Source organism: bacterium (assembly GCA_021372615.1).
Lineage (GTDB): Bacteria > Armatimonadota > Zipacnadia > Zipacnadales > UBA11051 > JAJFUB01.
In genome coordinates, this window is record JAJFUB010000017.1 from 1 (window position 1) to 57,671 (window position 57,671).

The 57,671-nt window shown below is 68.0% G+C and carries 36 protein-coding genes, 1 other RNA gene and 1 pseudogene (1 of these 38 running past the window's edge); 37 read left to right on the forward strand and 1 reads right to left on the reverse strand.

The window, feature by feature from the left end; translation table 11 throughout:
* Positions 1-270 precede the first annotated feature (270 nt).
* Complete coding sequence (locus LLH23_01950; GenBank protein ID MCE5237239.1) at positions 271-2,202, reverse strand: hypothetical protein; 1,932 nt, start codon at positions 2,200-2,202, stop codon at positions 271-273.
* Positions 2,203-2,357: 155 nt separating this feature from the next.
* Here LLH23_01950 and ssrS point away from each other — a divergent pair.
* The 37 genes and pseudogenes from ssrS to LLH23_02135 all read left to right on the forward strand — a co-directional run.
* A non-coding RNA gene (gene ssrS / locus LLH23_01955) (6S RNA) lies at positions 2,358-2,567 on the forward strand.
* A 145-nt stretch (positions 2,568-2,712) separates the two neighbouring features.
* Positions 2,713-5,490, forward strand: a complete 2,778-nt coding sequence (locus tag LLH23_01960) for a DUF4062 domain-containing protein (GenBank protein MCE5237240.1) — start codon at positions 2,713-2,715, stop codon at positions 5,488-5,490.
* Positions 5,491-5,528: 38 nt separating this feature from the next.
* Positions 5,529-6,593 (forward strand): HEAT repeat domain-containing protein, encoded by a 1,065-nt coding sequence (locus LLH23_01965; protein ID MCE5237241.1) that lies wholly within the window; start codon positions 5,529-5,531, stop codon positions 6,591-6,593.
* 137 nt (positions 6,594-6,730) lie between these two features.
* Positions 6,731-8,173 carry a replication-associated recombination protein A gene (locus tag LLH23_01970; protein MCE5237242.1) on the forward strand — a complete coding sequence of 481 codons (1,443 nt, stop codon included), beginning with the start codon at positions 6,731-6,733 and terminating at the stop codon, positions 8,171-8,173.
* Entirely contained in the window at positions 8,145-8,555 is a 411-nt protein-coding gene (locus tag LLH23_01975; protein ID MCE5237243.1) for an STAS domain-containing protein, read from the forward strand. The genes LLH23_01970 and LLH23_01975 overlap by 29 nt, the downstream gene beginning before the upstream one ends.
* Complete coding sequence (locus LLH23_01980) at positions 8,552-8,992, forward strand: ATP-binding protein (protein ID MCE5237244.1); 441 nt, start codon at positions 8,552-8,554, stop codon at positions 8,990-8,992. The genes LLH23_01975 and LLH23_01980 overlap by 4 nt, the downstream gene beginning before the upstream one ends.
* A 4-nt stretch (positions 8,993-8,996) precedes the next feature.
* Complete coding sequence (locus tag LLH23_01985) at positions 8,997-9,752, forward strand: SigB/SigF/SigG family RNA polymerase sigma factor (GenBank protein MCE5237245.1); 756 nt, start codon at positions 8,997-8,999, stop codon at positions 9,750-9,752.
* A gap of 96 nt (positions 9,753-9,848) precedes the next feature.
* A complete protein-coding gene (locus LLH23_01990; GenBank protein ID MCE5237246.1) occupies positions 9,849-11,117 on the forward strand; it encodes an AI-2E family transporter in 1,269 nt (422 codons plus the stop codon).
* 143 nt (positions 11,118-11,260) lie between these two features.
* Complete coding sequence (alaS, locus tag LLH23_01995) at positions 11,261-13,885, forward strand: alanine--tRNA ligase (protein MCE5237247.1); 2,625 nt, start codon at positions 11,261-11,263, stop codon at positions 13,883-13,885.
* Between the two features lie 189 nt (positions 13,886-14,074).
* Positions 14,075-14,512 (forward strand): Holliday junction resolvase RuvX, encoded by a 438-nt coding sequence (gene ruvX / locus LLH23_02000; GenBank protein ID MCE5237248.1) that lies wholly within the window; start codon positions 14,075-14,077, stop codon positions 14,510-14,512.
* Positions 14,502-15,533, forward strand: a complete 1,032-nt coding sequence (mltG, locus tag LLH23_02005) for an endolytic transglycosylase MltG (protein ID MCE5237249.1) — start codon at positions 14,502-14,504, stop codon at positions 15,531-15,533. Before ruvX ends, mltG begins: the two co-directional genes overlap by 11 nt.
* A gap of 166 nt (positions 15,534-15,699) precedes the next feature.
* Positions 15,700-16,230: a YqeG family HAD IIIA-type phosphatase gene (locus tag LLH23_02010; protein ID MCE5237250.1), complete on the forward strand. Its 531-nt coding sequence runs from the start codon at positions 15,700-15,702 to the stop codon at positions 16,228-16,230.
* On the forward strand, positions 16,227-17,138 hold the full coding sequence (locus tag LLH23_02015; protein MCE5237251.1) for a shikimate dehydrogenase: 912 nt from the start codon (positions 16,227-16,229) through the stop codon (positions 17,136-17,138). Before LLH23_02010 ends, LLH23_02015 begins: the two co-directional genes overlap by 4 nt.
* Positions 17,139-17,271: 133 nt before the next feature.
* The gene (tadA, locus tag LLH23_02020) at positions 17,272-19,128 is read left to right on the forward strand and encodes a Flp pilus assembly complex ATPase component TadA (protein MCE5237252.1); all 1,857 of its coding nucleotides are present in this window, start codon (positions 17,272-17,274) and stop codon (positions 19,126-19,128) included.
* 197 nt (positions 19,129-19,325) lie between these two features.
* Complete coding sequence (locus LLH23_02025; protein ID MCE5237253.1) at positions 19,326-20,387, forward strand: type IV pilus twitching motility protein PilT; 1,062 nt, start codon at positions 19,326-19,328, stop codon at positions 20,385-20,387.
* 142 nt (positions 20,388-20,529) lie between these two features.
* The gene (locus tag LLH23_02030; GenBank protein MCE5237254.1) at positions 20,530-21,765 is read left to right on the forward strand and encodes a type II secretion system F family protein; all 1,236 of its coding nucleotides are present in this window, start codon (positions 20,530-20,532) and stop codon (positions 21,763-21,765) included.
* Between the two features lie 122 nt (positions 21,766-21,887).
* Positions 21,888-22,748 (forward strand): prepilin peptidase, encoded by an 861-nt coding sequence (locus tag LLH23_02035; GenBank protein ID MCE5237255.1) that lies wholly within the window; start codon positions 21,888-21,890, stop codon positions 22,746-22,748.
* Between the two features lie 316 nt (positions 22,749-23,064).
* Positions 23,065-23,856: a prepilin-type N-terminal cleavage/methylation domain-containing protein gene (locus LLH23_02040; GenBank protein ID MCE5237256.1), complete on the forward strand. Its 792-nt coding sequence runs from the start codon at positions 23,065-23,067 to the stop codon at positions 23,854-23,856.
* A 60-nt stretch (positions 23,857-23,916) separates the two neighbouring features.
* Positions 23,917-25,842 carry a prepilin-type N-terminal cleavage/methylation domain-containing protein gene (locus tag LLH23_02045; protein MCE5237257.1) on the forward strand — a complete coding sequence of 642 codons (1,926 nt, stop codon included), beginning with the start codon at positions 23,917-23,919 and terminating at the stop codon, positions 25,840-25,842.
* Positions 25,843-25,940: 98 nt separating this feature from the next.
* The gene (locus LLH23_02050) at positions 25,941-26,747 is read left to right on the forward strand and encodes a type II secretion system GspH family protein (protein ID MCE5237258.1); all 807 of its coding nucleotides are present in this window, start codon (positions 25,941-25,943) and stop codon (positions 26,745-26,747) included.
* 11 nt (positions 26,748-26,758) lie between these two features.
* On the forward strand, positions 26,759-28,495 hold the full coding sequence (locus LLH23_02055; protein MCE5237259.1) for a type II secretion system GspH family protein: 1,737 nt from the start codon (positions 26,759-26,761) through the stop codon (positions 28,493-28,495).
* A gap of 109 nt (positions 28,496-28,604) precedes the next feature.
* Positions 28,605-31,808 (forward strand): hypothetical protein, encoded by a 3,204-nt coding sequence (locus LLH23_02060; GenBank protein ID MCE5237260.1) that lies wholly within the window; start codon positions 28,605-28,607, stop codon positions 31,806-31,808.
* A gap of 182 nt (positions 31,809-31,990) precedes the next feature.
* On the forward strand, positions 31,991-37,444 hold the full coding sequence (locus LLH23_02065; GenBank protein MCE5237261.1) for a hypothetical protein: 5,454 nt from the start codon (positions 31,991-31,993) through the stop codon (positions 37,442-37,444).
* 45 nt (positions 37,445-37,489) lie between these two features.
* Complete coding sequence (locus tag LLH23_02070; protein MCE5237262.1) at positions 37,490-43,459, forward strand: hypothetical protein; 5,970 nt, start codon at positions 37,490-37,492, stop codon at positions 43,457-43,459.
* 332 nt (positions 43,460-43,791) lie between these two features.
* Positions 43,792-45,141 carry a type IV pilus assembly protein PilM gene (pilM, locus tag LLH23_02075; protein ID MCE5237263.1) on the forward strand — a complete coding sequence of 450 codons (1,350 nt, stop codon included), beginning with the start codon at positions 43,792-43,794 and terminating at the stop codon, positions 45,139-45,141.
* Positions 45,142-45,189: 48 nt separating this feature from the next.
* Positions 45,190-46,101, forward strand: coding sequence for a hypothetical protein (locus tag LLH23_02080; protein MCE5237264.1), 912 nt, complete (start codon positions 45,190-45,192; stop codon positions 46,099-46,101).
* A gap of 61 nt (positions 46,102-46,162) precedes the next feature.
* Complete coding sequence (locus tag LLH23_02085) at positions 46,163-46,960, forward strand: hypothetical protein (GenBank protein ID MCE5237265.1); 798 nt, start codon at positions 46,163-46,165, stop codon at positions 46,958-46,960.
* Positions 46,961-47,210: 250 nt separating this feature from the next.
* A pseudogene (locus LLH23_02090) lies at positions 47,211-47,297 on the forward strand (chitin-binding protein).
* A gap of 123 nt (positions 47,298-47,420) precedes the next feature.
* Complete coding sequence (locus LLH23_02095) at positions 47,421-47,963, forward strand: hypothetical protein (GenBank protein ID MCE5237266.1); 543 nt, start codon at positions 47,421-47,423, stop codon at positions 47,961-47,963.
* A gap of 88 nt (positions 47,964-48,051) precedes the next feature.
* A complete protein-coding gene (locus tag LLH23_02100) occupies positions 48,052-48,777 on the forward strand; it encodes a hypothetical protein (protein ID MCE5237267.1) in 726 nt (241 codons plus the stop codon).
* Positions 48,778-48,863: 86 nt separating this feature from the next.
* On the forward strand, positions 48,864-50,588 hold the full coding sequence (locus LLH23_02105) for a hypothetical protein (protein ID MCE5237268.1): 1,725 nt from the start codon (positions 48,864-48,866) through the stop codon (positions 50,586-50,588).
* 77 nt (positions 50,589-50,665) lie between these two features.
* Positions 50,666-51,814, forward strand: coding sequence for a 3-dehydroquinate synthase (gene aroB, locus LLH23_02110; GenBank protein MCE5237269.1), 1,149 nt, complete (start codon positions 50,666-50,668; stop codon positions 51,812-51,814).
* Positions 51,815-51,874: 60 nt separating this feature from the next.
* Entirely contained in the window at positions 51,875-52,648 is a 774-nt protein-coding gene (locus tag LLH23_02115; protein ID MCE5237270.1) for a PASTA domain-containing protein, read from the forward strand.
* Positions 52,649-52,664: 16 nt separating this feature from the next.
* Positions 52,665-53,240 carry a sigma-70 family RNA polymerase sigma factor gene (locus LLH23_02120; GenBank protein ID MCE5237271.1) on the forward strand — a complete coding sequence of 192 codons (576 nt, stop codon included), beginning with the start codon at positions 52,665-52,667 and terminating at the stop codon, positions 53,238-53,240.
* A gap of 143 nt (positions 53,241-53,383) precedes the next feature.
* A complete protein-coding gene (locus LLH23_02125; protein MCE5237272.1) occupies positions 53,384-54,631 on the forward strand; it encodes a hypothetical protein in 1,248 nt (415 codons plus the stop codon).
* Between the two features lie 30 nt (positions 54,632-54,661).
* Positions 54,662-56,908 carry a VIT and VWA domain-containing protein gene (locus LLH23_02130; protein MCE5237273.1) on the forward strand — a complete coding sequence of 749 codons (2,247 nt, stop codon included), beginning with the start codon at positions 54,662-54,664 and terminating at the stop codon, positions 56,906-56,908.
* Positions 56,905-57,671, forward strand: partial view of a CsgG/HfaB family protein gene (locus LLH23_02135; protein MCE5237274.1) — the 5' portion only. The gene runs 64 nt beyond the window's last position; the window shows 767 of its 831 coding nt (coding positions 1-767); it begins with the start codon at positions 56,905-56,907; its stop codon lies beyond the right edge, outside the window. The genes LLH23_02130 and LLH23_02135 overlap by 4 nt, the downstream gene beginning before the upstream one ends.

Here is a 57,671-nt window from a genome sequence, read left to right on the forward strand (position 1 = left end):
GGGTGGGGGCTGGTGGTGGGACGCCGTTCGCTGTGGGCGGCGTAGCGCACGGCGGCCCACCCCCGGCGCTGCGCGCCGACCCCTCCCCGCGGGGGAGGGGTGTGTCGTTTCCCCTCCCTTCAGGGAGGGGGCAAGGGTTAGGACGCCGTTCGCTGTCGGAGGGCGTGGCGCACGGCGGCCCACCCCCGGCGCTGCGCGCCGACCCCTCCCCGCGGGGAGGGGTTGACGGCAACGGCAGCCGGCTGGACGCCGGCGGTCCTACGGCAACGGCTACGGCTGCGGGAGGAACGCCTCGAGGGTCTTGGCCAGGTCCAGGGCCGGCTCCCACTTGAAGAACTCGCTCTCCCACAGGAACTTCGGGTCGAGCGTTACCCCGTCAATCTGCTGCTCCAGGCCCTCGTTGGCCAGCAGGTCCTCCACCAGCTTCAGGCTCCGGCCCTCCAGCGTGTATTCCACCGTCTGCTCGGCCATCACCCGGAAGGCACGGTTGCCCCGGGCGCGCGGCTCGGGGATGAGCACATTGGGGTCGCGCGGCTTCTCCGGCTCGGTGAGGCGCTCCTTGCCGCTCTTGATGACCTGCTTGAGGCGTCCGGCCCCCAGGTGCTTGGTGAAGTCGGCCAGCGTGGGATAGGCCTGGCGACTGACGACCTCGATCACGACCCCGGCGCGCAGGTTGTGCATCGGCTTGGGTAGCACGTACTGCTGGGGGCGGGCGTAGATGGTCAGCAACAGGCTGGCCGACTCCTCCGGGCCGCTCCACTCCATCACGGCCGGCTTGGCGGCGGCGCCCTGGTTGCTGCCCGACGGGCCCGTGCGGGTCAGCGTCAGGCCCACATAGCACTCGGCGGTCTCCACGGCCACGCTCTCCAACTCACCTACGGCGGTGGGCTGCCCGTTCCACGGCACGCCATAGCAGTAGACGCCCTTCACGCCTTCCCGGGCTCCCAGCACGCCTCGCAGCGAGGCCTGTACGCGCTTGGGGATGGCGATGTCGTCGAAGTTGAAGCTGCACACGGCCAGGTTGTCCGCCTGCACCGACTGGATGGTGCAGGGCGCGGGATCGCAGTAGAAGTACATGGTCGGGCGGCTGGAGCGGGCAAAGGTGCAGAAGATGGGTATGGTGGCCGGGCCGACCTCGCCCGACATCGTGCCGAGGGAGTAGTGCGGGGCGATGTAGGTATCCGTGCCGCGCACCGCGGCGAGGGGCGAGCGCGTGCGGCGCAGGCCCGTGGTGGCCGTCAGCCCGACAATGCTCTCCGGCGCCCGCCACTGCGGCAGCACTGCCGCCGCCAGGTACGGCTCGATCTGCGCGGGCAGCGGCAGGCCGAAGTCCGTCGCCAGCACATATGACGGGAAGCCGGCGGCGTTGACATAGTCCGACGCGAAGCCCTGGGTGAGCGCGCCGCCCACGTAGGCAGCGGCCGGATGCACCCGGCCCGCCAAGTCCACCGCCGCCAGCGTCAGCGCCTGGTCCATCGCCGCCCGGCGCTCCTCGGGCAGGCTCTCGCGGATCCACTTGAGCGACACATAGCGCACCGTATCGAACGTGGCGCTGTGGCCGGCGGGCAGGCCCGTGCGGGTGGTCAGGCGCAGCCAGTCGTTCACCTCACCGACAGCGCCCCCGGCGTCGGCGCCCAGTGCGGCGGCAATCGTCGCCCGGGCGGCCACGCGCAACAGGAAGCGAGCATCGTCCTGGGGCTTGACCGCGACACGGGCCAGGGCCTTGTCGGCCAGGAGCAGGCTTTGGCGCAAGCGGGCTGTGAGATCAGCGCCCAGGGTGTCGGCGTGGTGGCGCAGTGCGTAGGCCAGCAGCGGCGCGGCGTAGAGCGTCGCCTCGGGGGTGGGGACGGCTTCCAGGTGCGGCGTGAGCGGCGTCCCGTCGGCGGCGGCAGTCACCATCTGGGCCTGCCACGGGAAGTGCCCCAGCTCGGCCCCCGACGCGGCCTGCGTGTCCAGGATCTTCCCGAGGATGAGGCGCGCCTGATCGAGGTTCTGCCCGGTGGCCAGACAGGCCGCCACGGTACCGGCGCTGGCTTCCGGGATGTCCGGGAGGCCGGTGCCGCCCTTGACGAGGCCGGTGGCAGCGTCGAAATGGGCCTGGCCATAGGCCACGATCGCCTGCAGGGCCGGGGCGTCGGCCTCGCGGGCGGCGACCGCCGGCAGGCAAAGCAGCAGGGGTACAAGCAGACGGAGAACGCGCATCAGTTCACCTGTGTGGTGTGGGTAAGGGGCCGTGGCAATAGCTTCGACAAGTGAGTCCGCCAATGGTTCGCCGCTGGAGCGCTCAACACCTGTGTTGAGCCGCCGTGTTCCTTGAAGTCATGGGGTGAATCTGGTATAATCATGCCAAGACGAGAGTGGCCCTACGTTGCGCGTGACACCCTAAGGTTTCTGGCCAACACCCGCATTAGGGGATCCCGGCTTCACCGGCGGCGTGATGGTCTTCTCAGGCCGGCGGGCAGCGCAAGCTGCTCCGACCTGCAGGACGAACATTAACCCGGTGAGAGGGAACCCACCTTGATGATGGGTCCGAAACCGTTAAGGTGCACGGCTCCTGTGGGGCCCTCGTCGCTTCCAGGCCTACTCATCCCCACCGTCGCCATCTCCGCGCAACGCGGAAGGCCCGGTGGGGGCCGGACCCCATTGGCGTCAAGCCGCTTCCTCCATCGCTGAGCAGCAACCATACCAGTCCCTCGTGACGGGTGTTGCCGCGTGCCTACTGCCTTCATCAGTTCGGCCAGTCGAGACCTGGGCGCCGATCGCCGGGCGGCCGCCGCGGCTGCCCGGGCGGCGGGCCTGGAGCCGTTCCTGTATGAGGACGAGATGGGTGGCCGCACCGCGAGCCCCGAGGTGGCCTGTCTGGACGAAGTGCGCAAGACCGACCTGGTTATCCTCCTGCTGGGGCAATGGTACGGCTCACGGACGGCGGACGGCAAGTCACCCACCCACCTGGAGTATGAGACGGCCCTGGATGAGGGCAAGCCGGTGTTGGTCTACATCAGGCGCGTCGAGCGCGAGGCCGACCAGCAGACCTTCGTGGCTGAGGTGCAGGACTGGGCCGCGGGCGAGTGCTGCCAGGAGTACGACACCCCCGACGACCTCGGGCCGCTGGTGCAGGCTGACGTCCGCCGCTTCCTTGACGAGGCCGTGGACGACCGCGCCTTCGAACGGGTCTTCCCCCGCTACATCCCCCGCTATCTGGGCAGCACCGTCAAGCAGCATGAGACCGCCCAGGAGGAGAACATCCCCTATCTGCCGCTGAGCGCCTCGGTGGCGCCGCTAGCGGCCGGGAGGGGTGTCCCCGAGACGGCAGCCTCAGTGGACGTGCAGGAGTTGATCGGCCAGACCCGTGCCTCCGGCGGGGTACTGCTGTTGCGGGGTGACGCCGGCAGCGGCAAGACCTACTCGCTGCGCATGGCTGTCTACGAGGCCGCGCGCGAGGCGCTGGCCCTGCCCCCCGAGCGCCGGCGCAACCCCATGCTCCCGGTGCCGGTGCTGGTGAGCCTGGCCAACTACCAGCGGGTGCCGGACGTGCAGCCGCATGAGGAGATCCTGTCGCTGGTGGCGCGAGCCCTGCGCCAGCACGGCTTCCCGCCGGTGCTCACGCTGGACCACGCCCGGCGCTTCCTGGCCACCCAGCGCTTCTGCTTCTGCTTCGATGGCCTGAACGAGATCGCGGAGGGCGACCTGCGCTCCGCCGTCACTGCCCTGCGGGACTTCGTGGCACGTCACCCGAACGAAGGCATGGTGTTCACCGCCCGGTCACACTTCGTGGAGCGGCGCCGCGACCTGTGGGAGCGGACTCTCGGCGCGCAGTGCGCGACGCTGGACGACCTGGCTCTGCACCAGTTGCGGGACTACCTGGCTTCCGGCTTCCTGGACGAGGAGGCCGTCCAGCAAATCGGTGACAAGCTCAGCGACCCCGACACCTTCACCCTGGCGCAGAAGCCACTGTTCCTGTTCGTCCTCATCAAGACCATCACGCGCCTGGGCGAGGCCCGCGTCACCAAGGGGAGCCTGCTCGGGCAGTTCGTGGACATGGCCCTAGCGATGGACCTGCGGGAGAAGGCCTCCTACGTCAACCAGTTGTCCACCGATCTGAAACTGCAGGTGATCTCAACGCTGGGCTATCAGGCGCACGAGGCCGGCACGCACACTTTCGGCCTGCCGGTGCTGCGGTCCATTCTGCAGGTGGCCGTGCCGACGACCGACCCGGACAGCGACGCCCGGGTCATGGCCGAGGAGTTGGTGGAGAACGGTATCCTGGCCCAGGTCGGGGGCTCCCTGCGGTTCTGGCACCCGGCGCTGCAGGAGTACTGCGCGGCCCTGGAGATCCGCCGGCTGGCCATCGAGCCCTTGCTGGCGGCCGGGCCCCGGGGCCCCCACGGCCTCCGCCACCGCCTGACCCAGCAGATCATGCACTGGTGCCAGGGGCGGGGCTGGGAGGAGCCGATGTCCCTCGCCTTCGGCTTCATCGCGGACGAGGCCCTGGCCAACGACCTGCTGGAGCGCATCCGGGAGACGAACACGGTGCTGGCAGGCAAGTGCATCGGCAACAGCAGCGTCGTCCGCGAGCAGGTGGTCCAGAACTTCACGGAGGAGTTGCAGCGGGAGTTCGCCCTGGCGCGGATTGACTGGATCCTGCTGGCGTACTATTGCCTGGCCGTCGGTGGCGGGGTGGTGCTGGCGGTGTTCCCGTCGAAGCAGACAGAGGTGGTTAGCGCCGTCCTGGGCTGGCTCGTGACGCATGTCGGCTCGCTGGCCTTCATCCCGAGCCGGCTGCAGTTCGTGAGTGTCTTCGTGATGGCGGCCGTCTGCACCGAGGTGCTGCGCCTGGCGGTCAACCGGCACATGCTCTCGGCGGTGGTCCTGCCGTCCCTGGTGGCGCTGGTCGAGGCTCGGCAGCCTTTGGCCAACGGGGCCCTGCGGCGGATGCGGCAGTTGGCCGCCACGAGCCCGTGGCCCGCCAACGAGCGGGCCACCGCCGCGCTGAACCTGTTCTGCTACCGGTCGCACCAGGGCGAGGCGGAGACGCTGGCGGCGCTGGACCGCGACGCTGAGCGCATCCTGGTGCTCGCCGCCCTGAAGGACACGCCCTACCTGTCGGTCATCAGCGCCGTCTGCAGTCGGCTGGCCGACCTGACGGACAGGGAGTGCCGCGTAGCCGTGGGCAGCCTGCTGGGGCTCAAGCCCCTGCCCTCGGCGGAGTTCCTCCGGGAGTCCCTGCCGTCGGTCATGGAGCAGACGGCCCGGTTCGGCTATGCCACGCGCAAGCGCGCCGCGGCGCTGGCGGCGGCGGTCGGCCTGCCCTACGAGCCGCCCCGGCGCTCCGTGCATGACCTCGGGATGGCTCTGCACAATACGCCCCCGATCATGACGCTCGCCCTATTCGTCGTGGCGCTGTGGTTGGTCGGGGCAGGTCTGGCTGCCCTGCGAGAGGCACTTGACGGTGTGCTCGTACCCTTCTTGCACCACGTGCTTCGAGGCTGAGCGCGGCGCCGCCGCGCCGGTCGCTGGAGGTACTGCCCATGCAAGCCAGGAGAGTGTCGGCGCGGGGTTTCATCATCCGGGCCCTGGTTGCCATCGCTGTCGTCGTGCTGGTGGTCAAGTACGTCACTTTCTACCAGGCGGAGATGGCGTCGCAGCCCCACATCATCAACTCGCTGATCGCCGATCTGCGGGACCCGGACGTCCACGTGCGCGCCGCCGCCGCCCAGGCACTGGGCAAGACGGGCAACAAGCAGGTCGCCAACGCACTCCTGGAGGCTCTCCAGAACGACCGGGAGCTGCTGGACGTGGTCATGGAGGCCCTGCAGAACCTGGAGATCAGCTTCGACTTCCGGACGGCAACGGCGCAGGCCCCGCGTCCGGGGTGGGTCGAGGCCGCGCGGCGCGCCCTGCGGCAGTACGCCGGGATGTGGAACCAGCGCCTGACGGCCCTCGCTCGTGCCATATCGTTCGTGATCGTCTACCTGCCTCCGCTGCTGTTGTTCAACTACGTGGACCGGCGGTGGGGCCTGATGGAGTGGGTATTGCGGTGGTTGAACCAGGAGCGGTACCGGCAGATCATCAGGCATGTTGTCCATGGGGGCCTCTTCGTGGGCTGTTTCCTCGTCAGCCAGGTCTTCTACGCGCGCTTGATGGTTGAGCCGGTGGAGATGCCGCAACCCACGGACGTGACGATGCAGTTGGTCAAGATCGAGATGGCCGGGCAGAAGCGGGCTGTGGAAGCGGTGCCGATGCTTGTGGGCGTGCTCGAGAACCTCGACGCCGTGCCCGAGTTGCGCTGGCGGGCGGCCTACTCGCTCGGCCGGATCGCCAACCGGCAGGGCCTCCCGGCCCTGCTGCGGGCCTTGCGTGACGGCGACCCCAAGGTGCGGCAGTATGCGGCCTGGGCGGTGGGCAACACCTGCGCCGTCGAGGCCCTGCGCCAGTCCGAGGCCGAGCCCCTGCTGCTGCGCTTCTGTACCTACTGCGGCGCGAAGGTCAGGCCGGACGACCAGCGCTGCGGCGAGTGCGGGCAGAAGATCAGACGCACCTTCGGCCTTGAGGAACGCAAAGACGAGAAGGGGCAGAAGGGCGTCGGCCAGTAGTGTGCTGTCCCGGTGATGGCTAGAGGCTGTCCAGTAGGGCAGGCGGCTCGCCTGCCCGCGCGGGCGGGCCGCCCGCGCTACTGGGACCACATAGCCAATCGCGGGACACAACACTAGCGCGGCGCCGCAGTGAGACGATGGACACCCTACCGCCCGACAACCTGTTTGCCGCTGACGACCTGCAGCACATGCCCCTGGCGGCGCGCATGCGCCCCCGCACGCTCGAGGAGTTTGTGGGCCAGGAGCACCTGGTCGGCCCCCGGGCGCTGCTGCGCCGGGCCCTCGACAGCGATGCCCCGCCCTCGATGATCTTCGTCGGGCCGGCCGGATCGGGCAAGAGCACCCTGGCCACGATCATCGCCGGCATGACCCGCCACCACTTCGAGCCGCTGTCGGCCGTGACTTCGGGCGTGAGCGACATCCGCAAGGCAGCCGCGGCCGCCGAGGAGCGTCGCCGCCTGCACAGCCGCCGCACGCTGGTCTTCCTGGACGAGATCCACCGCCTCAACAAGGCTCAGCAGGACTCGCTGCTGCCCTTCGTGGAGCGGGGGACTTTCACGCTGATCGGCGCCACCACCGAGAACCCCTTCTTCAGCCTGACAATGCCGCTACGGTCGCGCTGCCGGCTCTACCAACTCAAGCCGCTGAGTGCCGAGCAGGTGCTGGGGCTGCTGCAGCGGGCCCTGGCCGATGGGGAGCGGGGCCTGGGCACGGTGGCCGTTGAGGTGGCTCCGGAGGCGCTCGCGCACCTGTCCGAGGGCTGCAACGGCGACGCCCGGACGGCCCTGAGCGCGCTGGAGATGGCCGTGCTCACCGCCCAGCCCGGTGAGCAGGGCGTACGGCATGTGTCCCTGTCGGCCGCCGAGGAAGCCCTGCAGCAGCCGGTGCTCAAGTACGACCGCGCCGGCGACGAGCACTATGACACCATCTCGGCGGTCATCAAGGCCATGCGCGGCTCCGACCCGGACGCGGCGATCTATTGGCTGGCCAAGATGCTGGAGGCGGGGGAGGACCCGCGGTTCATCGCGCGGCGGATCGTGATCCAGGCCGCCGAGGACGTGGGGCTGGCCGACCCGACGGCGCTGCGTGTTGCTATCGCCGCCGCCGATGCTGTAGAATACGTCGGCCTGCCCGAGGCGCAGATTCCGCTGGCCATGGCGACGATCCACCTGGCCACGGCGCCCAAGAGCAACTCGGCGTACCTGGCGATCGCCCAGGCTCGCGAGGACGTGGCCAAGGAGGGCGCAGCGCGCGTGCCGGACCATCTGGCGGGCTCCGCGCGTCTGGACAAGAGCAGTCAGCCGTATCTATACCCCCATGACTACCCGGGCGGCTGGGTCGCCCAGGATTACCTGCCGCCGGGCCTGTCCGGGCGGCGTTACTACAACCCGAAGGACAACCGCCGCGAGCAGCTCATCGCCGAGCACCTGGAGGCGCTGCGGGCGCAGCGAGAGGGCCGGTCGGTCGAGGCAAGGCCCCCCGTACAGGCCTCGCCCGCAGCGGCCCCGGAGACGCCGCCAACGACCACAGCCGGCACGAGGGATGAACAGGGTGAACATACAGAAGACAGCTCTGAGTGACGAGGCAACGCTGTTTGCGCCCGCGGGCGAGCTGGATGCCTACACCGGGCCGCAACTGCGGGAGGAGCTGGCGGAGGCGGTGGCGGACGGGGCGCGCTGGCTGGTGCTCGACATGAGCCGGGTCGAGTACATTGACAGCGTCGGACTCGGGATCATCGTGGGCGCCGCCAAGCGGACCGTGGAGCAGGGGGGCAATCTGGCCGTCGTGGCGGCCCGGCCCAATGTACTGCGCGTCTTCGAGATCTCCGGCACGCGTGAGTTGCTCAATGTCGTGGAGACGCTCGACGAGGCCCGGGAGCGACTGTCCTGGCCGGTAGGGGGGTGCGGGTGTGACGACGCGCCCGCCCCGGCCGATCACGGTGTGAAGGGGGGAGAGCAATGAGCAGTCCCCTGGACCGTGACAGCCTGGAGGTGACGATCCCCTGCGAGCCGCGGTTCCTGTCAGTGGTGCGGCTGACGGTAGCCGGAGCCGCCGCGCGCGCCGGGCTGGGCGTCGCCGAGATTGATGATGTGAAGGTGGCCGTCTCCGAGGCCTGCACCAATGCCATCGAGCATGCCTTCCCCCCGGCCGAGGGCAAGGCGTGCCCCGCCATCCGTATCCGCATGACCGCTCGGGACGGCGAGCTGCGGCTCGAAGTGGAAGACGAGGGCAGCGGCTTCGACCCCAAGCATCTGCCGCGGGTGGACCTGGAGCAGCGGGTGTCCGAGGAGGGCGGGCTGGGCGTCTACCTGATGCGGCAGCTCATGGATGAGGTGAAGATCGAGAGCGCTCCCGGCAGCGGTACGAAGATCACGATGGTCAAGCGCTCGGCGAGGTGACGGTGTGGAGTCTCGCTGGGATGAGATGACCACGGACGAGATGTTCGCGGAGTTGCGACACACCTCCGACCCCGAGCTGCGTGCCGCCCTCATCGAGCGGCATGAAGGCTTGGTGCGGCATGTTGCCCGCCGGTACATGAACTCCGGCGAGTCGTACGAGGATATCGTGAGCGTCGGCCACCTGGGCCTGGTCAACGCGGTGGACCGCTTCGACCCGACGCGTGGCACCAAGTTCGCCACCTTCGCCGTCCCCACCATCAAGGGCGAGATTCGGCGCTACTTCCGCGACCGCACCTGGGGTCTGCGAGTGCCGCGCCGGGTGCAGGAGCTGTCGCTCAAAGCGCGCCAGGCCCTCGAGGAGATGACGCAGCGGCACGGGCGCTCACCCACGTATGCGGAGCTGGCCGAGCAACTGCACGTGGGGGAAGAGGATGTCATCGAGGCGATGGAGGTCGGGCGCCAGCACGACCTGCTGAGCATTGACGCTGCTCAGGACGATGAGGACGGCTTCGGACAGAGTGCCGCCGACCGGGCGGGTGACGTGGATGTGGACCTGGAGAGCCTGGGACAGCGCTCGGAGATCTCCTGGGCGCTGCAACAGCTCCCGGCGCGGCAGCGCCTCATCGTCATCATGCGCTTCTACATGGACATGTCCCAGCAGGATGTGGGGGAGAGGCTGGGCATCTCCCAGATGCACGTCTCGCGCCTGCAGCAGAAGGCGCTGGTGCGCCTGCGGCAAGTGCTGCAGCGACAAGGCTGACGGCACAAGGATGAGTGACGAAGGCGGAGAGGTGGCGGTGCGGCGACATGCCGCACCGCCCTGCCGCCTTCCGCCTAGCGCCCTGGGGTGAGCGCCATGACTGGTCGCGTCTGGTGGCAAGCCGTTTCCGCCGTGCTCGTGGGCGTGCTGCTGGCGTTGGTGGCGCGCTACGTGTTCGTGCACAGCCTCGCCATCCTGGTGCTCTTCGCCCTGGGATGGCTCGTGGCGTGGGTGATGGACCCGCTGCTGGACGCCATGCAGCGCCGTGGCATGAAGCGGATGGCGGCCGTGTGGGTGGTCACGGCGGGGTTCGTCGTGGTGCTGGCGGTGGGGGGCGTGCTGATCGTCCCGCGATTGGTCGCGCAGGTGCAGGACGCTGCCAGCCACTGGCAGGACTACTCGGCCACGGCGCAGACGACCTACGAGTACTGGCACCAGCGCCTGACGGAGTATGTCAACGCCCAGTATCCGGGCGTGGAGATCATGCCGTTCCTAGATGACAAGGTGGCGGAGGCCAGCGCCTGGCTGGCGCGCAACATCCCCACCTTCTTGCAGTGGCTCAGCCAGCAACTGATCGCCTCGGTCGGCCTGGTCGGCATGGGCTTCCTGCTGCTGGTCATCAGCTTCCATTTCATGAACCTGATTGACCCGCTCCGCGAGAGCATCCGCAAGATGCTGCCGGCGAGCGCGGACGGGGAAGTGGACCGCCTCGGCACGCAGATCAACGCCATGCTGGGGCAGTACCTGCGCGGGATCGTGCTGGTCAGCATCCTGACGGGCATCACGGTCACGCTGGTCCTGAGCACCGTCAGCATCTTCTTCGGCACCAAGTATGCCCTGATCCTGGGCCTGGTGTCGGGCATCACGTACATGATCCCGTACGTGGGGCCGACCGTCAGTTGCGTCAGCGCCGGGTTCTTCGGCTACGTCACCGCCGCCCAGTCGCCCTGGTGGGCCTGCGGCGTCTCCATCGCGGGGATGCTGGCGATCAACCAGGTCTTCGACACCTTCGTGACGCCGCGCATCGTCGGGCAGCGGGTCGGGTTGCATCCGCTCGTGATGCTGTTCTCGGTCTTCATCGGGGTCGCGCTGCTGGGGATACCCGGGATGATCATCGCCACGCCGGTGGCGGCCAGCATGAAGATCGTGCTGGCGCGGTGGCTGCCCATCAAACAGGTGAATTTCACCGCGCCCTGCGGCAAGCGGCGGCTGGACATTGACGTGGCCGCGAGCCTGAACCTGCTGGCGATGAATGTGGCTCGCATTCGGCGGGATGTGGAGACGGTGCTGCGGCACGAGGCGCATGAGAGCCCGGGAGGCGCGCACAAGCCGCCTGCCGAGCCGCCCGACGAAGGGGAAGTGTAGGGGTGCCACGGCCAGCCCTGCTGGCCGTGCGGGGGGCACCAACGTCCACGGCCAGCAGGGCTGGCCGTGCCACCCGTCACTGAACAACACCGGGCGTCGCCTGGCGCGCCCCTACTGATCCAAGGAGTAGCAGGAACGACACAATGCCTACCGTGCAGGAGATTCGACAGCTTTTCCTGAGCTTCTTTGAGGAGCGTGGCCATCTCGTCCGCCCCAGCGCGCCGCTGGTGCTGCGCGACGACCCGACGAGCCTGTTCACCAGCGCCGGCATGCAGCCGTACATGGCGGCCTACCGGGGTGAGGAGGCGCCGCCGGCCCCGCGCGTGGCCAGCATCCAAAAGTGCAACCGCACCGTGGACATCGAGGGTGTCGGCATCCACAACCGCTACTGCACCTTCTTCGAGATGCTGGGCAACTTCTCGTTCGGCGACTACTTCAAGCAAGAAGCCGTGGACTTCGCCTGGGAGTTCTTCAACGACGTGCTCGAGCTCCCGCGCGAACGCCTGTGGTTCACCGTCTACACCGATGACGACGAGACCGAGGAGATCTGGCACAAGCGCATCGGCATCCCCCGCGAGCGCATCCTGCGCTTCGGGCGCAGCGACAACTTCTGGCCCAAGGCGCGCTGGGAGGGGCCCTGCGGCCCTTGCAGCGAGATCCACATTGACCTGGGCGAGGAGTACTCCTGCGGCAGTCCCACGTGCCGGGTGAACTGCGACTGCGACCGCTACCTGGAGCTGTGGAACCTCGTATTCCAGATGTACACCGAGGCTGAGGACGGGACGCTCACGCCGCTGCCCAAGCCCGGCGTAGACACCGGCATGGGCCTGGAGCGGCTGGCGCTGGTCCTGCAGGACAAGCCATACGTCGCCGAGACCGACGAACTGTGGCAGATCTGCAGCGCCATCGTCGAGGCCATCAACTCGCAGCGCACCACGCCGCTGGCGTATGGGGACGCCGCCGAGACCGACCTGGCCCTGCGCATCATGACCGACCATCTCCGCGCCTCGACGTTCATCATGAACGACGGGGTCGTGCCCAGCGCCGACGGGGCGGGCTACGTGTTGCGGCGCTTCATCCGCCGCGCCTACCGCTTCGGGCGGCAGGCGGGCGCCACCCGGCCCTTCTTGCACGAGGCGCTGCCGGCCGTGGCCGCCGCCATGGGCGAGGCCTACCCCGAGTTGCGGGACAAGGTGGAGTTCTCCGCCAAGCTCATGCACCGGGAAGAGGAGCGGTTTGCCGGGACGCTCGAGTCGGGCATCAGCCTGCTCGAGGAGATCGTGGACGGACTGCAGGGCACGGTCATCGGCGGTCAGGAAGCCTTCCGGCTCTACGACACGTACGGCTTCCCGCTGGAGCTGACCGTCGAGCTGGCCGCCGAGCGCGACCTGACGGTGGACGAGGCGGCCTTCGCCGAGGCCATGGAGGCCCAGCGGGTGCGGTCGCGCGGGGAGACCGTGGGGCTGGCCGGATCGCGCGATGTGGAGCTGTCGGCGGGGCTCCCGGCCACGGAGTTCGTGGGCTACGAGACGACAGCGGCGGAGGCGCAGACGCTGGCCTTTGTCCGCGACGACAAGGTCGTGGACGGCCTCGAGGAGGGTGACGAGGGCGGGCTGGTGCTCGACCAGACGCCCTTCTACGCCGAGCGAGGCGGCCAGGTCGGCGACCGCGGCCGGATCGTCTTCCCCGACGGCGTCTTCGAGGTGGCCAACACGCTGCCCCTGGGTGACACCATCCTGCACGTCGGCCGCATGGCCAGCGGCGTGACCGAGCCGGGCCGGGTCCTCGCCGAAGTGGACCCGTCGCGGCGGCGGGCCATCTGCGCGGCCCACACCGGCACGCACCTGCTGCACGAGGCCTTGCGCCGGGCGCTGGGGACGCACGTGGACCAGTCCGGCTCGCTCGTGGCGCCCGACAGGCTGCGCTTCGACTTCACCCATCACGAGAGCGTGGCGCGGGACATCCTGGACCGCGTAGAGGACCAGGTGAACGAGTGGGTGGTGGGCGATCTGCCGGTGGCGATCGCCACCATCGAGTTCCAGGCTGCCCGCGACGCCGGGGCCCGGGCGCTGTTCACCGAGAAGTACGGCGATGTCGTCCGCACCGTGAAGGTCGGCGACGTGAGCATGGAGCTATGCGGCGGCACGCACTGCGCCAGCACCGGGCAGGTCGGCTCGCTGCGTATCCTGTCCGAGAGCAGCATCGCCGCCGGGGTGCGGCGCATTGAGGCCGTGACCGGGCTGGAGGCCGTGCGGCACGGACGGCACGTCGAGGCCGAGCTGGTCAGCATCGCCAAGGCTCTCGGCTGCACTGTCGAGGAAGCCCCGGGTCGTGTGGCGGGGCTGCAGGCGCGGCTGGCGGAGTTGCAGCATGAGCTGAAGCAGGCCCGACAGGCGCGGTCGGCCATGAACCTCGACAGCCTGCAGACGGTTGAGATTGGCGGCCTGAAGGTCGTCGCGGCCGAGATCCCCGGCGTGGATGCCGAGATGCTGAGCAGCCTGGTGGACCAGGTGGCCGACAAGAGCGGCGAGGGGGTGACGATCCTGGCCACGGTTGAGGACGGCAAGGTGCTGTTCATGGCCAAGGCCAGTGACGGCGCCGTCCGGGCCGGGGTGCATGCCGGGAACCTGGTGAAGGAACTCGCGACGCGGTGTGGTGGTGGCGGGGGCGGGCGGCCGCAGTTCGCCCGAGCCGGCGGCAAGGACCCCGAGAAGCTCGGCGAGGCGCTGGCGGCGGTGGCGGGGTTGGTGGAGGGGCAGTTGAAGTAAGAACAACGGCGTCCTCACCCCTTCCCCTCTCCCTCGTCCGCCTTCGCCCTACGGGCTACGGCGGGCTCCGGAGAGGGGATCTGGCAGCCTTCTCTGTGGCTTCGCAGCCACGAGGTGACGGAAGAGCCCCCTCTCCGGAACGCAGCGCAGCGGAGTGAGGGAGAGGGGTAGGGGTGAGGACGCCGTTCGGTGTCCACAATCATGCGGTACATGGGTGTTGATCTGGGAACCAAGCGTATCGGCATCGCCCTGTCGGACCCGATGGGGATGATTGCTTCGCCCTTCGCGGTCATCAGCCGCAAGGGCGGGAAGGCCGACCTGCAGGAAGTCGTGGCGATCGCGAAGGACTACGACGTCGAGATGATCGTGGTCGGCATGCCGGTGGACCTGAAGGGGCAGCAGGGCGTGGCCGCGCAGCACGTGAGTGGGGAGATCGAGCAGCTACGGAGCCTGTCCTCCGTGCCCGTGGAGACCTATGACGAACGCCTGACTTCGGCGGCGGCGCAACGGGCGCTGCGGTCGGGCGGGCTGGACAGCCGCGGTCAGCGGGGCGTCGTGGACAAGGTCGCCGCCGCCATATTACTGCAGTCTTATCTGGAGCAGCACAGACAACACGATGCCTCGTAGCAAGCGCAAGCGTTACATCAACCCGACCAGCATCGCCGTCACGGTGGCCACCGCCGTCGGCCTGCTGCTCCTGCTGGCAGTGGGCCTGTACCGGCTGGCCCTGGCCCCCGCGAGCCGCGACACACGCACGCAACTGGTGCACATCGAGAGCATGGGCACCAAGCAGCTCGCGCGTACACTGCGGCAGCAGAAGCTCATCCGCAGCGCGACGGCGTTCCGCCTGCTGGTGCAGGCCAACATGGCCCTGGGCAAGGGCAAGACGCCGAAGGCCGGCTACTACGACCTGAGCCCCAGCATGTCCGCCGAGGAGATCCTGGCGCGGCTGTCCGAGGGCAGGGTGGCCCGGCGCAAGGTGACCTTCCCCGAGGGCTTCACGCTGGCGCAGATGGCCGAGCGCCTGGAGCGCGAACTGGATATCCCTCAGCAGGAGTTCCTGGACGCTGCGCGCGGCACAGCGGTGTCACGCGCGGTCGGCTTCCGGCTGCCGCGCGCCTCGCTGGAGGGCTACCTGTTCCCCAGCACGTACACCTTCAACGTCGGCGAGAAGCCGGACCTGGTGGTCAGCGAGATGGTGGCGGCGCTCAATGAGACCTTCGTCCGGGCACACCAGAACGAGATCCGACGACAGAAGCTGTCTGTGCCCCAGTTGGTGACGCTGGCCTCGCTGGTCGAGCGTGAGGCGCGGGCGCCGGAGGAGCGGGCGCTCATCGCCGGGGTCATCATGAACCGGCTGGCCCGGAACATGCGGCTGCAGATTGACGCCACCGTGCAGTACGCTCTGGGCGAGCACAGGTCACGCCTGCTCTACAAGGACCTGAAGGTCAACTCACCCTACAACACCTACCTGCACGCCGGGCTGCCGCCGGGCCCGATCTGCAGCCCGGGGCTGGCGTGTCTGCAGGCGGCGCTGAAGCCGGCGAAGACCGATGCCCTCTTCTACGTCGCCCGGCGGGATGGGACGCACGTGTTCAGCCGGACGTACGAGGAGCATCAGCAGGCGATCAAGCGCGTGAGGGGCTAGGGCCGCGTGGGCGCGCGTGTCCTCACGCGCGCAGGCTGGCGGATGCCCTACGGATGCGCGCGTGAGGACACGCGCGCCCACGCGCCAGGGGCGGCGGTGGGGTTACGGATGCGCGCGTGAGGACACGCGCGCCCACGCGACCTCCGCACCCCCGCGGGAACAGCATATGTGGGAACACTGCAGGCCTGACATCATTGTGGATCGGCTCGAGCACCTCGACCAGGATGACCTGTGGGCGCGGGGCGTGCGGGGCCTCATCCTCGACCTGGACAACACCCTGTGCGCGTGGCATTCCAGCGAGGTGAGCGCCGAGCGGCGGGCCTGGGTCGCACGGGCCAGGGAGCGCTTCAAGCTCTGCATCCTGTCCAACACCATCAAGTTCGGCCGACTGCGGCGGGTCGGCGACACGCTGGGCATTCCGACCACCGGGCGCTGGGGCCTCGGCCGCAAGCCCATGCCCGGCGGCATCCGCGTCGCCCTGACGCTGCTGGGCACGCAGCCGCAGCAAACGGCCATCATCGGCGACCAGCTCTTCGCCGACGTGCTGGGCGCGAACCTGAACGGCCTGCTGTCGGTGTGGGTGCCGGTCCTGGATCGGCGGGAGTTCTTCAGCACACGGCTGTTCCGCGGCCTGGAGCGGCGCGTGCTGCGGCGGCTGGGCTGTGCCATTCCTGACAGGTCCCCGGACGAGACATGAGCAACCTCTCAGACAATCTGCGCGGCATTGACGGCGAGACCCGTGTGGCGGGCGTGATCGGCTGGCCTGTGCGCCACAGCCTGTCGCCGCCAATGCACAACGCCGCTTTCGCCGCGCTGGGCCTCAACTGGGTCTACGTGCCCTTTGCGGTGCAGCCCGAGCGGGTCGGCGAGGCCATGGCAGCCGTGCGGGGCCTCGACCTGGCCGGCCTGAATGTCACGATCCCCCACAAGCCCGCGGTGTTGCCGTACCTGGATGAGCTGGGGCCCGAGGCGCAGACGCTGGGGGTCGCCAACACGATCATCAACCGTGAGGGGCGGCTGACCGGCCGGAACACGGACGGGGAGGGCTTCCTGCGGTCGCTCCGCGAGATCGGGGGCGACGTGGCCGGGCAGCCGGTGACGCTGATCGGCGCCGGGGGCAGCGCGCGGTCGGTGGCGCTGGCGGTCTGCCAAGCGGGGGCCGCCCGGCTGACGATCGTCAACCGGACGCTGGAGAGAGCCGAGGCGCTGGCGGAGATGCTGCGGACCATCATTGGCGCGGGCGAGGCCTCCCGCGCTACGGAAGTGTGTGCCGTGGCGCTCGAGGCTCCCGAGGCCGAGGCGGCGGTGTCCGGCGCCGGGGTCGTCATTGACAGCACGGCCGTGGGCATGTACCCGCACCATGACGTGGCCCCCGTGGTGCCGGAGGGGTGGCTGCGTCCGGGGATGATCGTGGCGGACCTGACGTACAACCCGCGCCAGACAGTGCTGTTGCGGGCTGCGGCGCGGCAAGGCGCACGGACCCTTGACGGCACCGGGATGTTAGTACATCAGGGCGCACTATCTTTCGAGTACTGGACCGGCCAACCGGCCCCCGTAGAGGTCATGCGGCAGGCGTTGTTGAAACGACTGGGGGAGGGCGGTTAGCCAGCCGGGAGGGTCGTGTGCCCGACCGGGCGGCTTTGTGTTGACTTGAGATTCCCGCGTAAACTATAATCGGCCTCAACTACCGCTGGGTCTCCTTCCCGGTCGTTAGGCTGTTTGCACGAGGTGCTGCCATATGCGCAGAGGCGGGCGCAAACTCATCGGCCAGATGCTGATCGAGCGCGGACTGATCACGCAGGACCAGCTCGACCAGGCTCTGGAAGCCCAGAAGCAGAGCACTCAACTCATCGGTGAGATCCTCGTAGACCTTGGCTTCGTGCAGCGGCAACCGGTATACGAGGCCCTCGCGGAGCAACTGCGAGTCCCGTTCGTCAACCTCGCCACCGATGCCCCCGACCCCAAAGTCGTCGGTCTGCTGGACAAGGACACCGCCAAGCGGCTGAAGTCGCTGCCCTTCGCGCGCGGCGACGGCACGATTCGCGTGGCCATGGCCGAGCCGGAGGACGTCATGGCCCATGACGACCTCAAGATGCGGCTGCAAGTGAACGTCGAGCCGCTGCTGGCCGACCCGGCCGACCTGGCCAAGGCCATTGACCGCGCCTACAAGGAGGGGGGTGGTGGTGGCGGAGCGGCGGCGGCAGCCCCCTCAGCCGCCCCGGCGGCCGCCCGGCCGCGCGGCCCGCAGCAGCCCCCCGGCGCCGGCGCGAAGGCCGCAGACCGCTTCGGCATGGGCGACATGGCGGCCCTGGCCGAGTCCATCAAGGACTCCGGCATTCTCGGCGCCGATACGGCGGACGATGAGGACACCGAGCAGCGGATTGAGACCGACCGCGTGGCCGACGTTGCCGACGAGGCTCCCATCATTCGTATCGCCAAGGTGGTCATCCAAAAGGCGGTCATGGAGCGCGCCAGCGACATCCACATCGAGCCGGCGCGCAACGGGGTCCGCATCCGCTACCGCATTGACGGCGTTCTGCACGAGGTCATGCGGCTCCCCAAGTACGTCCATGCCCCGCTGCTGTCGCGCTTCAAGATCATGTCGGGGATGAACATCGCTGAGCGCCGCGTGCCCCAGGACGGCCGTATCCACATCCGCCATGCCGGCAAGGACTATGACCTCCGCAGCTCGGTCATCCCCACGACCAACGGCGAGAAGGCGGTCATGCGCATCCTGGACAAGAGCTCGATCCAGGTGGGTCTGGAGTCCCTGGGCCTCATGCCCGACATGCAGGCCCGTGTGGAGAAGCTGATCGTGCAGCCCAACGGCATGATCCTGTCCACCGGTCCTACAGGTTCGGGCAAGACGACCACGCAGTACTCCATCCTCAACCGCATCAACTCCGTCGAGACCAACATCATCACCATCGAGGACCCGGTGGAGTACGAGCTGGAGGGGATCAGCCAGGTTCACGTGAACCGCAAGGCCGGTCTGACCTTCGCCATTGCGCTGAAGTACTTCCTGCGGCAGGACCCGGACATCATCCTGGTCGGTGAGATCCGCGACCTGGAGACCTCGGAAATCGCGGTTCAGGCCGCTCTGACGGGCCACCTTGTGCTCTCGACCCTGCACACCAATGACGCGCCCTCCACGGTTACTCGTATGGTGGACATGGGCGTGGAACCCTTCCTGATCGCCTCCTCGATCATCGCCTCGCTGTCGCAGCGTCTGGCGCGCCGCATCTGCCAGGAGTGCAAGGAGGAGTACACGCCGCGGCGCGACCTGCTGCTGGGCTTCGGCTACGACCCCGACGCACCCGAGAACCGGGAGCAGAAGTTCTACCGGGGCGTCGGCTGCGAGAACTGCCGCTTCACCGGCTACCGGGGGCGCGTGGGCATCTACGAGTTGATGGAGATGAACACCGAGATCGCCGAGCTGATCGTCAAGCGCGCTTCGGCCGGTCAGATCAAGGAGGCGGCCCTGGCCGCCGGGATGGTCACGCTGGCCAAGGACGGCTTTGAGAAGGCGCTGCTGGGCCTGACCAACCCGGACGACCTGGTGCGCGTGGTCTTCACCGCCGGCGGCATGGGGTAGGGCCTACGTAGGAGTGGGGGCGGGAAGGCGCGCTGCATCGCGCCCGGGCGCCCTGGCCGGCGCCCGTACGATACTGAGTGAGGTTACCGATGGCGCAGACCCCCCAACAACCCGCACCGGCTCCGGCGGCCCCCGCGGCTCCGGGTGCCGTGCCCGCCCGCAAGCCGGCGGCGGTACAGCGCACGCCCATTGACGATGTGCACATTGACGAGCTGCTGGAGATCGTGGTCGAGAACAACTCCTCCGACCTCCACATCGCCAGCGGCCTGCCGCCGATCATGCGCGTGGACGGCGAACTGAAGGCCATGCGCTACACGCCCATGACGCCGGAAGTGTCGCAGCGCATGATCTACGACGTCCTCACGGATGACCAGATCCAGCGCTTCGAGACCGACCTGGAGCTGGACTGTTCGTACCAGCTTCGCAAGGTGGCGCGCTTCCGCGTCAACGTGTTCAAGGACCGGGGCACGATCGCCTCGGCCCTGCGGCTTATCCCCACCAAGATTCCGACGGTGCAGCAGTTGGGGCTGCCGGCGGTGGTCGAGAAGCTGGCGCGGCGGCCGCGCGGCCTGTTGCTGGTCACCGGCCCGACTGGGAGCGGCAAGTCCACGACCCTGGCCTCGATGATCAACCAGATCAACACCGAGCGCGCCGAGCATATCATCACCATCGAGGACCCCATCGAGTACCTGCACACCCACAAGAAGTGCATCATCAACCAGCGCGAGGTGGGGCAGGATACCCACCAGTTCCAGAACGCGCTACGCGCCAGCCTGCGCGAAGACCCCGATGCGCTGCTGGTCGGTGAGATGCGCGACCTGGAGACGATCAAGCTGGCCATCACCTGCGCCGAGACGGGCCACCTCGTGATGGGGACCCTGCACACCAACAGCGCGGCCGAGTCCGTAGACCGCATCATTGACGTGTTCCCCGCTGATGAGCAGGAGCAGATCCGCGTCCAGCTCTCCAACAACCTGATCGCGGTCATGTCGCAGCAGCTCCTGCCGCGGGCCGGGCAGCCGGGCCGCGTGGCGGCCATTGAGGTCATGGTGGCCAACTCGGCCATCCGCAACCTGATCCGTGAAAACAAGGCGCACCAGATGACCTCCATGATCCAGACGGGCGCCGCCGACGGGATGCAGACAATGGACCAGGCCCTGCGCGACCTCGTGCAGCAGAGCCTCGTGACGTATGAGGTCGCGATGCAGCGGGCCCAGAACCCACAGGAGTTGGAGAAGCTCCTGGCGGGAGAAGGCTAGCCAGGGGCGGGGTCAGGCCTCAAGAGCAGGGACCCATCCATGCCGTCCGTGGTTCTGTAAGGATGGCATGGCCTGGGAGCTGGCGGGTGGCTAGCCCGCCGTGGGGGCCGTAGCGGCACCCTCAGTCGTGAAAGGAGACGGTATGGCAACGTTTGCGTATGTTGCCAAGGACAAGACCGGCAAAGAGGTCAAGGGCCAGCAGGACGCCAGCAACAAGGACGCCCTCATCAAGAATCTGCGCGCCAAGGGCCTGGTCGTTGGGTCGATCACCGAAGAGAAGGCGGTCGCCAAGGCTAAGCAGAAGTCGGGTGGCTTCAAGCTCTTTGGCGGCAAGGTCAACCTGAAGGACCTCTCCATCTTCTGCCGGCAGTTCGCCACCATGATCAACGCTGGCGTGTCGCTGGTCCGGTGCCTGGACGTGCTCGAGCAGCAGACCAACAGCCCGCGCCTCAAGGAGATCATCCGCGACATCGAGGCCGAGGTACAAGGCGGCGCCACACTGTCGCGCTCGATGGCCAAGTTCCCGCGCGTGTTCTCGAACCTGACGACCGGTCTGGTGCGCGCCGGGGAAGTCGGCGGTGTGCTCGACGAGACCCTTGACCGTCTGGCAGGCTTCCTGGAAAAGGACATGGAGCTGCGCCGGAAGGTCAAGTCCTCCATGACCTACCCGGTGCTGGTCATGGTCGTTGCCGTCGGCATCGTGACCTTCCTGGTCACGTTCATCCTCCCCAAGTTCCTCCAGCTCTTCAAGGAGCTGGGCATGACGGACGACAAGTTCCCCATGCCGACGCTGATCCTCATGAAGGTCAGCAACTTCATGACCAGCAAGTGGTACATCATGATCGCCCTGATCGTGGCCTCGACGATCGCGCTGAACCGCATCCGGGCCACGAAGACCGGACGGCGGTACTTCGACATAGCCCGGCTCAAAGCGCCCGTGTTCGGGCCACTCAACCACAAGATCTGCATCGCTCGCTTCGCGCGCACGTTCTCGACCCTGCTGTCCTCGGGCGTACCGATCCTGCAGGCCATGGAAACCGTGGCCGGCACCGTGGACAACGACATCATCTCCGACGCCATCCTGATGTCCCGCGCGGCCATCCGTGAGGGTGACACCATCGCCGACCCGCTGGCGGCCAGCAAGATGTTCCCGCCCATGGTCGTACAGATGATCACCATCGGCGAGGAGACCGGGCAGCTCGACTCGATGTTGTCGAAAGTCGCCGACTTCTACGAGTCCGAGGTGGATGCGGCGCTGGAAAGCCTGACCAGCGCGCTGGAGCCGGTGCTGATCGTGTTCCTGGGTGTCGTGGTCGGCTTCATCGTCGTGGCGATGTTCCTGCCGCTGGTGGCTATCATCGGCGAGTTGTCGCAGTAGACTGCCTAGTGGGGGTGCCTGACGCGGCCCGGCCGGCGGATCATGCGCCGAGCGGGGCTGGGTTTGCGAGAGCTATTAGCGAAGCCGGCTGTCGCAGAGCCGGCTCCTGCACTGGGGCTTTCATGTTTGAGCTGCTGCCGCCCTGGATCCTGACTGTGTTCCTGTTTGCCTTCGGGGCGGCCCTCGGCAGCTTTCTTAATGTAGTTATATATAGACTTCCCCGCGCCGAGTCCTTCGTACATCCCCCCTCGCACTGCTTCAGTTGCGGCGCCCGGCTGGGCGTGCTGGACCTCTTCCCGGTGGTCTCCTACGTGCTGCTGCGGGGCCGATGCCGCCACTGCGGGGCGGGGTTCAGCCCGCGCTACGCCCTCGTCGAGGCGGCCTGCGGCCTGCTGGCGGTGGCCATCGTCAACCTCTGGGGGCTCTCGCTGTTCGCCCTGGCCGTCTTCGTGGTCTGTCTCTGCCTCATTGCCATCTTCTTCATTGACCTGGACCACATGATCATCCCGGACGAGTTCGTGGCGATCATCGCCGTCCTGGGCTTGGCCGTGGATGCGTGGCGGCTGGCGACCGGGCGCGGGAACCCGGTGTCCTTTGGCGATCCGCTGACCATCGGGACGCCGGATGTGTTCCGGGCGGTCTACCTGCCGAGTTCGGTGGTGGGACTGCTCATTGGCGCGGGGCTGCTGCTGTTTGTGGGCTGGGTGTTCGAGAAGCTGATGGGCAAGCCGAGCATGGGCGGCGGGGACATTAAGCTGGCGGGGGCGATGGGCACCTGGCTGGGGCCGGGCTACCTGTTCCTGTCGTACTTCCTGCTGGCGGTGGTGGCCGGGGCCGTGGTCGGGGTCATCGCCATGGCCCTACGGGCGCGCGGCCGTCGCGACTACATCCCCTTCGGGCCCATGCTGGCCGCCTCCGGCATCGCGGTGATGTTGTGGGGCGAGGCCATCGGCCCGTGGGTCATCGGGCGTTTCTCGGGCTGAGCACAGCGGAGGCAAACTCTTGCGGGGCTCTTGCCCGAAATGCGGTTAGCAGACCGAGAGAACGGTTATACTAACCCAGAAGTGACGGCCTAGGAACCGTCACCTTTTTCGGGTTTCTGGGCTGCAATCAGGGCACCAAATGGAGTGGCGAGGCGTGGGCGGCGACAGGTTTGGGAGGCAGCGGCGACGGGTAAGGTCCTAGTGCCTACCGGAGTGAACTGCTGCAGAAGCTGTCCATCGCGCCAGGACGGTCCAGGGAGAGGTTTCGCAAGACTGACCGCCGGAGCTGCCTTGGCCGTGCACCGGGAGGAGTAACATGAAGCAAATTCGCACCGCGCATCCGCGCGCCACACACGGGTTCACACTCGTCGAGTTGCTGGTTGTCATTGGGATCATCGTGATCCTGGCCGCGATTCTCTACCCCGTGTTCCAGTCGGTCCGCGAGAAGGCTCGTCAGGCTCAGTGCCGCTCCAACCTCCACCAGATCGCCGTGGCGTTGCGTGAGTACCGCGACAAGTGGGATCGCTATCCCTTCGCGCCGTACTACGACTCCACGGCGGGACGCTGGCTGGGCGGCATCAGCGCGCTGTACCCGGACTTCGTCAGCGACAAGGGCCTGCTGATCTGCCCGGACGATCACCAGATCAGCACGCGCAAGGGCACCGCCGCCGATATCTGCTACAGCAGCTACAACGGCATGGTGAGCACCAGCGACTGGACCTTCGAGACCTCGGACCAGACCAACCCCGACGGCCTGGGCGACGTGACGGGCGCCGTGGAACGGACGTACAACTACTACGGGTACAGCCAGGAGGGGTACGACTGCTTCGATGACAGCACCCGGCCCTTCAAGAGCACGCTGGCCTCGTGGCTGCGCAACGACGGTCTGAGCTGGCGGCACTACCCGCGGCTGTACAACCGCAACGCCCCCGACAACACGATCATCACGCACTGCGTGCACCATCGCCGCTTCTACGGCAAGGAGCTGGCGAAGATGGACGCGGTGGTGACCCTGGGCGGCAAGAGTTCCATGGTGAACGTCAGCCAGATGAGCCGGGCCGGTACGGACGCCGCACACCCGTCGAAGTGGGTGTCGCAGAAGAACTAGGAACGGGATTGGGCACTGGGCATTGGGGACGGCTACGGCAGCGGCACGGGAATGCGGGCCATGAGGATGCACAAGCGAACGACAATCGGGCTGACACGACGCGGCCTCACGCTCATTGAGCTGCTGGTCGCCATGGTCGTGCTGCTGGTCGGGATCTACACGGTGGCCGCCGGCTTCCCGCGGATGCTCTATGCCATCCGCGGCGAGGGCGACCGCACCGCCATGGCGCGGCTGGCCGAGGAAGCCATGGCGCGCATGTCGGACAACCAGTACGGCTTGCCCGACGCCATCACCGGAGGCGGGAGTGTCGAGCCCCGCAGCTACCCCGAGGACCTGACGGCCCCGCACGAGGCGCGCAACGCGCTGGAGGACATGCGCAAGGTACGCGGGGAGACCTTCCGCGTGCCGGCCCCGCCGATGGGTACCAGCGGCGGCTACGGGTACTACGTGCTGCAGCAGGGGCCGACGGAGTGCGAGGACTTCCGATCCGACGACCCGGATCCGACAGTGGATAGCTCCCCCTATGTCTACATGCTGGTGCCGCTGACCGAGCGCAACGACGATCCGCGCGCTACCGGCGCCATCTCGCTGGAGGACAACTGGTTCTACGTGGACCGCGACGACGGGGAGATCGTGGTCCCGACCGTGGTGACGACGACCGAGGGCAACGAAGCGCGCCGGTGGGGGACAGGCGGCCTGCCGGGGGTCAGCAAGGTCGTGGTGGACTACGCCTGGACGGCGGAGGGCAACGGCGACACGGAGCCGGTGGTGCACCACGTCCAGAGCGAGGTGCCCAGCGACCGGGACACGACGACCCACGCGGGGCAACTGGTGGCGAAGGTGCACCCGGCGCACCTGGCGGGCGGGATCAACATCCTCCCTGCTCAGACGCGCGCCTGGGCCTGGGTCAAGTTCCAGCGCGAGGCCTACAACGTCGCTTATCCCAGTGGCCCCGGCCACTATGTCCTGAACAATGCTTACGGTCTGACCCTGAGCTTCCATCCAGCCGATGTGGGGCTGACGCTCAAGGTGGACTACGAACTGGCGGCGTACAACACGACCGAGGATGTGGACGCCCAGACAAGCGGCTCCACGGTGTACCCGCGACGCTTCCCGCTGATGATCGAGGATCACGTCATCGAGCGGCGCGTGGGTCGGACCGACATCAACAGCGTGGACTATGCGGTCATCCGCCTGGCCGTCAAGGGCATCGACAGCGAGCCGCTGTTCGTTGATGACCTCAGCGGCGCGGACATTGACGACGTGCACATGGTGGCCGTGGATCTGCAGACGGGCGCGATCCACGACGACAACGCCAGCGCCGACCCCTTCTCACTGGGGGCGCAGGACATCTTCGATCCGCCCTTCAACGGCTTCACTGACGGTCTGGTGGCCGTGCCGATCTCCGACAGCGGCGGCAGCAAGTCGTATGTCGGTCATACGTGGCGCTTCTTCTACTGCACGCTGAACCGCAACGCCATCCAGGCGCAGAAGGCGCCGCGGACGTATGTGGACAGCGAGACGGCCCGCACGTACCTGTCGGCCTACCTGCCCTCGGGTGAGACCGAAGCGACCAGTCTGGCCGAGGTGGACTACCGGACCTATCAGCTCAGCCACGTGGCCGCACCGAACGACAGCAACCGACGCCTGGGTGTGATTGAGTTCGGCCAGTGGCTGAGCGGCGAGACCTGGTCCACGGCAGAGTCGTCGTCGGGCGAAACCGTGGCGGTCAGCTACGCCTATGTCACCGCACCGCGCACGCGGGAGTATGTGTGGGCGGAGCTGCACACGGTGCCGGTAGGCGGACGCAAGGTGACGCTGAACCACGCGACGCTCGCGGGCCATCCGATCGAGATACTGGCGGTCAACGGTGTGTCGGCCCGGGCCAAGGCCTGGTGGCTGAACCGCACGGGTCGGCAGTTGGAGTTGGATGTGGAGACGGTGTTCCTGGCCAATGCGCTGGGTTCCGTAGCGCGGGTGCAGTAGATGAGTAGGGGTCTGTCCCCGTAGGGGGCTGACCCCGGCCCGGAATTCGGGGTCAGCCCCCTACGGGGACAGACCCCTGACACAAGAGGCGGTTCATCATGCCGCGTCGGCATGACACAGGATTTACACTGATCGAGCTGCTCGTGGTCATCGGCATCTTTGTGGTGCTGACGGCGATCATCGTGCCGATCGGTCAGCGCCTGCGCGAAAGCAACCGCACCAGCACCTGCGAGGCTCACCTGGCGCACATCGGCCAGGCGCTGAAGGTGTACTTCACGGATGAGGGCGGGGTGCCGCCCGTGGGGGTGGAGGGGACGCTTTCCGGCGGCCCGACGGGCACCAGCGTGGATCTGGTGATGTGGCCGTCGCTGCAGTCGCTGTTCGTGCTGGGGTACATCAACGACCGGAACACGCTGCACTGCCCGCGGCACACCAAGACGGTCGCGGGGGCCGCGCTGACCGATGAGTCGCCCGAGTTCTACGCCAGCTACGCCTGCCAGGACCCGCTGGCCAAGCCGACGGGCAGCCCGCTGCGACAGTACAAGTACATGCCGTACCGGTGGGCGCTGCAGGGCGGTTACCCGGACGATTACCGGCGGCAGTTGGCGCGCGAGGGGTTTGACGACGATGACGGGACGGATGAGCTCGGCGACCACGTGCTGCAGGTGACGATCGGCTCGGCTAACTACCTGGTGGCCGGCAAGATCGGGTCGCGGCCGCCGGACGACACGATCGTGACGTGGTGCAACTACCACGCCGACACATACAAGCTCAACCGCCACGGACAGTACATCGCGCTGTACTGGGATGGTTCAGTCAAGCTGCTAGACCAGGAGTTGTTCCGGGACGACGGGGTTGAGCCGGCCGAAGCCTGGCAGATCAAGCCTTCGGACATAGCCCACTAAGTAGAATGAAGATGAGCAACGCAACTCTCTTCACAACAGTACGTAGAGGCCGGGAACGCCGGGCCGCCGCCGGAGCGCTGGCGGGGGGGCCGGGCGGCTTCACGCTGGTGGAAGTCCTGGTGGTGCTGGCCATCCTGGTCATCCTGTTCGGGTTGCTGTTCGCGCCCATGATGGCCGGCATGGACATGGCACAGCAGGGCAAGGTGCAGTCGCGGCTGCAGGATGTGGCGCGCCAGGCGGCTGAGGAAGTACAGCGCGAGCTGATCAACGCCGTCTACGTCTACCCGCCGCCGTCGTACCAGGTCGGCACCACCACCACCGTCACGGACTACTCGGAGGTCGCCTTCGTCCCGGCGGATACCGACTCTAGCGGCAACGTCACGACGCCGCGCCGCCCGCGCCTGTTCACCTACGGCGGGCAGAGCGAGTACCTGGTGGTGCGGTACTGGGTCAAGCCGCCGGATCTCACCGGTGGCAAGGCGTATGACGAGACTAATCCCTTCGTGTTGATGCGCCAGGAGGGCGTCTACCGCTGGGACAGCGCCCTGGGACGCTACGTCTTCGGCAGCGTGAATACGACCAACGGGGCATTCCAGGCCGGGGTGCCCATCACGGAGAACTCAGTCACGCCCCGCGAGGACTATGACATCCCGGCCACGACCACGGTCTGCCTGGACGACCATACCATGCACGTGGGCTATGTGGCCGCATGCCCCAGCGACGACAGCACGAACCTGGTCTACCTGCACGATGATGTGAAGTTCCAGCCCGAGCGGATCATCGGTGAGGCGCTCGCGGCCCAGCAGAACAACACGGTCTTCGAGGCGCGGCACGGCAACTGGATGGGCCAGCCCAACAACGGCGTGGCGGTGTGGAAGACGACGCTGTCGCAGACGGAGTCGGAACTGCAGCCGCGCATCGTGCAGTACCGGTGGAACGGCAGCGCCTATAGCAACATCGCGCTGGACACGTACACCTCGGTGCCGGAGGCTCAGGCGCTGCACTGGAACTCGGCGACAGGCACGGTGCAGCTCGGCGCCTGGCGCACGGTGCGGGTGGAGATACAGAACCCGGACGCGACGCCGGCTTCCGGCGAGTACTACGCGCTGAAGATCGAGGGCGACACCTACGACGCGTCGAGCAACGGCACGCAGACTGCCCCCGTGGCGCCGGTCTACCCCAAGACGCCGACGGAGTGGGGCGAGCCGGCCGTGCCGATCGCGTACCACATCAACCCGGACTACAGCGATAGCACGGGGGCGGCGGCCAAGGTCGTGCCGCAGAGCGTGCGGGTGGTCTGGGGCTTCACCTTCAAGTCTACCACGACCCGGCAGGTGGCGCAGTTCACGCCGGCGCAGGAGGTCAGCCAGGCTGACCTGGGGCTCTACGAGTTCAGTGAGTTCATGCCGAGCAACCAGCGGTGGGCGGAGGCGCGCTTCAACCGCTACACCCCGCCCGGCCCGCAGCAGCTCTCGAATGCAGAGCGGGCTGATCTGGATGCAATGTGGGTGGACATCACGTACTACTACCGGCGCAACTTCGAGAGCTCGACCTCGGACTGCCGCGATGACGTCGTCTATGCGGACTACTCGACCGGCGAGGTCGTCAACATCACGCTGATCCCGCAGCGCTTCATCGAGTTGCAGCCGTATCGGGACGGTGCCACGAACCTGGTGGTGCCTCCGGACCTGCCGGTGGGTGGCGTGCCGGTGCGCACCCAGGCGATCCTGCTGAACGCGCGCCGCTAAGCGACCGGGACACGTCGTAGGAGCGGCTTGCCGCCGCGACCTGAGATGCAATGCTTTGGCACACCAGACGGCCCAGACCATGATGACCAGAATTGCCGGAGATCGAGGATTGCGGAGCCCCAGCGCCCACCGCCTTGCGGCGGGGAGCCGCTGGCGCGGCATGGGAGGCCGGGGGCGTGACGGCCAGGCGCTGCTGGTCGCCGTACTGCTCATGACCGTCATTCTCCTGATCGGCATCCTCTTCGCCGCCCTGGTGTCGTACAACCAGGGGCAGTCGGCGCGCCACGTGGACGTGGTGGGGGCCGACCAGAACGCTGCCGCGGGCATCAACTACGCCAACGGGATGCTGCAGTACAGCCCGGAGGGGGCGGACTGGCGCCCGCACTTCGTGGCGTATGCCGGCACCGGCACTGAGGACCGCCAGGACCCGTCCACCTGGCCGCAGGACCCGTCGCTGTGGCCGTCGCCGCCGGCGCAGTACCAGGACGGGACCGTGGACTTCAACTTCTGGGGTCTGGACGGCACCGAGGGCACCGAGGACGACTACTACAGCGACTTCGACATGGTGCGCGGCTGGTTCCCGCTGCGAGCCGACAGCGTCAACAAGCCGGGCCGGTTCCTGCGCATGGGCTTCCATCGCTATCCGGACCCGAACCAGCTCGGCACCGACCGCGATAGCGTATTCGTCGGGCGAGGCTACGTCCTGCTGCAAGTCATCTACGATCCGGACCCGCCGTACGAGCCGGATGATGCGCCGACGCCGGACAAGATGAGCAACTGCGTCAAGATCGTCAGCATCGGCCGGGCGGTGCAGCAGAGCAACGTGTTCCGGCGGCTGGTGGCCTACAAGCCGTTGGGGCTGACGGACCACATGATGTGGGTGACGAACCAGTCGGGCGGGGCGCGACAGGCCACCGTCGCCGTGCGCCCCAATGTGGACATGAATGCCAGTGGCTCGCATGAGACCGGGGAGACGCTGTTCACGCATAGCTTCGGCCCGGTGCGGTCGGAGGCGCCGCTGTACTGGCTGGGGCACGAGATCAGCGCCGGCACGCCGTCCACGCTGTTCCGGCTGCAGACGAGCCCCGTTAGCCACGAGGGCTACCTGCGCGATGATACTTTCATGGTGCCGCGAGGCCTGTACGCTCTGGACAGTGACATCAACGCCGCGACTGGGGCCCCGGTGTCTGCCAACGGGGCCGCGGTGTCGGTAGACGGGGGCGCGAATACCGTACTGCCCACCGCGCTCGACCCCACCGCGACCAACGCGCCCAGCCGGGTGTATGTCGGCACCCAGAACGTGCCCGAGTTGGCGCCAGTGGACCTCAACGCCACCGACCCGATCAGCGGCAAGAGCCGCTATGCCGCGCTAACCCGCGATTCGGGGGCGGTGGTGCGGGCCACCTCAGCCGACGCCGACCATGATGTGGCGGCGAATGACCCGGTCAACATCGGCCTGTATGGCCATGGCGCCGGGATGTACATAGACAATGTGGATGACATCCAGTACCACGGCGACTTGACCGACCTGATGAACGACTGGCTGCGCTCGCCCACGGGCCAGGGCTACGCCGGCTCGGACACGGGCTGGAACTCCCTGTTCTCGACCTACACGCCGCCAGGGGTGGAGGTCGAGTTCTTCCCGAATGAGGCCGCGGTGGAGCGCACGGCCACCGGCGGCATCGGGACGGGCGACGACCCGACGGCGCTGGCGGTCAACCAGCTCTGGTGGCCGCGCCACCAGGCGGGGGCGCCGGGGATCAAGATCACGCGCCATGACAAGCGCTGGCGGCGGGCCGATTACGACGGCACGTCCTGGCATGTCGGCGGCGACTCGGGCCGCAACGTGATGGTCATTGACTACCCCGAGTACACACACCAGGTGATCTTCGCCGAGGGGAACGTACGGGTCAAGGGTGTGCTGCCGGCGCGCGACCGGACCGACACGACCGGGACTCTGGACCGCAGCTTCGACATGACCGTCGTCTCGAACGGGACGATCTACATTGACGGGCAGCTCATGACCTACCAGGACGTCGTCGGGCGGCGCGAGAGCACCAGCGTCGCCAGCGGCGCCGTGCTGGACGAGGATGCCGCCAAGATCGCGCTGCTGGCTCGCGACTACGTCTGCCTGAACCCGACGCAGATCGTGCCACAGCTTACCAGCGGGCTGGTGACGGCCGCGGCGGACGACGAGGCCAACCCCACGGTGACCGACCAGCACTGGGAGCTGTACCCCAATACCGGCGGGGCCGTCTACACGCACTGGCGCTTCGGCTGGCCGGATGTGGACGTCAATCAGGATGGCTACGGTGACGGCACGCCGGGCACGGCGGTGGACACGGCGAACGTCGGTGTGAGCTTCGTGCCGATCCAAGCCGGGGCCGATCCGGGGCCGTCGGGCATGGCCATGACGGTCTACAACGAGGACACCGCGACCACCGTTCCGTACACGTTCGGCGGGCCGCCGCCGTTCGATCCCTACACCTTCATGTTCGTGCCGCCCGGGGCGATGCTGGGGAGCGTCTCCTCGCCCGCCGCGTACGCCTCGAATGCGATCCTGCCGAACTGGCAGACACCGGGCTCGACGCCGGCTGAGACCTTCACGAACCCCAACGTGCCCTTCAACATCACGCCGCAGATCAGCACGAGCATTGGCTATGCGAACACGGTGTCGGTGTACCAGCGCGACCCGCAACTGGGGACGGGCTCGACGGCCTATCTCATCAAGAAGTGGAAGGTCGAGGAGTACACCACCGATACGTTCAACCTGACCTCCGGCGGGACGGTCACCTACGCGATCCCGCGACCGTCGGTGCACTGCCATGTGAGCGCGCTGATGCTGGCGCAGCGGGGCAGTTGGTTCGTCATTCCCGGCACGTACTTCGATCCGCAGGCGATGGCCGATCCGGCGTTCGACGCGAATGCCGGGATCAGCGGCGCCGACGCCGCCACGATCAGCGCTCTGGACAGCCTGTATGCGGCGCGGTTCCGGCGCTACAACTATGAGATCGTGGTACGGGGGACCATCACCGAGGACCACACCGCGCCGCTGGAGGCGCAGCAGACGTGGATGACGCGCTGGGCCTTCCCAATCTATACCGGCAGCGGTAGCAGCCTGTCTTTGGCCTGGGGCTCGATCCGCTATGAGTTCGATGAGCGACTGCGGCAGGCCCGCAACCAGAGCCCGGCGGCGCTCACCGGCACAGTGCGGCGTTCGGCCAGTGATCCGAACGATGTGCAAGGCTTGCTGCCGAAGCTGCCGTGCCTGCCGGCAAGCCCGACGTTGATGTACGCCGGAGGAACGCTGTAGCAACGGGGCGGGGGGTGGCCGGGGAGACGAGGGTCGCGGTCGGTGGCCGCTCCTACACCGGACTCCCTGGGAGAGGCAATCCCGTCGGCGACGGAGGTGTAGGAGCGGTCACCGTCCACGAGGGAGCAAGCGGCGGGGGAGGGTCGGGCTGTGGTGTGTGCTGTGCTGACCGGAGGTATGTCTTGATGCGGGCCGCAATGAAGATGGCGACAATCGGGCGCGGAGTGGGGCTGCTGCTCGTGCTCTTGCCGGCGGTGGCCCTCGCGCAGACCACTTTCGAATACAACACCCAACCGCGGACGTTCCACGTTTGCCGCCTGCTGATGGGCGCCGGCGGTGACAACTACGCCCACTCGCTGATGTTCGAGGGCATGCGGCGCTTCCCCGACAAGCCGGCGGGGTGGGAGCTGGACAATCCCCTGGTGCTGCTGGCCAACCAGCCCCCGCTCAAGCACACGGCTGCCTACTGGACCGCCCCGCTGCTGGATGCCAACTACGATGCCACGCAGGGCTTCCGCGTGCAGTCGCTGCGGGACATGGACCTCATCTACATCAAGAGCCCGACGCTGAACCTGGCCGGGCTGGGCCAGGAGTGGCGCGAGGCGCTGATCCAGGCCGTGCACGACGGCGCGGTGCTGTGGATTGACCAGGACCACACGGCCGGCTGCACGGTGACCGACTTCGCGCCACCAGGCTCCATGCTGAACACCGCCGTCCCCTTCACCTTCACCAACGCGAGCCAGACCAGCGGGTCCTACCGGCGCGCGTATGCCGGGGCGTATGTGTTCCCGCCCGCCGGGGGGCCGGCCGGCGACATCACCGGCAACGTGGCCGACCGCCTGCTGCAGTACCCGTTCAAGTTGGCGGAATGGCAGGACATCCAGTACCTGGGGATGTACCCGCAGGGCCCGAACTACGGCACGTCCACGACCGATCCCAGGCCCCCGAACCAGGCGCAATCGGCCAGCCCGGACGTGGTCAACCTCATCGATTCTTCGCTCCGGCGGGTCGTGGTCGTGTGGGATGGCAGCGACTTCCGGCCCAACATCGCGGCAGCGCGGTCTGGGGCGGGGGCCATCGTCCTGACGGCCGGCGATGTGGGGTACGATGTCGCTAACTGGTGGTCCGGGGCGCACCGGAACCGGCCGCTGCAGCACGAGGCGGCGGACTGCAAGTTCGCCTGGAACGTGCTGGCGCTGGCGCAGAGCTTCTCCGAGCGTGGGGGCTCGAGCAGCAATGGCTCGAGCAGCCCCATCGCCGCGCCGCCGCCGCTGGACATCCAGTGGCAGTACCCCGACCGCTTCACCGTCCCGAGTGCCACCACGGCGCCGTTGGGCTCGATTGTCGCGGCGCCGGCCGTGGGTCGGCACATGACCTTCGCCATCTCGCTGGCCTACCCGGGGGGGGGCGGAATTCCGGCCCGCGAGCCGTGGATCATGGCCTTCGACAATGACCCGGCGCGCGACCTGGACAACGACGGGTACGTCGATGACGGTCCGCGCGACTACTGTCTGGGCGCGTCGTACGACATGGTGTGGGACCGCGATCTGTGCCCCAGCGGCTGGACGCCACGGTGGTCGTCGCCGACGGTGGCGACGACACGGTTGGCCAGCGGCGAGAGCACTGAAGTCGTGCTGGTCAGCCTGGTGCGGGACGGCGCCCCGACCACCGGACTGGTGCGGTGCTTCCGCGCCGACAACGGTACGGTGCTGTGGGAACGGACCATATCCGCCTACCGCCTCCAGGCTCGCGTCATAGACCTGTCCACGCCGACCGTCTACGGTGACTGGGTCTTCTTGGCGGCCAGCGAGTACGACACCGGAGCAGACAACGGCTCGGGCGCGGAGGACACGTACGGCCGAGTGCACTGCTTCCAGCTCAGCCAGGGCGGTGTCGCCAACTGCCCCCAGTGGGTCTTCCCGTCGCCCGACACCAACCCCAACGGCGACGGCGACTCGACTGGTGGCAGCCCCGACAACTCCGTCCCCGAGCAGCAGCGCTACCTGCCGCCGTTCCAGGACCCGAACTGGGTCGCCGCCGTAGCGCCATACGCCACACGGCCGACGCTGCCGCCCTTCCCGACGGCCAAGCCGACGATCATCGTGCCCGACCCGCCGGGGGCCAATGCTGGCACGGAGGTGCTGCTGCGCTGCACCAGCCCGATCTCGCTGCGGAAGAGCACGGACACCGCGCACCCCGAGGAAGTGGACAACGACACGACGACCGGCGGCAGCGACTGGTTGCTCGTGCCCACGCCGATGGACGTGGCCCAGACCGGGACGGACCTGCTGAACGCGCGCTACTACAGGGTCTGGCTGCCGGCGGCCACGGCCCTGGGGACCACCAGCCTGGGCGCCACTCTGACCGTGCGCCGGGTGGATGACACCAACGTTACGGCCACGATCAGCGACCTGTGGCAGGACCCGGTGGACAGGAAGATCTATGCCTACCTGCAGTCCGGCCAAGCACGGGAGTATCTGCTGCGGTCCAACACGCTGAACGTACACTACCTGGACCTGACGCAGCAGGGCGCGGCGATCACGATCCCGTACCAGGTGAACGGCACGAATCTGAACGCGGTGGCCACGTTGCCCCCGCCGGTGGCCCAGGTGGTCAGCAGCGGCGGGGCGAACGAGCGGCGCGTGGCCTCCGCCACCGACCGCAAGGGCCACAGCCTGTACGCCACCGACGCCATCGAGGACAACAGCGGCACGCTGACGCACAATGACCTGACGACGGCAACCGTGGTCACGCCCGCTGCGGGCCCGTATGACAGCACCGGGCGCCTGTACTCGATCAACAACCAGACGGGTGAGACTCGCTGGTCGGTGCAGCCCGAGAGTCTGGCGACCTTCAGCGAGAACAACCAGACAGTGGCGCCAGGGGGCATGGCCATCGAGCCGAGCACCGACACGGCGGTGGCGGCCATCACCGCGCGGATCAACCCGACTGCCGGCGACATGCGCGTGGTCAAGCCGATGGCTCTGGCTGTGAACACGCAGCCGCGGCTGGTCATCCAACTGCGGGATGGGCCGGCAGACTCGCAACTACGCGCGGGTGCGACGCTGCAGATCAGGACGCTGAACGCCGGCAACACCGGGATCACGGGCGCCAATGACATACCGAGTAGCGCCTACCGGGTGGATCCGGCGACGCGCACGATCGAGTTTGACACCGGCCAGGCGGGGTGGGTCAACGACGTGGTCGGGGCCCTGTGGGGCAAGCCGGTGTGGGTGACCTACACCCGGACCGACCCGGCCGACCCCGGCGACCCGGGTAGCGACACCACGGTCACCAATGAAGTGCACCTCCTGCCGGACATCGTGCGCTTCCAGTACATGCCGTATGTGATCAGGCTGAACCACCCGATGGTGCGGGCCGACGCCAACCTGACCTTCAACCTGCCCAACGGGGTGCCTCTGACCCGTACGGCGAGCGCACTGGTGGGGGACTCCACCAGCCTGGCGGCCGCCGGGCTGCCGAACATGCCCGCCGGCTGGACCTCCGTGTACCCCAAGGCACTGCTCGACGTGAGCAACCTGGTGATGGCCGGGAGCGAACTGCTCCGGCCAGGTAGTGAGTTCATCGTGAGCTACGAGTACCTGGATCCGGTGCTGCTCACGGCCCAGACGGCGCACGAGCGGCACCAGGTGCCGGTCAACTTCGGCTCCTCAGTCTCCTCGCCGGCGATGGCCGGGTACAATATGCAGGTGGGCACCGAGGGATACCGCCCGGACGGCATGCGCGGGGCCAACTACCTGCTGATGAACCCCGAGCTGTACGACCCGGCGGGCACACCGACGCCGGCGCAGTACGATGGCACGTATCGGAGCTTCCTGTCGGTGGTGCTGGACCCGATCACCAAGGCGGTGCGCGGCAGCCTGGTCGAGCCGGCCATTCCTGCGCCCGGCCTGGTGGGGACCCCCGTGGTCTCGGGGCCGCCGGCGCTCGACGGCGACGGCGTGATCGTCGGCTCGCGGCTGATGAGGCGGCTGTCGCAGGTGGCGGCCAGTCCGGCCGGCTATCAGGGCGAGAACGTGGGCTACATCAGCCGGCTGCGGCCACAGCGCACGCTCGTCTGTGACACCACGCGGCTGGTCGAGGTGCAGGGGCAGAAGCTGAGCTGGGTCTGCACCGGCACAATGGCGCCGCAGTACCATGAGGCGCTCGACCCGACCAACCTGGGCAACCAGGAGTTGAAGGTGACGCCCTTCAGCCGCCCGGCCAAGGCGATCTACCTGTCCAACGGCAACATCCTGGTCGCGGACACCGGCAACAACCGGGTGGTGGAGATTGACCGGCGGGGGCGGCAGGTGTGGCCGCTGGACGAGAACGGCTATGACTACTACACCAGCACCCCGGCGCTGAACCCGAATCTGTCGCTGGATCGGCCGTCCGATTGCTTCCGGTACTACGTGGAGTGGCGTCTGGGGATGCCCTACGCCTCGGTCAACGGCAGCATGGGGGCACTGGGGATGTACGGGGGCGAGTGGCAGGCCGGGCAGTGGGAGGGCACGGAGACCCACACGGTCATCGCGGACACCGGCAACTGCCGGGTGATTGATGTCGTGACGACCGTCACCCCCCTGGGCGTGCAAACGCACCGGGTGGATGTACTGACACCGAGCCGGGTGCGTCTGGCGCAGGGCATGATGAAGCTGGCGTACACGCGGGCGATCCCGGTGATTGCCCCGCTGGCCGGCGACACCAGCAGGTTCGTCCTGGGCTACATCTGCGCGGCGTCGAACCTGCACCAGTTGGTGGTCGTGGACGGCTTGACCAAGCAGGTGGACCCGCCGTCGAACACGCTCTGGGGCATGACGAGCATGGGCATGACCTGGAAGTGGCTGGCGTGGCTGTATGACGCCAACGTGGACGACACCGACTATGCGCCGACGAACCCGCTGATCTTCCGCAACATCCGCGACGTGCAGCTCACCTATGAGGGTGGCACGGCCTACCTGACGGTGACCTGCGGTCAGTACGCCGGACGGCTGAACAACATCGGGACCGGCCTGACGCCACACTGGCTGGGCGGCCAGGGGGCGGGCATCTACGAGTTCGCGATGGACATCAGCGACACGACGGCCCCGTATGACTGGGCGCGCATCAGCCCGACCGACGTGGCGGGTGGCGCGACGGTCACCGCGGACGACCCGATCTGGACCTTCAACAACCTTAACTACACGTACGGCAGCTTCACGTACAACTATGCGACGCGGCAGTTGACGGCCGGGACGCGACGGAGTCTGACGAACATCGCCTATCGTGACGTAGGCGAGACGGCGAGCGACCCGGTGCGGTGGCTGGAGTTGCCGTGGTGCCCGGTGTCGTGCCAGCGGCTGCCGGCGGACCAGCGGACGGTGTCGGTGGGGGCGGGCACGGGGCGTGTGGCCCGGCACCTGGTGACCAACTACGCCGAACTGATTCAGAATCTCAATCGCGACAACGTCAACGACCTGGGCGCGCCGGCAATGCTGTTCTCCAGCGTGTTCGTGGTGACCACGGACGACGTGAACGACAATGCGCCGGAGAACGACGTACACGAGATGGACCGGCGGGAGGTCATCCCCGATCCGCACGAGCCGGACTGGACCGACCCGATCAACCAGCCGGCCTATGCCGCGCGCCGCTAGAGATGTCTAGGGCCTGGTTCTCGTTCCCGCAGGAGTGACTGTCTTATGCAGCGCTATCAAACCAGAGCGGTGTTCATCATAGGGGCGGCCCTGCTGGTCGCCACGGCCTTCGCGCAGAACTACGAGGTGCGGACCTTCGTGGCCGACCCGAGTGTGGCGACCACCGATGACGCCTCGACTTCGACGAAGACCTTCCAGTACCTGTACAACTCCATCCGGCAGCGCTATGTGTGCCCCTACTGCTCGTACTCGCAGGCGACGGCGGGGAACTGCCCGGACCCGTGGAAGGCGAGTGGGCATCCGAGCAATCTCGCGCTACGTGACCTGTCGGCCCTGCCCAAGAGCCGGTTCCTGTCGCTGGCGGCCCAGGAGATGCCGGACCGGACCCACAGCGACCTGACGCTCCCCAACGCGGCCGGCACGCTGCTGTACCGGGCGCTGATCGGGCGGCCGTACAAGCCCAAGGACTCCGACGACACGACGACCGGGTCGGTGCTGTACGCCGCGGCGGCTGGGCTCATCAACACCGACGCCGCGGTCGGGCCGGTCATCGCTGAGAACGACCCGGTGCGCTGGCTGGTCATCCCGCCGACGCCGCTGCGGCGCGATGTGAAGGCAAGCGACTACACACCGGGGGTGGACCCGGACTACGGCCTGCCGCAACGGCGGCCGGAGGCCCAGGCCGACCCGGGCACGGACAACGGCGGGGATGACGACTGGCGCGCGCAGTTGATCGAGCCCCAGTCGGGCGACCCCGGCTACTTCGACGCCGCGAGCCTGCTCAACTACCTGGAGATCGGGGTCAATCCCTACCGTGTGGACGAGGGTGACACGTGGTGGGTGCGCTATACCGAGGTATACAAGAAGGATGCGGCCGATCTAGGCAATGTGGCCAACGGCACGTTTGCACGGGCGCAAGTCTCCATCTACAGCGTGCTGTACGGCTGGCAGAGCGGGGCGGACCCGAGCACGCCGCTGACCATCGATCCGAACGGCCCCCAGAACAACGAGACAGCGATCGCCACACCCTTCTCCGTCATCGCAGACAGCGGCGCGGTCCAGTTGACCTTCTCCGAAGGCGGCGATGACGCTGACGGCGATGCCAGGGACGGCTGGGCGGGCGACACGGTATCCGTGCCGGCGGGCCAGCTGGAGTCCTCGCGCACCTGGGTCGTCCGCTTCATGGTGCGGTCCAACTGCCGGCTGATCCCGGGCTGGCAGGACGTGGACGACGATGCGGTAGACCCGACCTACAAGGACATCAACGGCACGTGGCACAACAACGCCACCTTCGATGCTGATCCAGTCGCCTATACTTTCGGCGGCCGCAAGGAAGCGTGGATGAAGGCGGCGTCGGCCAGCACCGTGCCGACTGTGACAACCGAGACGGACGTCGAGCAGACCAACGATGAGCCGGAGGGCTATACCATCCCGGCAAACTGCACGGGGAACGGCATGGCGGCGGTGCAGTGGCGCGATCCCGACCCCGCCACCGAGGCGACCTGGACGCCCGACCCGACGGCCGGCGGCACCACGGCCAACGCCGTCTACCGGCGCACCGGCTATGAATGGCAGTACGACGCCGGGATCAACGGCGGCGCGGTGACGAACATCACCAACGATGAGATCGCCACCGGCGCCCCGGCCAACTACAGCGCGGGATACCCGTATGTGCACTTCGCCGGCGCGCGGTTCATGTCCACCCGTACCGAGACCCCCCCGACGAACACGCAGTGGGACAAGGACAGCGACGGCGACGGTGACGAGCAGGCCGAGACACAAGGCCTGGCCCTGGCCTACCCGAAGGTCATCATCGGTCTGTGCAACACCAGCGGGGTGGACCTGGTGTACGGCGCGTACGGCCCCGGGAGCATCACCAGCCGCCGGACCTATGACGTGGTGAACCGGTGGAACGGTGCGGCCGCGACCAGCGTGTGCAACATCTGCGGCGCCGTATGGGCTCCCCGATGGAACGGGACGGCCTGGGAGAGCACGGCGCCGACCGTATGTCCGTATCACAGTGCCGCGGCGACGGACATCACTGAGCTGACCGGGACCGGCGCGGGCAACACGACCTACAACGGAACGTATACCCGGCAGACGGGGATGGTCAACGGCCACGACTACTACCGGAAGGGTGCCACCTCGTACTACATCTACCACGCGCCCGCGCCCCGGAAGCGCTGGCTGATGGCCACCTCGACGGCCGTCACCTGGAAGAATGCCGCCTACTGGAACAACATGCTGGCCGGCACCTGGAACCCCCAGAAGGAGCCCGGCAACCCGGTAGTAGCGGCGACGGTTGATACGTCCAGCGGCGTGCTGGAAACGGCGCCACAGGGCGGCGGCGCGTATGACGCTGCTCTCGATGTCTGGCGCGCGGCGACCGCCATCGGCGATGACGAACGCCGCGAGCCCGCCCAGACGGTCCAGCACGTCTTGCCCGCGAGCGCCCTCAGGAGCGGCGCACGCAGCGTCGCCTCCTGCCGCAACACCGACTCGTCGGCGGGTTCGGACCCGAACGACACCGACCCGGGCACAAACGAGGTCTGGGCGGAGATACCCCGGTCGCAGCCGCCGTCGGTCCCCGAGGCGGCGGGCCACACCAACAACTACTCCGCCGACCTGGGCTACCGCGGAGGAATGGTGACCTTCCGCAACGAGACCGCGCCGACCGCGGACGAGCACGCGTATCCCCCGACGGTCTCGCCGCTGACCAACGGCTGGGACACCTTCTACCGCAACCCGGACCTCGGGTGCTTCCAGCCGGCGACGGGGCAGTGGCCGTACCTGTGCGACGCCGGGACCCCGGGGGACATCAGTGACGACCACATTGTGTGGAACACCACCAACTCCTGCTCGCTCCACACCGGGGCGACGGTGAACGAGGTGGAGGGCAGGCACTACTTCTGCCCGCGCTGCGGTACGGAGCGGCGGGATTCGGGGAGCTGCCCCTTCGATGGCACCCTCCTCGTGCAGATTGCCGTTGCCTCGGCCGTGCGCGAGGATCACCTGGTCGCCGAAGAGTTCGACCCCGTCGAGGTACAGGTGTCGGTGACGAGCAACGCGGCCGGCATCGCCCAGAGCGCCAGCGCCATCGAGATCGGTCGCGTGGCGCCCGGGGTGCGCGCGCAGCAGCCGGACACCACGGCGCGCGGCGTGGCGGCCAACAACTACCAGCTCACCGACCATCGGGCCTTTCCCGGTGACGTATCGCCGCTGCCGGCTTTGGGGCACCGCCCCAGCGACGCGAAGGCGACGCTGCGCAACGAGAGCAATGTGGCGCTGGACATGCGGGTCGGCAGCGTACACGACTGGGTGGCCGGCAACGGCCTAAACAGCCGCGGCGACTACCTGCGCCTGGGGCAGGACCCCTGGCTGGTCTCGTGGGGCCGCAAGGCCCAGGTCGGACCGCTCACACTCGACACACTGATGCCGCGCGTGAAGAACCCGGCGGGCAGTGGCCCCTATGAGGGAGACCTGCTGAACCGGACGTTCTGGAGCATCCTGGCGCCGGGGACCGAGGACCTCGGGGGAGAGGACACGTGGCTGCTGGCGGGCAACGGCACCCGCACGCCGGCGGCGGGTCTGATCACCGCCGGTGTCGCGGCCAAGCCGGTGCCGTTCGGCCAGCCGATCGGGACCTACACCGGGCAGCACGTGCAGTATCTGGATGACGGTGACGGCGTGTTCGAGTTCCAGCACTGGACCGGCAGCGGGTGGAGCGCCACCGATACTGCGGCGACGGAGTACAACCCTGCGGTGGACCTGCCGAGGGAACCGCTGGTGGGGCTGCTCAGTGGGCAGGTACGGGTCGTGGAGACGCGCGTGCCGCAGAGCGACTTCTACTCGGCGGACAACGACCCGGTCGTGCTGCCGAGCCCTACGCCGGGTGTCATGCAGGTCATCTGGTCGAGCAACCGCCTGTCGGCGGACTCGAGCCAGGCGGGGTATGACGCCGCAGCAGTCGCCGCCGGGGCAAACCCGACGGCTCTGCCCACCAGCCGGACGCCGCTGAACCTCGTGTATGTGACCACGACCGGCTATACCGATGCCGACGATCCGCTGTATCGGCGGTACGGGTGGCCTGTCGCGGGGAGCGGGGCCATATCGCCGGCACGGGCGCTGACCAGCGACCCCGACAACGCCGCTGGCAGAATCACCAACAGCTCGCCCTGGGCGATGTACGACCTGTCGGGCAACAAATGGTCGTTCTGGCACAGGAGCCAGCCCAATGCTGGCGGGGTCGAGTCGACGCTGCGATACCGAGGTCCTCTGGGCGCCGCGAACTGGACCTGGCCAACCGGCATTCCGCCCTTCATCTACGACACGGGCCTGGCCAAGCAGGGGATGCGGGGCTTCTGGACCAGCAACGGGGCCTGGCTGTTCTGGCACGAGGGGACACCGGGGCGCGAACGGCTGATGTTCCGGTGGAACTTCGACGGCTCGACCACGGCGAATGAGAAGCCGGTGCCGGTCACGAACCAGATGGGAGCGGGCATCACCGACCTGGTCAACGCGCCAACGCTGCCTGACGCGACCACCCCGATGGTGATCCGCAAGACCGGCACGAGCCCGTTCACCTACACCCGCGATGCCTCGGTGTTCACCAACAGCAACGTGGTGCACCTGTTCTTCTCGGGCTTCGTGACGCACGAGGGGCAGGCGGATGTCTGCTGGACGAAGTTCAACGCCAACACCATGTCCAACGCGGGCAGCGGGGTGACGTGGGCGAACGACAACTACTCCAAGCTGCCCTTCCCGCGGGTGACCGACGAGGAGATGGAGCCGGACGGTCTGCACCAGCTCTATGGCAGCCGGCACCTGGACTGGCTGGTGGGGCGGAACGCGGCCTCCGACATGCCGGTGATCCAGGCTTTCCTGCGGGGCGACGGCATCAGCCCGGCGTTCCAACTGCAGTTGGGCTACCACGACACGATCGGTGACGACAAGGCACGACCCTCGCAGACGTTCAACATCGTGTGGGATGACTCGCGCGCCAACTACTATGACCGGGCGCGGGGCATCTACTATGTGACGCCGATCCTGACCTCGGTCAACGGCTCGTCCCTGCCCGCGCGCTGCGGCTACAACCCGACCACGGGCTCGTACACCAGCGGCTGGTACCTGCGCGACCCGAGTTCGACGGTCACGGCCCCGCGGCCCATCAGCATGGCGATCAACCCGGCGGCCGGGACGGTGCAGTTCAGCTCGCCGCTGTTCAATGAGGACGCGCCGACGGATCGGACGGCGGTGTTCTGGTCCAGCGACACGTTGGGTGGCGGCGGATCTGATCCCGCGCTGGAGGATGTCGTGCTGCACGTGGCGTACACGCCGTACATCTACCGCGTGACGCGGAGCAGCGCGGCCGACGACGAGCCGTCGGCCTTCTATGATCCTGCAACCGCCGGGCGGCTGACCGTGTTCTGGCGGCGGAGCTACCCGGTCAGTGAGGCGCCGCACTTCGGCCGGCCGTCCTACATGTACAAGTGCTACACGACCTCAGTCCAGGTCGGGCGGCCCCCGGTATCAGGGAACGCCACGATCACGGAGTGGACCACCGGCAATTCCGTTACGTTGCTGTCGAGCAACCCCAATGCCGGCATCTACACGCTGGACCCGGCGACGGGGCAGGCGTACCTGCGGGTGGCGTACAATGACAGCGGCGGGACAGCTCGGGTCGAACGGCACCAAGTTATCGGCTGGAGCCAGGAGATGGTGGTGCCGCTGGACACGGTGATTGGTGACGGCTCGATGGTGGCGGTGCCGGAGTCGTTCAGCGTGCCGCCCACCGAGGGCGCCGCGGCGAGCGTCCCGGCCGTGCGGTACTGGCTGTTCTGGTCGAGCCCGCGCGGGGTGTATGACCTGCGGCTGGTGGAGGACAACGGCACACGGGTGGCAGGGGACCTGGCGGTGCACCCGTCTTCGGACATCTACTCGGCGGTCGTGGCGCCCGACTTCGGTGGCCTGGCTCCGGAGCGCACGGTGCCGACGATCTCGCCCGACCCGACCTAGGCGGCCGCGCCCCGGCACGGCGCCCCTCCCAGCACGCAGCCGGGGGGGCGTTGTGACGTGTGGTGGGCGCCACGGAAACTGCACATTCCGAGGGGAACTGTTCCCGCTGAGAGATGTTTGTACCGGATAGCCGTGCCGCGGCCGCGGGGGACGCACGGCGGTTGTGTAACGACCTCGCTTGCGGCGCCGGCATGGCCATGCCGGAGGGCCATCGGCGAGGGCCTCCGCGCGTGGCATGGTGGGTTGACAATAGCTCTTGCACGGGCTAAACTGCCCATGGCGAGAAAAGCTCGGCAAGGATCGCTGCTTGCACTGTAGGAGGAGCCGACGATATGGCCAGAGGCGCCACCCACGTACTCGGCCTGGACATTGGGACGCAGGCGATCAAGGCCGTTGAGTTGCGGCTGGCAGGCCACGAGGTTCGCATGGTCGGCCGGCCGGTGGTGATCCCGACTCCCGAGCACAGCGTTTCCGGCGGGCGCGTGGTAGATACCGCGGCCGTCAGCGAGGCGCTGGGCGACCTGCTGAGCCGCAACGGCTTCGGCACCAAGAAGGTCATCGCCTCGGTCGGCGGCGACACCGACGTGGTCGTCCGGATCACGCAAGTCCCCAAGATGACCGGCAAAGAGTTGGACGAGGCGATCCAGTGGGAGCTGGAGCGCCAGGCTCCCTTCCCCGTTGACCAGGCTGTCTACGACTACCAGCCCATTCACCGTCCCGACGCCCCCGCTGACGCCACCGACATGGATGTGCTCCTGGCTGTGGCCCAGGAGGAGATGGTGGATGCGCACGTCGAGTCGTTGATGGCCGCGAAACTGACGCCCGTCGCCATTGATGTCGAGCCGCTGGCCGTCGCGCGCGCCATGGTGGATGCCGGCGGCGAGGCCGTCGCCGATCAGACGGTCGTCATTGTGCACATCGGCGCCAGCAACACCGCGATCATCATCGTCCGCAAGGGGCTGTTGGCGTTCGTGCGCACCATCCCGACCGCCGGGGCGACCCTGACGTCCGCCATCCGCCAGAACATGACTGAAGACGAGGCCTCCGCCGAACGGGTCAAGCGCCTCTTCGCCGATCTGAGCGGCAGCTATGCCTATGAGGGCGCCGAGGCTCCGGCCGGCGAGGCCACCTCCGCCTTTGACGCCATCGGCGAGGTGGAGGACACGGACTCCGTCTTCGAGATGTCCGACGCTGACCAGCACATCGGCGGGTACGGCGAGCCGGACCTGGATGAGGCGGCGACGCAGCTCGAGATGGACACATCGCAGACCTACGCCGTGCCGCCGAGCACCGTGGCGCCCGTGGCGGGAGCCGAGACGCCCATAGCGACCGCTCCGGCGCCCGCGCCTGTGCCTCCGGAAATCGAGGCTGTGCGCTCTCAGGTGTACGAGGCCATCGCGCAGCCGCTGCTGGATCTGGCGACTGAGGTCCGCCGCTCGCTCGACTTCTACCGCCGTGGGCACCGCGACGAGGACATTGACCACCTGTACCTGTCCGGTGGGTCGGCAGTCATCCCGGGGCTCGCGAGCTTCCTGGGCGCCGAAATCGGCATGGGCGTCGAGGTAGCGAACCCCTTTGAGTACGTGGTGGTGGGGGACGAAGTGACAGACGAGTTTCTCAACGACGTCGGCCCGATGTGCGTGATCGCGGTCGGGCTGGCGATGCGCGACATGTTCGACTGAGGTCGGTCCGCCGACGGACGTCTCTTCCCGATCACGGGAGGCCGGATATTGCTTAAGCTAGACCTGCTACCGGCGCATTACACGGTTGCGCGCCGCAACCGCAAGGTGATCTTCCTGTCCATCCCGCTCCTGGTGGGAGTGGCCTTGCTGTGGCTGCTGGTGATGGTGCAGATGAACAGCACCATCACGAAGACGCAAACCCAGTTGGATGAGACCAAGGCGGCGGCGGACAAGGTGCGTGCCCTGCAGAGCGCGACCGAGAGCCGGAAGGCTGAGCTGAAGCCGATCCAGGACAAGGTGGACTTTGTGCTGGCGGCCGACAAGTGCGGCCAGCAGTATTGGGACGCCTTCTACGAAGTCAACAAGTACATCTTCAACCGGGCCCTGGTGACGAGATTCTCATTGACGCCCCCGGATGCGGTCGCCTTTGACGTCGAGGTCGAGAGCACCGAGGACGCCGGACGCTTCATTCTGAACCTGATTCGCTGCCCGGCCATCACCGCGATCAGCATCTCCGGTCAGCCGGTCGGTGGCGGGACCATCGCCGGTGTCTCCGGCGCCGCGCCGGCCGCCGCCGCAGGCGCCGGCGCTCCCGGTGGCGAGATGGGGCCGGGCATGCCTGGTGCTGCACCGGGCGGCGCGCCGGGAGCGGCCCCGGGTGGCGCACCAGCGCCGGCCGCGGGTGCCGCCGGGCCGATCCGGTTCTCTGTCACAGCCAAGCTGGTCAAGCCGCTCAGTGTGCCGCAACCACCCAGCGGGGCAGCGGCCGCTCCCGCCGGGGGCGCGGGCGAGCCCGGTGGCCCAGGTGGGCCTCCCGGAGCCGCCGGCGGACCGCCACCAGGTGGCGGAGGAGAGCCGGGCACCGGACCACCCGGTGGCGGCGACAAGGGCGGCGAAGAGGACAGTGGCGGCGGGGGCAAGGGCGGCGATTCGGGTGGTGGCGGCGGCGGAGACGAGTAGCGCTCGGCGACGGTAGAAGCCTGAGCAGGAAGTCCAGGGGAATCGGCAGGAGTCTGCGACTATGGGCAAGGTCCCAACCATCGCTATCGTGGCAATAGCGGCCGTGCTGGTCATTGGCATCAGCGTGGCGGCGTTCTACCTGCTGATCAAGCCCAAGAAGGAAGTCCTGACCAAGCTCCGCAGCGACTTGGCGGCGGAGCAGGCTGTGGTAGACCAGAAGTCGCAAGCCGAGGCGGACAAGGCGGCCGTTGACGCCGCCTGGCTAAAGGCACAGAACGAGTTGGCCGCGCTCCGGGAGCGCAAGAGCATCCATATCTCGATGTACATGCCGCTGCTGGCGATGACGGCCATCTGGTACGAGTACCGTGACGAGCTGCCCAGGGCGGTGCAGAAGTACCTGGAGGACCAGGGCGTGACAATTGAGCAGGGGGCCGCGATCCCCGCGCCGCCGCTGACGCCTCCCACGGTGCCCAGCAGCGGCTTCATGCAAGTACCGGGTGGCTCGCCCCTGAACCTGACGGTCAGGGGTACACTGGAGCAGATACAGAAGGTCTATCAGAACCTGTCGCAGTTGCCGCGAGTGGCGACGATCGGGTCGCTGAGCCTGAGCGGCACCGGTCGGCAACTGACCGCCACCTTCCCGCTGTCGTTGTACATCCTCGTGGAAGGCGCTGAGGCGGTGGCGCCGCCCGCAGCGGCGGCCCCCGCTGGAGGCCTGGGCGGAACGCCTCCGGGCGCCGCGGAAGGGCCCCCCGGTGGCGAGGGTCCACCACCCGCCGAAGAAGGCGGGAAGGGCGCCAAGGAAGACGGCGGGGGCAAGTCGGAGGACGGCGGCGGCGGGGGCGGCGGCGACGAGTAGCGCGAGAGGCATTGCCTGACAGCCGGGCGCAGGAACCACAGAGACGCGGCTTGCTTCGCAGGAGCCGGGGCAGCGGAGGCTTCAGTTGGAAGAGCAGAAGGGGAAGATACTCATCGCCAGTAGCCTGCTGCTCACCGTGGTGGCGGCTACAGTGCTGCTTCTGTTTGTACTGCCGGCGCTCACGGGTAGTGGGCGCTCGGAGGCGCAGGGCGGCGACGCCGGCGGGCCTCCTCCCGCCCCTGGCGCAGAGGCCGGCGCCCCGGGTCCCGGCGGTCCTCCAGGCGGACCTGGGAGCCCTCCGGGCGGTCCCGGTAGCCCTCCAGGCGGACCTGGAAGCCCCCCGGCGGCGGGAGGTCCCCCCGGTGCAGGTGGCGAAGCTGGTGGCGCTCCGGGAGCCGCTGCGCCCGCGGCGGCCCCGGCCGACCAGAGAGCGCTTGAAGGCTACCGACCGAACCCGTTCATGCCGCGGGGAGCGGAGGCCGGCGCCGAGGAGGAACTCGTTGAGCCGCCGATGGCATACAACTACGGCAGCAACTGGCATCGGCTGCCCATCACGGCGCGCCTGGGCTTCGTGCGGCCGAACATTCCGGCACGAGCGGCCGTACAGCCGCCGAAGCCGACCGAGGAGCCGTCGTTTGACGTGACCATCACCAGCATCCTGTGGACGCAGGAGGGCCAGGCGATGGCGGTGTACGAGAGCGGCGGCAAGAGCGGCGTGATCAAGCCCGGCGACATCGTGGGTGACTGGCAGGTGGCCGAGATCTGGCGAGACCGCGTCGTGATTGCGGACCGCAAAAACGGGCGCCAGCAGACGATCTACCTGACCGTCAAGCCGCCGGCGCCAACGCGGCCGAGTGGCCCGCCGAGCGGGACCGGGACTGGCGGGACGCGTGGTACGAGGGGGCGACCGGGCGGACGACCTGCGAACCCACAGGGCGGCGGCGTGGCGCCTCCGGGTGGTATGCCGGCGCCGGGCGGCATGCCGGCGCCTCCGGTCCGCTGAATCGGCGGAACAACCGCCACCGGGGCGGACTCTAACTAGCTAGATGGTTCATCCCGCGCCTCGCGGGGTGCATTGAAGGAGGCGTACCATGAAGCGAACAGGTTTCATCTGGCTCGTGGGGTGCGTACTGCTGCTATCGGCCGGCACAGTGTGGGCTCAGGGCAAGTTCTCGGTGCAGTTCGACGAGACGCCACTGAACCGCGTGCTGGATGCGTTCCGACGCTTCGACCCCAACTTGCAGTTCACACTGGCCCCGAACCTGGGGGACATCAGGATCACCGCGTCCCTGGTGGACGTGACCGTGGACGCGGCCATGGGTATCGTGCTGGACCAGGCGGGGCTGCGGGGCGTCAAGGACAACGGCGTCTACCAGATCAGCGAGAAGCCTGAGGCGAAGGGCGAGCGCACGGTGCGGCCGGCCCCGCGCTTCACGGCGCCGATATTCAGCCGGGCGAGCACACCGACCGAGGGCGCTGACGTCACGGCCGGAGCGGCGCCCGGCGCCGCCACAGCGGCGGCCGGGGCCAGCAGCACGAGCGAGGAAGAGGATCTCCCGCTGAGGCTCATCATCATCAAGTTCGCCGATCCGTGGGACATTGCTGACCTGTTCGGCGGCGACGTGATCGAGGGCGGCGGGATGTCGGGCGGCGGCGGCAGCGGCAGCAGTGGCGGCTATGGCAGCAGCGGCAGCAGTGGCAGCAGCCGCGGCGGCCGCGGCAGCAGCGGCAGTGACAGCGGCAGCAGCAGTCGCAGCAGTCGCGGGAGCAGCAGCAGCAGTGGTAGCAGCCGCAGCAGCCGCAGCTCGAGTTACTAGAGGACGTTGCGGGGCAACGGCCCCGCCTGACCTGATGCCGTAACGACTCTGCGACGGGGGCGTTCAGGTACCCCCGGGAGGAGATCATGTTGACGCCACGCAAGCGGTCGGTCATCCCGTCACTTCTCGCCGCGGTTCTCTTCACAGTCCTGATTGGGGTTGTGGCTTGCGCTGACGCCGGCAAGGGCGGTGAGCAGCAGCTCATCAACATTGATGTGAAGGACGCCCCGGTCGAGCAGGTTCTGCGCATGCTCGCCAAGGCGGCTGATGTGAACATCATCGTGGGTCAGGACGTCAAGGGCACCGTCGAGGCGGTCACACTGCACGACGTGACTGTAGACACGGCCTTGCGTTCGATCGCGAAGTCGTTGGGCTTCTTCTGGTATCGGGAAGACAACGTGTACTTCGTGTCCACACAGCCGACGCTGCCTGAGACGGGGCCCACCAGCCGGCCCGGCGGAGGACAGGTGGCGACTGCAGAGCCGCAGGCCGGCAGCGCAGCCGCGACCTCCCCTGCAGTGGCCCCCAGCACACGGACCGCTCCGACAACAGGTGTGATGCCGCCGCCGCTGCCCACGTCGGTGGAGCCGGCCTCGACCCCCGCGACAACTGAGCCCAAGATCGTCCAGACGCTCATCCCGCTGAAGCATACCGATGCCGGCGAGATGGCGGTGTTGTTCGGGGGCGTGATCTGCGCCGGCACCACCACGACGGATCGGTTCCCCGCTGTGACGCCGTCTCAGGCGCGCCACAACGCGGCGCGTGGCAAGCGCAACGCCCAGTCCGACGTGTTCGGGCTGAGCTTCGGCATGCCCGGTGGCAGTGGGGCCAGTGGCCTGGGGCAGGACTTTGGCGACACCGGTGGGGGCGGCCGTGGCAGCCGGGGCAGCCGGGGCTCGAGCAGCAGCAGCGGCCTGGGCGGCAGCAGCCAGAGCGGACGGCGGGGCGGCGGCGGGGGTGGCGGCGGAAGCGCCCTGGGCTCGATGCTGCCGGGCGAGATGGAACCGCCCATTGCCTTCTTGCCGCAGAACGCCTTGCTGGTGCAGGGCAGCCAGGAAGACATAGACCGCTTCAAGGAGATCCTGGACCTGCTCGACAAGCCCTCCAAGCAGGTGGAGATATCCGCCAAGTTCGTGAACGTCCAGACCACGAGCCAGAACGCCCTCGGCATTGACTGGAGCATCTCCAACGGGTCGTTGGAGATCTTCAACCAGGGCTTCGCGCCGGCCGAGGCCGTCAACAATGTGATCCGCTACACCCACGGCCGATTCACGACGCAGCTCAATGCGCTGATCACCAGCGGGCGCGCCACCGTCATCAATGAGCCGCACATCGTCACCCAGAACAACCAGTTCGCGGAGATTGACTTCACCACGACCATTCCGTACTTCTCGGCGACGATCTCATACAACCAGTATGGGACGCGTGAGGTGGACTTCGAGGAGGACGAGGTGGACGTCACGAACGCGCTGTGGGTCGTGCCGCGGATCAACGCGGATGACAGCGTAACCGTGTATCTGGAGCCGGAGTTGGATGACCAGATCGGTGAGGTCGAGGGGCCCAACGGTGAAGTGATCCCGATCGTCACCGAGCAGTACCTGTCCACCACGGTGCGGGTGGGCGACGGCGAGACGATCGTTTTGGGCGGGCTCATCCGCAAGAATGAGAGCAGCACCTCCAAACAGACGCCGCTGCTGAGCCGCATCCCGATCCTGGGCCCGCTGTTCCGGTCCAAGAACCAGACCAAGGACAACGAGGAGTTGCTCGTCTTCGTGACTCCCCGGATCATTCGTGACGTACCGAAGCAGTAGGCGCGCCATGCGCTGAGGTTCTACCCGCAAACGGCACACGAGTGGTGCCGTTTGTTGGTATCCAGGAACAGGTCTACATGACAATGGTGTCACCTGCGCGAGTACCACTGGCGACGATGGCCGACGCACAGTCGGCCGTCGAGCCACTGGTAGTGCGCGTGGACCTGGCGCGCGGTGGGTATGACATAGTCGTGGGGCCGGGGCTGTTGGCCGGCCTGGGCGAACTGGCGCGCGTGGTCGGCGCCGGGCAAGGGCTGCTGGTGGCGGATGACACCGTGGCCGGGCTGTACGGGGAGGTCGCCCTGCAGAGCCTGCGTGAGGCGGGGTGCCAGGTGTGCCTGGCGACGGTCCCCCCCGGCGAGGGCAGCAAGACGCTGGCCCAGGCGGAGCGGCTGTACGAGGCCTGTCTGACCGCCGGGCTGGACCGCGGGTCGACCATCTTCGCCCTGGGGGGCGGCGTGGTGGGCGACTTGGCGGGCTTCGTCGCGGGCACGTTCATGCGCGGCATCCGGTTCGTCCAGGCGCCGACGACACTGCTGGCGCAGGTGGACGCGAGTGTGGGCGGCAAGACTGCGGTGGATCTGCCACAGGCCAAGAACGTTGTGGGGGTCTTCCACCAGCCGGCGCTAGTGGTGGCCGACACCGAGGCTCTGCAGACGCTGCCGGAGCGCGAGTTCCGCGGTGGGCTGGCCGAGGTCGTCAAGCACGCCGTCATCGCCGATGCGGAGATGTTCGCGTACCTGCAGGCGCAGTCGGCGGAGGTGCTGGCCCGCGTGCCGTATGTGCTCCGGGCGCTGGTGGCCCGCAACTGCCAGATCAAGGCGGAGGTCGTGCAGGCCGACCCACGTGAGAGCGGACTGCGGGCGGTGCTCAACTACGGTCACACCATCGGCCATGCCTTGGAGCGTGCCGCCGGCACATGGGACCTGCGGCACGGGGAGGCAGTGGCATACGGCATGGTGGCCGAGGCGCGGGTGGCGGAGGAACTGGGGGTGGCCGAACCGGGGTTGGCTAAGCAGTTGGCGACGTTGCTGGCGGCCCTGGGGCTGGCGACCGACCGGCCGCGCGTGGAGGCCTCACGGGCGCTGACGGCGCTGCGGCATGACAAGAAGCTGGAATCCGGGCGACTGCGCCTGCCTCTGGTGCCGCGCCCCGGAGAGGTCGTGCTACGGGACGACGTGGCGCTGGAGGTCCTGGGGACGGCCCTGACGGAGACACTCGGCTGAAACGGACTGAGGACGATGGCGGCATCGCGGAGACGGAGTGCCCAGGGAACGGTACCAGAGATGCCTGAGGACCGCCGGCAGGTAGCCAAGTCCGCCCTGATCGGCGTGGCGTCGGTCGGCCTCACCGTGGCGGTGATCCTGGCCATCGTGGCCGGTGCTGTGCTGGTAGTGTTCGGGCCTTCAGCACCGATCGTGACGGTGCCGGACGTGAGGGGCATGGCCACCGAAGAGGCGGAGGGCAGGCTGCGCGCCGCCCGTCTGACGATGAAGGTCGTCAACGAGGAGTTCAGCACTGAGGTCAAGGAGGGCGCCGTCGTCAGCAGCAACCCCTTCGGCGGCAAGACGGTGCGCGCCGGCCGCGAGGTGCGCGTGGTTGTCAGCCGCGGCGGCCGCACAGCCAAAGTGCCGAAGCTGACCGGACTGACGCTGGCGGAGGCGAAGGACAGGCTGACGGAGGCCGACCTGCAGGCGGGCGAGGAGGAGCGGCGGAACAGCGACGAGCCGGCCGACATCGTGCTGAAGCAGGAACCCGCACCCGGGAAGGCGCTGCCGCGCAAGTCGAAGGTAGACCTGGTGGTGAGCGGGGGGAAGAAGTTCGACGTCTACGCCGTCGGAGACCACGAGTTTCTTTTCCGAACCCTCAAAGTCACCGTCCCGCAGGGCAAGGTGATGCAGCTCGTACAGGTGGACGTGAGTGGGGAGGACATGGACAAGTCGTTCTACGAACGGCTGTGCCGGCCCGGTGAGGTCGTCAAGGTGGATCTGTACGGGCCGCGGGGGGCGCGGGTACGGGTGCGCATCGAGGACGAGACGGTATACTCGACGCGGCTGTGACGGAGGGGCGTGACGTTTGGGGCTTACCGAGCATGACCTCATTCTGCGGGCGCAGGCGGGCGACCGGCGCAGCTTCGACCAACTCGTCGCCCGGGCCTATCCCCTCGTCTTCAACACGGCGTACCGCATCCTGGGCGACCACGACTCCGCCGCCGATGCCACGCAGACCTCGTTCGTACGCGCCTACCGCTCCCTAGGCACCTTCCGCCGGACCTCCTCCTTCACCACGTGGCTGTACCGGATCGTCAGCAACGTGTGCCTGGACATGGTGCGCCGGGGCCGGCGTCAGGCGCAGAGCCTGACCTTCGACTCCGAAGAGGACCCCCAGTCCGAGCGCGAGATCCCCGACGAACGCGAGCATCCTGAGCGCCTGACCATCGAGAGCGAACTGCAGCGGGCGGTGCACCGGGCCCTGGGGAAGCTGCGGCTCGAGCATCGTGTCGTGCTGACCTTGTATGATCTCGCCGGGTTCTCCTATGAGGAGATTGCCGAGGCGCTGAAGCTCCCGTTGGGGACCGTGAAGAGCCGTCTGAACCGTGCGCGGTTGGCTCTGCGGGATGAGCTGAGCAGTCATACGGAACTTATCCGGTGAGGAAGAAGTCGTAACGCTACTGGCAGACGGCTTGTTCCCACCGGGGCGCCGGACCCGGTCTCCCGGTGGCCGGTCTGTCGGAGCCGGCCCCACTTCGTGTCGTCCCACGGGCCCGGCATCTTCGAGTACAGCGGAGTCGTACCATGGACTGCCGAACCTGTCGCGAGCATTTCACCGAGCTGCTGGAGGGGACCGCTCCGGCAGCGGCCGTTCAGCATGTGGCCGGGTGCGAGGAGTGCGGCCGGGCTCTGGTCGAGGTGCGGGACACGGTGCGGGAGCTACGGAGCCTGCCCGTTGTGGCGCCACCGGCGGGGCTGCTGCGGGACATCTCGCGGGCGGTGGACGCCGCTGCCCGGCCGGCGCAGACCAAGACATGGTGGCAACCGCTGGCCGCCGGCCTCTCGATGGCGGCCTGCGTGTGTCTCCTGGTGTGGGCGGTCGTGCTGCATCCCGTCGGTGTGACATCAGACTTGCCCGGTGTGCAGGTCACGTACCAGGCGCCGACGTCCGCTCCCGCGGCGCTACCGGCTGCAGGCCCCGCGCTGGGCAGCGGCTCCGGCGGGACCGAGGGTCGCTTCCCGCGTGTCCCGAGGCGTGCCTACGCGGGGCGCGAGCGGGCCCCGTTCGTTCCGTCCGGCGGACGGGGGCAGAGTCTCCCCAAGCTGCCCGCGCTGGGCTCGTGGGGTGAGCGGCTGGCGCAGTTGCCGCCGACGAGTCGCCCGACGGGCGGAAGCTCCACCGCTACGGACGCGGGCACGGAGAAGCCGGCAGGGACCTTCGCCGCCGAGCCGGGCGCCGATGGAGCGCTGACGCCGCCGCTGCGCCGGCAGGCCGGCACGGTGCAGTTGACGTTCGTGCCGCCGCCCAGCAAGCCGGTGGGCGAAGCAGTCGTCGGCGAGCTGACCGTGAGCAGCCAGGCCGAGGCCATGATAACGCTGCGGGTGACGACGGAGCAGGGCCTGCGCGTGACCAATGCGCGGCGCGGCGTGGTATATGCGGGGCCGATGCGCAGCGGCGCGGCGCTGCATGTGCCGCTGCGGCTGTTGGCCTGGAAGCCGGGAACACACCGGCTGCGGGTACAGCTGGAGAGCGACGTGGCGGGGGTCGCAGCGGACCTGGAGATCGTGCTTTCAGAATTCGTGGGCGACATGGGGAAGAATGGCGAGGCAGTGGTGTCTCTAAGACTGTACGAGACACCCTCGCTGCGGGCCATCCGCAAGCTTGCCGCCGCCGCCGGTGAACGTGTGGTCATTCACGAGGGTGTCGAGGCCAAGGTGGTAACACTCGATTTCAGTGCCGGTGTACCCTTTGCCGCTGCCCTGCGGATTCTGTGCGATGACTGCGGCTACCGCGTCGAGGAGCGCGACGGAGTCTACCACATCCTCAGGTGAGGCGGACGCCGGCAGAGAAAGGTGAGGATCATGCGCCTGCTTCTGCCACTCGGAGTCGTCCTCAGCCTGCTTGCTGCCTGCTGCGCGCAGGCCTGCATCGTCATTCCCCACCCGCCGCCGCGCCCCGACATCAAGCCCCTGTACCTGGAGTGTAAGTCGCAGCACGTCGAGACCGTCATCGCCGACCAGGTGGCGCGCACGACGGTCACGACGGAGCTGCACAACCCCCACGGCCAGCAAGTAGAGGGCACCTTCCTGTTCCCCGTGCCGGCCGGTGCGAGCGTCAGTGACTTCTCGTACTGGATCGGCGACAAGGAGATGAAGGGCGAGCTGCTGGACCGCGACAAAGCGCGCGGGATCTACGAGGACATCGTGCGCAAGATGCGCGACCCCGCGCTGCTGGAGTACGACGGCGCCCAACTCTTCAAGGCGAGCATCTTTCCCATCCCCGCCGGCGGCGACGCCAAGACGAAGCTGCAGTTCACCCAGGTGCTCAAGGCCGAGGGCGGCCTGGTACGGTACCTGCACGCCGTCAAGCTGGGACGCACCACGCCCAACCGTGGGCAGCTCATCGTGGACGTGAAGATCTCCTCGAAGTCCCCGATCAAGTCCGTCTACTCGCCCACCCACAAGGTGGATGTGACCCGCAAGAGCGACCGCGAGGTGCGGGTCGGGCTGGAGCTGGACAGCACGGACTTCAACGCCGACTTCGAGCTGCTGTACGGGCTGGAGGAGAAGGACTTCGGCGTGAATGTCCTGACCTACCGGCCGGAGGGCGAGGCGGGGTACTTCATGCTGCTGCTGGCGCCCAAGCAGCAGTGGGCGGAGCAGGAGATCGAGGGCAAGGATGTCGTTTTCGCCCTCGACACCTCCGGCAGCATGAGCGGGGAGAAGATCGCGCAGGCCAAGAAGGCCTTCACGTACTGCCTCAACTCGCTCAAGCCGCGCGACCGCTTCGGTCTGCTGACCTTCGCTACCGAGACGCGTCTGTTTGAGGACAAGCTGCTGGCGGCGGAGCCGGACACCATCAAGCGCGCGAAGGAGTTCGTGGGCAAGATTGACGCCGCGGGCTCGACAGCGCTCAACGACGCACTGCTGCAGTCGGTGGACCTGTTCGGCAAGGGCAGCGACCGCCCGCGCATGATGATCTTCCTGACTGATGGCCTGCCGACGGCCGGGGAACGGAACGTCGAGCAGATCATCAAGAACGTGGCGAAGGCCAACGGCACGGCCAGCGACGACGATGAGAAGGCACGCGTGTCCCGCCTCTTCGTCTTCGGGGTGGGCGACGACGTGAACACCCACCTGCTCGACCGCGTGGCCGACGGCAACGGTGGGTCGAGCAACTACGTGCGGCCCGACGAGGACATCGAGGCGGCCGTGTCGGCCCTCTACGCCAAGCTGAGCCACCCGGTGTTGTCCGACATCACCCTGAAGCTGGACAAGGCGGAGGCGTTCAAGGTGTACCCGCAGAAGCTGCCCGATCTGTTCGCCGGGAGCCAACTCGTGGTGACGGGACGATACGAGGGCAGTGGCCGCTCGAACATCGTGCTAAGCGGCACGGCGAGCGGCAAGGAGATGGTGCACGAGTACACGGGCGACTTCCCGAAGGAGACCGATGAGAACGTCTTTGTGGCGCGGGTGTGGGCCGGGCGGCGGATCGGCTATCTGCTCGACCAGGTGCGCCTGAACGGCGAGGACAAGGAACTCAAGGACGAGATCGTCAAGCTGGCGATGAAGTACGGGATTGTCACGCCGTACACGAGCTACCTGGTGCAGGAGGACAAGGACCTGTCGCGGGTGGCGGCGGGCCAGCAGCGGGCCTTCGGGGCCGCGGCCAGTGCGCCGGGCCGGGGCGGGGCCATCGGCCCGGCGGGGCCGGCACCCACGGCGGCTGCCCCCAGGGAGGCCATGAAGGCCAACGTGGGCGCTGGTGCGGTGCACGTGGCGCAGAGCACCCAGGCGCTGCGCTCTGCGACCCAGCAGGAGGCCCAGTACCAGGGCTATCAGCAAGTGGCACAGAGGACCTTCTATCAGGATGGCGAAACATGGGTGGACACGTCCTGGCAGCAGGGGGCCCAGCAGGGGACGAGAATCCTGCAGGTGAAGGCCTTCAGCCAGGCGTACTTCGACGTGCTCAAGGCGCGTCCCGACCTGGCGCCGTATCTGGCGCTGAGTGATCGTGTCCAGGTGCAGCTCGCGAAGGTGGGCGTGCAGGTGGGGCCCGAGGGGTTGGAGACGCTGACTGCCGAGCAGCTTGAGGAGCTCAAGAAGTGATTCCCTCGCCCACGGTGTCGTGTGTTCGGAGCCGCCAGGTCCTGTCGTGGGGCCTGGCGGCCCTGCTGTTGACGGCCTCCCAGCTCTGGGCGGCTCCCTTCCGCCCCGGGGCGGCGGTGCTGGACTTCCAGAACGTGGGCGGCTACAGCGGCCACCTGCTGTCCCGCCGGGCCGCCGACCAACTGGCCCTGGACCTGGGGGCCACGGGGTGCTGGCGGGTCATTGACCGCACCCAGACGCGGCGCGCAGCACAGCAGCGCGGCCTGAAGCCGCCGTATGCCGTCGGCCTGATGCAGGAACTGGCCCATGCGGTGGCGGCCGACGTGGTGTTCACCGGGGCCGTCCAGAAGCTGGAAGTCAACGCCCGGGAAGGGACTATCCGGCTGGCACTGCTCGTGGAGTGCGTGGACCAGATCTCCGGACAACGGGCCGCCGCCACCGTCCAGGTGGGCGAAGTCACAGCCCGCGAGAAGGCGCCCGCACCCACGGATGTCCTGGTGGGGGACGCGCTGGCCGCGGCCTCGGCGCAGGCCGCCAAGGCCGTATCGGTCAACACCGGGCTGGTGCTGACCGTGACCGACCCAGGCGAGGGGAAGACGGTGCAACTGAAGCCGGCGGCGGGAGAGCAGGTCAAGAGCGGCTACCGGCTGCTGCTCTACCGCGCCCTGGTCGAGGGTGAGGAGCGCACGCCGGGCAAGCTGCTGGCAGCCCTGATGGTCAGCGAGGTCGGGGCAGAGACCTGCAAGGCGCAGGTGCTGGCGCG

What these genes read in the sequence shown, in the direction of transcription:
- LLH23_01950 (MCE5237239.1), bottom strand. Translation starts at nt 2,202, where the DNA reads ATGCGCGTTCTCCGTCTGCTTGTACCCCTGCTGCTTTGCCTGCCGGCG.
- LLH23_01965 (MCE5237241.1), top strand. Translation starts at nt 5,529, where the DNA reads ATGCAAGCCAGGAGAGTGTCGGCGCGGGGTTTCATCATCCGGGCCCTG.
- LLH23_01970 (MCE5237242.1), top strand. Translation starts at nt 6,731, where the DNA reads ATGGACACCCTACCGCCCGACAACCTGTTTGCCGCTGACGACCTGCAG.
- LLH23_01980 (MCE5237244.1), top strand. Translation starts at nt 8,552, where the DNA reads ATGAGCAGTCCCCTGGACCGTGACAGCCTGGAGGTGACGATCCCCTGC.
- LLH23_01990 (MCE5237246.1), top strand. Translation starts at nt 9,849, where the DNA reads ATGACTGGTCGCGTCTGGTGGCAAGCCGTTTCCGCCGTGCTCGTGGGC.
- alaS (MCE5237247.1), top strand. Translation starts at nt 11,261, where the DNA reads ATGCCTACCGTGCAGGAGATTCGACAGCTTTTCCTGAGCTTCTTTGAG.
- mltG (MCE5237249.1), top strand. Translation starts at nt 14,502, where the DNA reads ATGCCTCGTAGCAAGCGCAAGCGTTACATCAACCCGACCAGCATCGCC.
- LLH23_02010 (MCE5237250.1), top strand. Translation starts at nt 15,700, where the DNA reads ATGTGGGAACACTGCAGGCCTGACATCATTGTGGATCGGCTCGAGCAC.
- LLH23_02015 (MCE5237251.1), top strand. Translation starts at nt 16,227, where the DNA reads ATGAGCAACCTCTCAGACAATCTGCGCGGCATTGACGGCGAGACCCGT.
- tadA (MCE5237252.1), top strand. Translation starts at nt 17,272, where the DNA reads ATGCGCAGAGGCGGGCGCAAACTCATCGGCCAGATGCTGATCGAGCGC.
- LLH23_02030 (MCE5237254.1), top strand. Translation starts at nt 20,530, where the DNA reads ATGGCAACGTTTGCGTATGTTGCCAAGGACAAGACCGGCAAAGAGGTC.
- LLH23_02035 (MCE5237255.1), top strand. Translation starts at nt 21,888, where the DNA reads ATGTTTGAGCTGCTGCCGCCCTGGATCCTGACTGTGTTCCTGTTTGCC.
- LLH23_02040 (MCE5237256.1), top strand. Translation starts at nt 23,065, where the DNA reads ATGAAGCAAATTCGCACCGCGCATCCGCGCGCCACACACGGGTTCACA.
- LLH23_02045 (MCE5237257.1), top strand. Translation starts at nt 23,917, where the DNA reads ATGAGGATGCACAAGCGAACGACAATCGGGCTGACACGACGCGGCCTC.
- LLH23_02050 (MCE5237258.1), top strand. Translation starts at nt 25,941, where the DNA reads ATGCCGCGTCGGCATGACACAGGATTTACACTGATCGAGCTGCTCGTG.
- LLH23_02055 (MCE5237259.1), top strand. Translation starts at nt 26,759, where the DNA reads ATGAGCAACGCAACTCTCTTCACAACAGTACGTAGAGGCCGGGAACGC.
- LLH23_02070 (MCE5237262.1), top strand. Translation starts at nt 37,490, where the DNA reads ATGCAGCGCTATCAAACCAGAGCGGTGTTCATCATAGGGGCGGCCCTG.
- pilM (MCE5237263.1), top strand. Translation starts at nt 43,792, where the DNA reads ATGGCCAGAGGCGCCACCCACGTACTCGGCCTGGACATTGGGACGCAG.
- LLH23_02085 (MCE5237265.1), top strand. Translation starts at nt 46,163, where the DNA reads ATGGGCAAGGTCCCAACCATCGCTATCGTGGCAATAGCGGCCGTGCTG.
- LLH23_02095 (MCE5237266.1), top strand. Translation starts at nt 47,421, where the DNA reads ATGCCGCGGGGAGCGGAGGCCGGCGCCGAGGAGGAACTCGTTGAGCCG.
- LLH23_02100 (MCE5237267.1), top strand. Translation starts at nt 48,052, where the DNA reads ATGAAGCGAACAGGTTTCATCTGGCTCGTGGGGTGCGTACTGCTGCTA.
- LLH23_02105 (MCE5237268.1), top strand. Translation starts at nt 48,864, where the DNA reads ATGTTGACGCCACGCAAGCGGTCGGTCATCCCGTCACTTCTCGCCGCG.
- aroB (MCE5237269.1), top strand. Translation starts at nt 50,666, where the DNA reads ATGACAATGGTGTCACCTGCGCGAGTACCACTGGCGACGATGGCCGAC.
- LLH23_02115 (MCE5237270.1), top strand. Translation starts at nt 51,875, where the DNA reads ATGCCTGAGGACCGCCGGCAGGTAGCCAAGTCCGCCCTGATCGGCGTG.
- LLH23_02125 (MCE5237272.1), top strand. Translation starts at nt 53,384, where the DNA reads ATGGACTGCCGAACCTGTCGCGAGCATTTCACCGAGCTGCTGGAGGGG.
- LLH23_02130 (MCE5237273.1), top strand. Translation starts at nt 54,662, where the DNA reads ATGCGCCTGCTTCTGCCACTCGGAGTCGTCCTCAGCCTGCTTGCTGCC.